Source organism: Streptomyces sp. NPDC091649, assembly GCF_044756785.1.
Classification (GTDB): domain Bacteria; phylum Actinomycetota; class Actinomycetes; order Streptomycetales; family Streptomycetaceae; genus Streptomyces.
Genome location: NZ_JBIVTR010000018.1, coordinates 1 through 56,507 on the forward strand (window position 1 = coordinate 1; position 56,507 = coordinate 56,507).

Sequence of the window (56,507 nt, forward strand, 5' to 3'; positions counted from 1 at the left end):
CCCGGAGAGCCGGACGGCCACTCCTTGGGAGCCACAAATGGCAAGACACCATCAGCCACATCCGGCCCTCCCGGGCCGCCTAACACCTTACGGAGCCACCATGGCATCAGGGCCCCGACCAGGGCAGGCCGCGCCGGACTTCACCCTCCCCGGCGGAGTCCTGTCGGGCGACGACTTCGAGCGCTCCGACTATCCGCTGGCATCCGCCCGCGGCCGGTCCGTGGTGCTGGCGTTCTACCCGGGGGACAACACCAGTGTCTGCACGAAGCAGTTGTGCTCGTACTCCTCGGGCATGGAGGTCTTCGAGGGCCTCGACGCCGACGTCTGGGGAATCAGTCCACAGGGTGTGGACAGTCACGAGTCGTTCGCCCGCGCCTTCGGGCTGCGCATGCCGCTGCTGGCCGACGAGGGGCGGGAGGTCGCCCGGGCGTACGGCATCTCCGCGCCGGGCATCGGCGTGCGGCGGGCCGTCTTCCTCATCGGCCCCGACGGTGTCCTGCGCTGGAGGCACGTGGCACTGCTGGGAGCGACGTACCAGTCGCTCGCCACTCTCACGGACCGCCTGTCCGGCATTAAAGGTACGTAAAGATTGCCGGAAACCGGCAGTGACCGGAGCAGGTGCTGTATGGGACCATCCAGCCAGATCGACGGAAAACGCTCGGGGGAAGTCGACAACAGGGGAGTGATCGCGTGACCATCTTTCTCGGTCTCGGCATTGCGGGAATCGTGCTGCTCGCGCTCTCCCTGGTCTTCGGCGGGGTCCTCGAAGGTCTCTTCGACGGCGTGCTCGACGGGCTCTTCGACGGGCTTCTCTCGCTTCCGGTGATCGCCGGCTTCCTCTCGATGCTCGGCTTCGGCGGAGCGATCACGCTCGGCGCGACGGACGCCGGGACGCCGGCGGCCACCGTCGTCGGGGTCGCCGCCGGCCTCGTGGCGGGCTGGCTCACCTGGAAGTTCAGCAAGGCCCTGATGCGCGACCAGACCCACGCCACACCGCGCGACTCCGACCTGGTCGGCACCTCGGGATCCGTCGTGACGGCCATCCCGGCCGGGGGTTACGGTGAGGTGCTGCTGCGGCTGGGCGGCCAGCCCGTCAAGTACGCGGCCAAGGCGGCCGCGCCCGTGGCGCGCGGGACCGAGATCTGGGTGGAAGAGGCCCTGTCGACCACGTCGGTGACGGTCCGCCCGGTGGAGCGCTGACCACGCGAGCACCGGACTCTTCCCGGGCATCCACGCCCACGCGCCCCTGCTGACCATCCGTCCGTACCCGCCGGCCCGTAACCGACCACTCCCGCACACCCGCTCCCACGCACTCACCGAAACGGTCAACTCCTCAGCACCGCCCCGCTCCACGACAATCTGCCGTCCCCCCACGGGAGGCAGGGGGGACACATCCCATGAGTCCAGTCATCATCGCCGTCGTCGGCATCGTCGTACTCCTCGTTCTTCTCGGCCTCGTCGTCATCACCCGCTACAAGGTGGCCGGGCCCAGCGAGGCGTTCATCATCACCGGCCGCCGCGGCAAGAAGTCGACCGATCCGGTCACCGGGCACATCAGCATCGACAACAGCGGCCAGAAGGTCGTCGTGGGCGGCGGCGTCTTCGTCGTGCCGTTCGTCCAGCAGAAGTTCACCCTGGACCTCTCCAGCCGCCACATCCCGATCGCCGTACGCGGCGCGGTGACGCTGCGCGGCGTCAAGTCGAACCTCGAAGGCGTCGCGATCGTCAAGGTCGGCGGCAGCGAGGACGCCATCCGCGCCGCCGCCCAGCGCTTCCTCCAGCAGCAGGACGGCATCGTCGGCTTCACCCAGGAAGTGCTCTCCGGCGCGCTCCGCGCGATCGTCGGCCGTATGTCGGTCGAGGACATCATCCGGGACCGGGCCGCGTTCGCCGGGCAGGTCGCGGAGGAGGCCGAGGCCAGCCTCTCCGGCCAGGGCCTGATCCTGGACGCCTTCCAGATCCAGGACATCACCACCGAGGGCTCCTACCTGGAGGACCTCGGCCGCCCGGAGGCCGCCCGCGCCAAGCAGGAGGCGGACATCGCCGAGGCCATCGCGAAGCGGGCCTCGGAGCAGGCCCGGCTGAAGGCGGCCGAGGAGATCGCCATCGCCGAGCGGACGTACTACCTGAAGCAGGCCGAGATCAAGGCCGAGACGGAGGCCGCTGCCGCCAAGGCCAACGCCGCCGGACCGCTCGCCGAGGCCGCACGCCAGCAGGAAGTCCTCCAGGAGCAGGAGAAGGTCGCCGAGCGCCAGGCCGCGCTGACCGACCGCGAGCTGGACACGAAGGTCCGTAAGCCCGCCGACGCCGCCCGCTACCAGGCCGAGCAGGAGGCGGAGGCCCGCCGCATCGCCCAGGTCAAGGAGGCCGAGGCCGACGCGGAGCGCTCGCGTCTGACCGGTCAGGGCGAGAAGCTGCACCGTTCGGCCCTGGCCGACGCGGTCCGCATCGAGGGTGAGGCGGACGCCGCGGCGATCGCCGCCAAGGGTTCGGCCGAGGCCGAGGCCATGCAGAAGAAGGCCGACGCCTTCGCGCAGTACGGCGACGCGGCCGTCCTCCAGATGCTGGTCGAGGTCCTCCCGACCGTCGTGGCGAAGGCGTCCGAGCCGCTGAGCGCCATCGACAAGATGACGGTCATCTCCACGGACGGCGCGAGCCAGCTGGCCCGCACGGTCACGGACAACGTCGCGCAGGGCATGGAGCTGCTCAGCTCCACCACCGGCGTGGACCTGCCGGCCCTCCTGGAGAACCTGAAGGGCCGCACGGCCACCGTGCCCGCGCCCGCCGCCACCCCGGACGCTCCGGCGGCGGACTCCTCGACCTCGAAGAACGGCACGATCGAGGTCACGGGCTGACGCACACCGCGCCCGTCCGGGACTCGACCAGTCCCTGTGCCCGTGCCCGGCAGCGACCCGTTCGCCGCCGGGCACGGGCACGTCCGCGTCCGGGGTCCGCTTCCGGCGTCCCACAACGACGGCGGCTTTGCGTACGAGGGCGTTGTCGTCGGGCGCCCGCCGGGGATGACGGGCCGGCCCCTGCCAGTGCCTACTTCGAGATGCCGGCCGTCAGCGCGACGGTCGCGGTCACCACGCTCAGCGCCTGGGCAGGCCGGACCGAGCCGTCCAGAACACGTGCTCGGCACTCAGCCCCACACACTTCACACATCCCGGAAGCCGAAGCCGACAGCAGACGGCCCGGGGCGGGCCGGTCAGTGCGTACGGTGGGCTGGTGCAATTACTCCCGGAGCCCATTCGCCGGTTTGCCGCCTGGTGTGTCGTGATTCTCCTGGCCGCCGGCGTCGGCTACGTCGGCATCCAGATCTTCGTGGCGGTCCGGTCGGCCGTAGTGCCCGTACTGCTTGCCCTGCTCGGCACCGCACTGCTCCTGCCGGTGCACCGGTGGCTGCTGAAAGCGAAGGTGAACCCGTCTCTCGCCGCCGGGCTCACCTGCGCCGTTGTCCTCGCCCTGGTCGGCGGGGCTGTGTATGCCGTCACGGTGGCACTGGTCGACACCTGGGACCAGATCGTCGCGTCGCTGCGCAGAGCGGTGCTGCAGCTGGCCGATCAGTTCGGTGCGTCCGGCACCTCGCTGGCGGATCTGACCGACCAAGCCCTTGACGTGCTGGGCAGGTTCGGAGGGACAGCCGTCTCGACGAGTGTCGTCACCGGAGTGAGCGTCGTCGCCCAGGCCCTCGGTATGGCGGTGCTGGCGCTGCTGCTCGTCTTCTTCTTCCTCCGTGACTCCGACCGGGCGGCCGGGGCTCTGCGCTCGCTCGTGCCGCGCGGTGGCGTGGACATGGTCGAGTCGATGGCGCGGCGGGCCTTCGAGGGCGTTGAGGGCTTCATGCGGGGCACCACCGTGGTGGCGCTCATCGACGCGGTCTTCATCACCGCCGGCCTGCTCATTCTCGGAGTGCCCGGTGCTCTCGGGCTCGGCGCGATCGTCTTCATCGGCGCCTACGTCCCCTACGTCGGGGCGTTCGTCTCCGGTGCCGTGGCGGTGCTGGTCGCGCTCGCCGACCGGGGGTTCCTCATCGCGCTGTGGGTGCTCGGCGTGGTGCTGGTGGTGCAGATGCTCGAGGGAAACGTCTTGCAGCCGATGGTCCAGAGCCGGACCGTGCGGCTGCACCCCGCCCTTGTTCTCGTCGCACTCACCGCGGGGGCGTCCGTGGCCGGGATCCTCGGCGTGCTCCTGGCTGTTCCGGCCACCGCAGCCGCGTTCGGCGTGGCCCACGAGCTGCGTGCCCGCTACCGGGCCCCCGAAGGACCGCCTGCTGATGAATCGGACGCGGATTCCCCGGAACCGGCCTGAAGCCCGGCGGATTCCTGGATTCGTCCCCGGACCGTGCGAGTCACGACGTCGGACGCGCTGCGCTTCCTCCGTCTCGCCGCGAGGACCGGCATCCGAGCGAGCCCTTCGTCACCGCTTGCGGCAGCTCCCTCCTCCCGTCCCGGCGGAGCTACGTGTAACCCGGCCGAAGTCGGACACTCAGAAGGGAGCGCCCGACCGGGCGCAGCAGAACTCTGCGAGACAGACCAGGAGGACCTCATGGGAGCCGACCCCATCCCCGTTCTGACCAAGCTCTCCGACTCGCCTCACGTCATCGCCTCCCCTGCCCAGGACATTCTCGGCAGGAAGGTGACCGACCGGTCCGGCACCGACATGGGCAAGGTCGGTGACCTCGTCATCGACGAGAACGAGCAGAAGGTCCGCTTCCTGATCCTGGAACACGGCGGCTTCCTGGGCATCGGGGAGAAGGAGACCTACATCCCCGTCGACGCGGTGTCAGAGGTGACCGACGACCGTGTGCGCATCGACCGCACAAGGGATGACGTCGCCCACGCGCCCGGCTACGACCCCGAACTGCTGGATCAGAACGAGTACTACGGCAGCCTCTACAACCACTACGGCTACACCCCCTTCTGGGGAGCCGGCTACGTCTACCCGCGCTTTCGTCCCTGAGCCCGGGCCCGGTGCTGTGACCGGGCCGTACGCCCGGTCACAGCACGACGACCCGCACCGAGGACGCGTGCGGCATCAGCTGTCGTGTCCGAGTTGCCATGGTCGCGACCGGATCGTGTGATGGAGACAAGTCCCTATCAGCCCCGAACCCCTGCCGTGCCCGTGCTGTGGGAATCCGGACGAACAGCGGGAGAGAAGATGACCGTGGACGATCAGCGGTTGAGCGGTGCGGTGGTGGTGGGGGTGGTTGACACCGCGGAGCAGAGGCTGGTCGTCCGCCAGGCCGCCGAGGAGGCGGCTCGGCGTGGGGCGGTCCTGCGCATCGTGCACGCGGTCGAGTGGCCCGCGCCCCCGGGATCGGCCGAACCGGCCGGTCGGGACGTGACGACACAGCGGGCGGAACACGTGACCGCCTCGTTCGCCGAGGCGGTGGCCCAACAGTTCCCCCAGCTGGAGGTCGTATCCGACGTGGTGTCCGGGTCACCCGCACGAGCACTTGTCGACCGGTCCTCCGCAGGGGCGTTGATCGTCGTCGGCCACCGGGGCACCGGTGGGTCTCCCCGGCTGCCCCTCGGCTCGGTGAGTCTCCAGGTCGCCACGCACTCGGAGTGCCCCGTTCTCGTGGTCAGACCGGGAGAACGTGAGGAGCCGAGGGAGAACCGAGTGGTGGTGGGCGTCGATGTGGACGACCTCCCGGCCGGTCTGATGGATTTCGCACTGGAGACGGCGGAGGCCCGCAGTGCTGCCCTTGAGGTGGTGTACGTGGCCACGCGTCCCGAGCTCCTCGGTACCGGCCCCACCGGACCCGCGCTCATGGACGATAGGGCGCTTTCCCGCAGAGCGCAGGAGAAGCTGGAGAACATGCTGGCCGCCTACCGGTCCGACCACCCCAACCTGGACCTGCAAGGGCGCGTCAAGCGGCACCAGCCCGCACAAGCACTGGTGGACGCCTCCCGCCGCGCGAGCCTGCTGGTGGTCGGCTCCCATGGCCGTACCGGACTGAAGAGGCTGCTGCTCGGCTCAGTGAGCGGCAAGGTGCTGCACACCGCCCTGTGCCCGGTGGCCGTGGTCCCGACCGCTCATCGAGGCCGTGCGGAAGGCTGAGACGCTGCCGGGCTCCTCTCCCACCCACATGCCCGCGCCCCCGCTCGCCATGCGGGACGGCCGACGAGAACGGACACGCTCAGCCGTGAAGTCGATCAGCGCAACGGCGATCGGCGCTTCATCGTCGAAGGCTCCGCCCACCTGGCCGAACGGAGTGGTGCCGGCGGAGACAGGGGCCGTGACGTGCTCGCGCTGGTCGGCGGGCACGGGCGGCCACCAAGGGTGAGGCGCCTTCAGGTCGCACGATGTGAGGCTGCGTCGTAAGCAGGGACCATGAGCGATGAGACGGCATCCTGGCACCCCGGTGAGATCGTGCCCGCCAGCGGGATCTACCGGTGCGACTGCGGCGGGAAGCATCACTGGAGCACGGATGTGAAGGGGCACCGCTTCCCGCCTCCGCCATCAGGCTGTTCGGGCCGGTCCTGGACGCTGCAGAAGCCGACGCACCCCGAGAACTGTCTCGGCTGATCGCAGACGCGTACCGCTGGGCTCCCGACCGCCGATCCGGCCACCGCCCGGAGGTACCGGCCCGGGTCCGCGCGGGCGAGCGGGCGGACAGTGTTCTGCTGCCGGTCGGCAGTGCCTTCCCTCCCGCGCGAGATCCCTGGCTACCGCACTCCTGCACATGTCTACGCCGGCCTTCCGCACAGCGGTGTCGCGCTGACCCTTTGAGCTCGCCACACAGCCTCGTCCTGGCGTCGATGCACCGTGCGGTGCATGAGAGCCGGTGCCCCGTGGTACGAGGAAGCCGACCACGTCCGCTCCCTCGCTCCCTCGCTCCCTCGCTCCCTCGCTCCCGAAAGGCTGACATGCTCGACTCGCTGACCGACGTGTGGCCTCTGAGTTGGAGCATCGGAGTCTTCGCTCTGGCCACGGTCATGACCGTGGTCTGCAGTGTCCGGCTCGCCGGGCTGGGCGACACCCTCGCCGACCGCACCGGCTGGGGCGAGGCACTGTTCGGCGCGGTGCTGTTCGGCCTGGTGACGTCTCTCTCGGGCATCGTGATGACCGCGGTCAGCGGCGCAGCGGATCAGCCCGACCTCGCGTACAGCAACGCCGTGGGGGGGATCGCGGCGCAGACCCTCGCGCTGGTCGCCGCCGACGCCTTCCTGCGAAGAGTCAACCTCGAACACGCCGCGGCGTCGCTGCCCAACATGCTCTTCGGCTGCCTGCTGATCGGGCTGCTGGGCATCGCCCTGATGGCGACGTTCAGCCCGGCCGTCACCGTCCTGGGCGTGCACCCCGCCTCCCTGGTGATGGTCGCCTTCTACATCGGCGGTCTACAGCTCATCCGCTCCCACGGTGAACCGTTGTGGAGCGCGGTGCCCACCCGGGAGACGGTCCCCGACGTCGCGAGCCAGGACTCCGACGGGCTGGCCGGCCGGTCGACGTCCCGGCTGTGGACCGAGTTCGCGGCGGTAGCAGTCGCCGTCATGCTCGGGGGCTGGGCGGTGGCACGCGCGGCGGAAGGCATGGTGGAGCACACGGGTCTGAGCGCGGGACTCGTGGGAGCAGTGTTCATGGGCCTGGTCAACGCACTCCCCGAAGCGGTCACATCCATCGCCGCCGTACGCCGCGGGGCTGTCACGCTGGCCATCGCGGCCGTCGTCGGCGGGAACTGCCTGGACGCCCTCAACCTCGTCGTCGGCGACATCGCCTACCGCGGCGGCTCCCTGTTCCACGCGGCGCACCAGGACGAACTGTTCCTCACGAGCGGCGCGCTGGTCATGACAGCGGTCCTGCTCGGTGGCCTCCTCGTCCGCCAGAAACGCGGCTGGCTCAAGATCGGCTTCGACGGAATCCTCCTCGTCACCATCTACGCGGCCACCGTCGCCGTACTCGCCTTCTGAGCGTCGAGGCGGGGCTACGGGCCGAAGCGCGGCCATGCCGTCGCCGGGAGGACGCCCTGGTCGTCAACGGCCGCTTGCCGCATGGGCGGCTTGGTGAAACGGCGGCGGAGGTCCCGCGCCCCGGCATCGCCGATCCGAGCGTTCGTACCCTTCAGGCACGGCCGCGTACGACGTCCCCCACGACCTCCACGCCGCCCGGCCCGCCCCGGACCGCACCGGTGCCGCGTACGAGGAGTTCGCCTGTGCTCTGCCGTGATTCGGTGGGCCCTCTGCTCGGCAGGGAGAGGCGCTCCACAGTCCGTGCAGGAGGGTGTTGAGCGCGGCCAGGGCCGGGCAGAAGGGCCGCGTGTCGTCGGCCGGAAGCGCGCCGGCGAGCGCATGGTGGTCTACCGTCGTCGCATTCCCGGAGGAGGGCGGCATCATGGAGGCTCTCGGTCAACCGCAGCCGGTAGTCGCAGGCGCGGGTTTTCTGCCCGTCCCGCCGGCAGCCCGCATGCCCGCGCGCAGCGGCCCGAACGCCACCATGCCTCTCCCGTCCGTTGGCGGGCCCGAGCACGGGCCCCGTACGTCCGGGGCCGTGCGGCCCGCCCCGCCCACAGCGGCCGTACGCCCTGCCCCTTCCGCCGATGAGTGACACGCTCCGTGCCCAGCTGTGGCCCCTGCCGACGCTGGGCGTCGTGCTCGCTGTGGCCGGGGGTGTGGGGCTGCCCCGGCTGGACGCGCGGATCCAGAACGACATCCCGCCGTGGCTGACGGACTACCTGTTCGGTGGCGGCGCGGACGCCGCCCGTACGGTGCTGGAGGCGATCGCCGGCTCCCTGATCAGTGTCACGGCACTGACCTTCTCGCTCACGGTGGTGACGCTGCAACTGGCGAGCAGCCAGTTCTCCCCCCGGCTTCTGCGCACGTTCACCGCGGACCGGTACGTACAGACGACCCTGGCGTTGTTCCTCACGACGTTCACCTACGCCCTGACCGTGCTGCGCACCGTGCGGACCGGCGACGACGGACAGGACATGTTCGTCCCCCAGATGTCGGTCACCGCGGCGTTCCTCCTCACTCTGGCGAGCGTGCTCGGCCTGGTGCTGTTTCTGTCCCACCTGGCACGCGAGATCCGGGTGGAGACGATGATGCACAGCGTCCACGCGGCCGCCGACCGCACCGTCCACCGCCTTCTCCCCGAAGGGGCCCCCGCCGCCGGGCGCCCGGCCGTGCCACCGGCACCGCCTTCCGACGCGCTGCCTCTGCCCGTCCGAAAGCCCGGCTTCCTGACCGCCGTGGACGAGGATGCCCTCCTGGAGGCGGCCGTCGAGGCCGACGCCGTCCTGTTCATCGACCGCCACCCCGGCAGCTCCCTGATCACCGGCACACCCATGGGAGCCGCCTGGCCGCGTGCGGGGGAGCCCTTCTCCCGCGAGACCCGGACAGGTCTGGTCCGCAAAGCCGCGGAGGCGATTTCCACCGGCGCGGAACGCACCGAGGTCCAGGACGTCGCCTTCGGGCTCCGCCAGCTCACCGACATCGCCGCCAAAGCGCTCTCACCCGGGGTCAACGACCCCACCACCGCTGTCCACGCCCTCTCCCATTCCTCCGCCCTGCTGTGCGAGCTGGCCCGCCGCGACCTCGGCCCCCGGGTACTGCACGACGACCGCCACCGGGTGAGGGTCATGCTGCGGCGCCCGGACCTGGCGGACCTCCTCGATCTCGCGGTAGACCAGCCGCTGCGCTACGGCGCCGCCGAGCCCGCGGTTCTGATCCGCATCGCGATGCTCCTGCGCGAACTGGCGTGGAACAGCGCGCCCGACCAGCATCCGCCGATCGTGGCCGCACTCCACCGGCTGCGCTCCACCATCGCCGATCAGGACTTCCACGCCACCGAGCACGCCCGGCTCGACCAACTGGTCCACGAGGCCGAGGAGGCCCTGACAGGACGCTGGACGTACGACCGGACGCACTGACGCACTGACCGCCCGGTCCCGGACCGGACCGACAGCTCCCGGTCCGATCGGGGCGACCGGGCGGTACCCGTGCTTCAGGGATGCCGCCGCCCACGAGGAGAGGCGGAGCGAGAGCCGGTCGGCCTGCCGGCTCGGGACGCCGTGAGCGCGATGGCCAGGGAGACGACCGCGAGGACGACCAGCACGCAGCCCACGGTGATGTCGTTGACGCGTGCGGCGTCGGCCGCGGCGGTGTCGCCGTAACTCACCACGAATGGTGCGACGATCAGCAGCACCCCGCCCGCCAGGACGAGCACATCGCTCACCCGTCCTCGTGGCCGGATCAGCCGGGCCAGGGCAACGCAGAACACGACGATGCCGATGAGGATCTCGACGGTATGGGCGTCGACGGCCGGCTCCGTGAACGGATAGCCGATGATCCACGCTCCGACGAACAGCCAGAGCGAGGCCAGGAGCATGAGGCCACTGATGGGTTCGTTCCGCAGGCCGCGGGCCAGCTTCCTCGGCGGGGGGCCGGCCTCCGGCGGCGGCGAGGACTGTCCACGAGTCATGACGGTCTCCTTTCCGGCCCCGGTACTCGACCGGGGTCGCAGACGTTGCGAGTGCAGTCCCCCCTGCGTGCCCGTGTGACCGGGTTCCACACAGCCCGCCGGCGCGGGGTCACTGACCCTGGATTGCGCTCCCGCTCGCCCGGGGGAAGGCCGACGCCCCGCTGTGCGGAGCCCTCTCCGAGCGGCGGATCACTGACCGGGCGAGGGCGGCGTGAGCCCCGGGGTGTCGGTGGCGTCCTCGTCGACGTAGGTGGGCAGCTGCGCGTGCATCTGGAGCGCCACCTCGCCCGCACGCTCGAAACGCAGGGTCACCCATGCGTAGTCGCCGCCCCGCATCTCCTCCTTCAGCCCCCGCAGCAGCAGGTGCGGCCGGTCCTCCTCCAGCTCGACAAGCTCCTCGGGCGGCACCTCCACCGGACCCCGCTCGGCACCGTCCCCCGTGACGATGTCCACCGACCGGGCGATCGTCGTCCCACCGCCGACCAACCGGTCCGCGGTGGCTCCCTCGTTGTAGAGCCACACGTACAACGGGGCGTCGTCCCCGACCTCCCACGGGCCGTTCGGCGGCTCGGAGATATGGGCGTAACGGATCAGCATGTTCCCGACCCGGGCGTTCGCGCCGGGCGGGTTGTACTCACCTTCGTGGGTACTGCAACCAGCCAGCGTCGTGGCGGCGAGGCAGCAGCTGACCAGAGCGTACGCAGTCCGGCGCAAGGAACGGCCGAGGCGCGGAAAGCTGTTCATCGAGGTCCCATCTTCGTCGTGCCCTGCGGGTTCATCCGCAGGTATGCCCGTGCGCGACCTCATACGTCGGCGGGTTGAGCCGGATGGCGGGCCGAAGCACCACCACGGGTGCGGACGCGAGCGACGGACGGAGAAGCTGATCCACCGCCCGGGCGAGGGGCACTCCACCGGCGCGTGAACCTGACCGAGCACTACGAGGATCCGGCACAGCAGGGACCGGACCGTCGCCACCGGCTCCGCACCGTCTGGGCCCACCTGCTCCCCGGTCGCGAGGGGCCCGGCTCCGTTGCCGGCGGTGAGGCGGTCGGGCCGTCTGCTGGTACGTCGGGTAGGTGAGGTACCCGGCGTCGCCGCCCTGGTAGAAGGTGTTCTCGTCGGCGGGCGCGAGGGGCAGGCCCGAGCGCAGGCGTTCGACCAGGTCGGGGTCGGCGAGGAAACCGCGGCCGAAGGCGACCCCGGCCACGGAGGGGACCGGCGACGCGCCGACAGCCGCCCCCACTCCCCGGCGCGAGCACCGGGAGGCCGGCCGAGAGCCGCTGCCGTCGCGTCGGAGGACGTAACCCGGCGCGCCGCACCGCCGCGTTCGCGGCTGACCGGCCGAGGGACGCCCCGGGCGACCGCCCGCATCGGACCGCCGCCCGCGCGTCCCCGCCCGCGCCTCCCCGGACCGTGACGACGGGCCGGGAGAACCACGGGGGCGCGGGCGCAGGCCCTCTTCACTCCCCCCGGTCGCGCCCCACCGCGTACAGGTGGCTGTCCCGGAACTGCTCCGCTCCCAGCGTCCGGCCCACCATGATGACCGCCGTGCGGATCACCCCGGCGGCCTTCACCTGTTCGGCGATCGAGTCCAGCGGGCCCCGCAGGATGATCTCGTCCGGGCGGGACGCCATCGCCACCACCGCCGCCGGGCAGTCCGCCCCGTAGTGCGGCAGCAGTTCGTCCACCACCCGGTCCACGTAGCGCGCAGCCAGGTGGAGCACGATCAGCGCCCCGCTGCGGCCCAGGGTCGCCAGGTCCTCGCCCTCCGGCATCGCCGTGGCGCGCTGCGCGACGCGGGTCAGGATGACCGTCTGGCCGACCGTCGGGACCGTCAGCTCCCGCTTCAACGCCGCTGCCGCCGCCGCGAACGCGGGGACGCCGGGGACCACTTCGTACGGGACGCCCGCCTCGTCCAGGCGCTTCATCTGCTCGTTCACCGCACTGAAGACCGACGGGTCGCCCGAGTGCAGCCGCGCCACGTCGTGGCCGTCCGCGTGGGCCCGGACCAGCTCGGCGGTGATCTGCTCGATGTCCAGATTCGCCGTGTCGACCAGGCGGGCGTCCTTCGGACACTCGGCCAGCAGCTCGACCGGGACCAGGCTGCCCGCGTACAGGCAGACCGGGCTGGCGGCGAGGAACCGGGCGCCGCGCACCGTGATCAGGTCGGCCGCGCCGGGGCCCGCGCCGATGAAGTACACCGTCATGATCGATCTCCCTTGTACGAACGTGCCCCGGGGTCCGAGGACTTGGTCACCGACCACTGCGTCACGGGCATCGCCTGACGCCAGCCCGTGAACCCGCCGACCGGGACGGCGTGGGCGACCGACAGGCGCACCAGCTCGCCGCCGTGCGCCGTGTACCGCTCGGCCAGCAGCGCCTCCGACTCCAGCGTCACCGTGTTCGCGACCAGCCGTCCCCCCGGGCGCAGCGCCTGCCAGCACGCGTCGAGCAGGCCCGGCGCGGTCAGGCCACCGCCGATGAACACCGCGTCCGGGCCCTCCAGTCCGGCCAGGGACGCGGGAGCCGGGCCGGTCACCACCGTCAGGGCGGGCACCCCCAGGCGTTCCGCGTTGCGGGCGATCCGGCCGGCCCGCACCGGGTCCCGCTCCACACCCACCGCCCGGCAGGACGGGTGCGCCCGCAGCCACTCGATCGCGATCGAGCCCGATCCGCCGCCCACGTCCCACAGCAGTTCTCCGGGCGCGGGGGCCAGAGCCGCGAGCGTGGCGGCCCGGACATGGCGCTTGGTGAGCTGGCCGTCGTGCTCGTACGCCTCGTCCGGCAGACCCGGGACCGTGCCCAGCCGCAGCGCTTCCGACGACGCCCGGCAGTCGACCGCGATGACGTTCAGGCGGTCCCCGGGCGCGTGCGCCCACTGCGACGCGAGGCCCTCGACGAATCCCTCGCTCTCGCTGCCCAGCTGTTCCAGCACCCGCAGCCGGCTGGGGCCGAAGCCGCGGGACGTGAGGAGCGCGGCGACCGTGGCGGGCGTGCTCGCGTCCGCGCTCAGGACCAGCAGCCGGCGGCCCTCGTACAGGGACGCCGCCAGCCGTGCCGCCGGACGGCCCACCAGCGTCACGACCTCCGTGTCCTCCCGCGGCCAGCCGAGGCGCGCGCAGGCGTACGAGACGGACGACGGGTGCGGCAGCACGCGCAGCCGCTCCGGCCCCAGCTCCTCGGCCAGCGCCCGCCCGATTCCGTAGAACATCGGGTCTCCACTGGCCAGCACCGCGATCCGGCGCTCCCGGTGCTCCGCGAGCAGCCGGGGGACGGCCGGCCTCAGCGGGGACGGCCAGCCGACCCGTGCACCGGCGCACTCCGGCGGGAGCAGGTCCAGCTGGCGCGCCCCGCCGATCAGCACCTCCGCCGCGCACAGCGCCTCCCGCGCCGGACCGGACAGGCCGGACCAGCCGTCCGCGCCGATCCCCACGACGGAGACGGCGTGCGGCGGTGAAGCGGGCGGCGGGACGGGTGACACGGTCGGACCTCGTCGTTCGGGAGTTCGGAGCTTCGGGGCTTCGGGAGTTCGGGGCTTCGGGAGTTCAAAGCTTCGGGAGTTCAGGAGAGGCGGGCGCAACGCTGCCGAACTTTACTGAACGCCCGGCCCTGCCCCCTCCGGCGGGTGAGCGCCCCTCCAGCGGGTGAATCCGGAAAGACTTCGCGCGTGGTGTCGAGAACCCCGCACCGGCTCCGACGTCCCCTGTGCAGGAGGAAGAACGAACCACGAGCGAGCGACCAGGAGGCGACGGTCATGAAGTATCTGGTGATGGTCCAGGGCAGCCAGGCGGACTACGACGCGCAGGCCGGCAAGGGGGACGCCGACGGCCCGGCGTGGGACGAGAAGGCCATGCGGGAGATGTTCGCCCACATGGGCAGCATCAACGACGACCTCGCCGAGTCGGGCGAGCTGGTCACCGGCTACGGGCTGCGGGAGCCCGCGTCCGGCCGGGCCGTCAGCCTCGACGCCGAAGGGCGGCCGGTGGTCTCGGACGGGCCCTACAGCGAGACGAAGGAGCTGCTCGCCGGGTTCTGGGTGCTCGACTGCGAGAGCCTGGAGAGGGTGACCGAGATCGCCGAGCGCGTGGCACGCTGTCCGCAGCCCGCCGGGGCGCCCGACTACCCGGTGCTCATCCGGCCCGTCGAGGGCGGGATCGACGACTGACAGGAACCACCCCGAGGACGCGGATGGACGGTACGACCGACGTCGTCATCGAAGACCTGCTGCGCCGCAACGCGCCGCAGGTCCTCGGCGCGCTCGTGCGCCGGTACGGGCACTTCGACCCGGCCGAGGACTCCGTCCAGGAGGCCCTGATCGCGGCCGCCGAGCAGTGGCCGCGGGGCGGCGTCCCCGACAATCCGCGCGGCTGGCTGATCCGGGTCGCCTCCCGCCGCCTCACCGACCGGCTGCGCGGTGACGCGGCCCGGCGCAGGCGGGAGGAGACGGCGGCGGCCCTCACCCCGGCGGACGCGTTCGTCGCGCCGCCGCCCGGGGAGGACCCCTCCGGGCCGGGCCGGGCCCCCTCCGAGGACGACACGCTCACCCTGCTCTTCCTCTGCTGCCATCCCGCGCTCTCCCCCGCCGCCCAGATCGCGCTGACCCTCCGCGCGGTCGGCGGCCTCACCACGGCGGAGATCGCCCGCGCCCATCTGGTGCCGGAGGCGACGATGGCGCAGCGGATCAGCCGGGCCAAGCGGGCGGTGCGCGGCACGCGGTTCCGGCAGCCGGACGCCCAGGACCGCGACCAGCGGCTCGCCGCCGTCCTCCAGGTCCTCTACCTGATCTTCAACGAGGGTTACACCGCCACCGCCGGCCCCGATCTCCACCGCACGGACCTGGCGCGCGAGGCGATCCGGCTGGCCCGCGCCGTCCGGCGGCTGCTGCCCCACGAGGGACGGGTGACCGGTCTGCTGGCGCTGATGGTCCTCACCGAGGCGCGCGCCCCGGCGCGCACCGGGCCGGACGGCGAGCTGATCCCGCTCGACGAACAGGACCGGACGCTCTGGAACCGTACGGCCATCGACGAGGGCACCGCCCTGGCCCGGGAGGCGCTGGCCCAGGGGCCGGCCGGGGACTACCAGCTCCAGGCCGCCGTCGCCGCCCTGCACGACGAGGCGGAGCGCGCCGAGGACACCGACTGGCCGCAGATCCTCGCCCTCTACGACCTCCTCGTGCGGCGCACCCCCGACCCCGCCGCCGCGCTGGGCAGGGCGGTGGCCGTGGCCATGGTGCACGGGCCGCGCGCCGGGCTCGCGGAGGTCGACGCGCTGGAGAGGGCTCCGGAGGGCGCGGCGGCGGGGGCGTCGGAGAGGCGCTACCGGCGCGACGCCGTACGCGCCCATCTCCTGGAGCGGGCGGGGGAGCCGGACGCCGCCCGCACCGCCTACCGGGCAGCCGCCGACGGCACCCTCAGCGAACCCGAGGCCCGCTATCTGCGGATGCGCGCGGACCGGCTGACCCGGTAGAACACGCCGTTTCGGCGGGGCCGTTCACTCCCTGCGGCCGAAGAACTCGATCTCCGCGACCGCCGTACGCCGGTCCTGCCCGGAGCCGTACACCGAGTCGACCGTGAGCCGGGCCCGGACCGTGTCCGAACCCCGCACGTCGAAGGTCTGCTGGCCGGCCTGGTCGCGCAGCCGGATCGTCCGGTCGGTCCTCTCCCCGTCCTTCGACGTCAGCTCCACGGTGAGCCGCGCCGGACGGCCCTGCCGCAGGAACTCGTCCTGGCGCGCCGACGTCCCGGAGAACACCACGATCTTCATCATCCGCACCGGTTGCGCGAAGTCGCACTCCAGGTGCTCGCCGACGCCTTCGCCGGTCTTCTCCGGCGCCCAGTAACGGTTGTTGAACCCGTCGAAGGCCGCCGAGGCCGGATGCCCGCCCGCCTCGCTGGAGCCCCGGCAGGCGGCGGGCGGCACGGACTCCGGGGTCCCGGTCCTCTCCTTGGCGAAGCCGAACAGGCCCGAGAGATGCGGCAGCGCGAACCAGACGCCGACCGCCAGCAGGATCAGCACGATGGGCAGCCCGACCCTCGGCCGCCGCCATCCGCGTGGCGGACGCGCCCCCGCCACGCGCGCCTGCCGGGGGCGGCGGCGCAGGATCCGCCGCCACCACGGCGGCCGGCCCCCGGGGGCCGGCCCGGGGTCCAGGAGCAGGGCGCAGCGGACGCACAGCGTGCGGCCCGGGGCGTTCTCCGTACGGCAGTTGGGGCAGATCACCGGTGCGCCGGCGGGTTCCGGGCGGGGCGGCCGGGCGGCGGGCCTCCGCCCGTCGTCCGGCCACGCGTCGGGGCCGGGAGCCGGGCCGGGCGGACCGTCGCCCGGCCGCCGGGGGGCCGCCGCCTCCGGGGGCGCCGGCGGCCCGGGCGGCGGGGACAGCGGGGCCGTCACGGGCATGGGCGCGGGCGACGCCACGGGAGCGGGCGCGGGCGGTGTCACGAAGGGAGAGACGGGCGGCGTCGCGGAAGCGGAGGCGGCCGGCGTCTGGGGAGTGGAGGCGGGCGGCGCCCCCGTCGCTGGCGGCGGCGTCACGGAAGCGGTCCCGGCGGAAGCGGTCCCGGCGGAAGCGGTCCCGGCGGAAGCGGTCCCGGCGGAAGCGGTCCCGGTGGAAGCGGTCCCGGTGGAAGCGGGAGACGCGGCAGGCGGGTTCGGCGCGGGTGATCCCTCTCCCTCCTCCCACCCCAGGAACGCCTCGCACACCGAGCAGAACTCCCGCCCCGGCGGGTTCCGGTGCCCGCACTCGTCGCAGATCACTGAGCGTCCCCTCCCTCACCGGGCGGCTCCGAGGGCCCCGGTGCGCCCGGCGTCTGTGGTGGCAGCAGCTCCAGGGTGAACCCGACGTGCGCCGGGATCTCCGCGCCGATCAGCTCCTCCAGTCGCACCCGGTCCAGCCCTCGGTGGCCGCCCCCGGCCCCGTCGCCCCCGGCGGCCCGGACCCGGATGGTCACCCAGGGGCGGCCCCGGCCGGGGAGCGGGGTGCCCGGGGCGGTCGACCAGGCCGTGCCGCCACTCTCGGCGATCTCCGGTTCCGTACCGGTCTCCAGCCGGAGCGCCTCCGCCAGGCCGCCCACCGTGCCGCGCCGGGCATGCCGGGTGACCGCACCGCGCACCGCCGCCCGGCGCAGCTCCGGCGGGCTGTCCGCGTGGGCTTCGACCGCCACCCACTGGGCCAGCCAGTCGAGGAAGTCGTCGGGGGCGCTGCGCGGGTCCAGGTGTGCGGGCAGGTTGTCGATGGACAGCAGGACGGGGGCCAGCACGTCGTCGAGCGCGGCCAGGAAACGCTGGAGGAAGTCCTGCTCCAGGTAGACGGCGGGCAGCCGGTCGATCAGGGGGTGCGGGGTGGGCAGCCCGGGAACGCCGTGCCGCGCCCCCGCGCCCGGGCCCCCGCCCGTGGCCGGAACCTCGCCCGCCCCCGTACGCGTACGCATCGGTCAGGCCCCCCTCACCCGGAGCTGGTGCTCGTAACTGAAGACCAGGGCGTGCGGGTCCAGCGGGATCTTCGCGGTGGCGTCGGTGCGCTCGCCGGTGACCGGGTCGGCCCGGTAGAGCCGTACGTCCTCCACCAGGTCGATCCCCGGCACCCGCTGGAGCACCGCGAACGCCTCTCCCGACTGGACGGGCCTGCCGAACGGCCAGCCGTCCCCGGCCGGCCCGCCGGTGAGCGGGTTGAAGTACCCGTACAGCGCCGCCAGCGCGCTCTCCCGGACCCGCTCCGCGACCGCGCCGCGCTCCGCCTGGACCAGGGCGACGACGGTGACGCCCTGGTAGAACGGCGGCTCGACGACCAGCCGGGCCCCGACCGGCCGCCGGGCGTCCAGGTGCCCGGCGATCAGGGCGAGCGTGTTCGCGGGCGGGGTCAGCTCGTCGAACCCGATCCGGCCCTGCTCGTCGCTGCGCCCGGAGGGCACGACGAGCAGCCGCACCCCGTCCGCGTCGGCCGCGCTCTCCTGCGAACCGGCCCGGATGCAGTGGACCCGGGCCGCGTCCGGGGCGATCTCCCGGGCCAGGAGCTCGTAGTCGTGCGGGACCACGGCCCGGTGCAGGGTGCGCAGGGTCATGGGTCCGCGCACCCGGGCGCTGTCGACGCTCTCGCCGTCCACGCCCCCGAGCGCGGGCCGGCGGTTCTCGACCCGGGCGACGTACGGGATGGCGCTGCGCAGGACGCGGAGGGTGGAGCGGGCGACGTTGCCGCGCAGCCCGCCGCCCGTGCGGTAGGAGCGGACCCGGACGGTGGCGCCCTTGACCGGGACGCGGCCGTAGTGGCGTACGGAGCCGTCCCGTTCGCGCACGGCCGGACCGAACTCGACGCGTCCCGCGTTCGGGTCGAGCGTGACGTGCCGGTCCTCGGGCCCGGAGTGCGCGAAGTCGTCGACCCGCGTCCAGCGGGTGATGTCCGAGCCGGCGGCGGCGTCGGGCGCGGCCGGGTCGGTCACCTCGACCACGAACTCCCCCGGCACCACCGGCGGCCGGGCCAGCCGGAACACCTGTCCGGGGACGCCCTCCGCCTGGCCCAGCACCTCGTCGGTGACGGTCTCGGCGTGCTCGGCGGCGACGGTCGCGCCGATGGTGAACGCGGTGATCCCGCGGACGACGGGCGGGGCCATGTACGTCGGCTGCCCCGGCTCCGCCTCGATCAGCCGGCAGCGGAGCCAGCCGCCGGTGCGGCGTACGACGGCCGCCGGGGCATGGGCCCGCGGCAGGTGGAGGATCAGCTCGCCGGACCGGTTGAATCCGCCCGTGTCGTCCTTCTCCACCTCGCAGACCGCCCAGCCCGACCCGTCCCACGCCTCCCACAGGATCGGCGGCCGCCGGGGGTCGACGCCCACCCCGTCCACCGTGCAGTCCAGCCGGAGCGCCAGTACGCCCGCGGGCACGGCGGCCGACAGACCGACGTACAGGCAGTCGCCGGGGGCGGGCGTGGCGCCGAAGACCGGCACGTCCCGGCCGAGCGCCAGCTCCTCGGTCCGGTCGACGGCCTCCCCGGGCGAGGGCCAGGTGGCGAGGTGGGCGAAGGCGCACGGCACGATGGAGAGCGGCTCGGAGGTGGTGAAGACGACCGCCTCCTCGGTCTCCGTGCGGACGGTCGCGATCTCCGTTCCGGCGCGCACCGGCACCGGTTCGGGGCGGGGTGCGGAGAGCCGGAACGTCACCTCGGTGTGGGCGGCGGTCGGCGGGTGGAGCTGCACCCCGATCAGGTCGAGGAAGGTGAGGTAGCTCTTCTCCGGGACCCGGTTCACCCGGTAGACGAGCTGGTCGACCATGGTCGCGAACGCCTCGATCAGGGTCACCCCGGGGTCGGAGACGTTGTGGTCGGTCCACTCCGGGCAGCGCTGCTGCACCAGGCGTTTCGCCTCGTCGACCAGGCCCTGGAAGGTGCGGTCGTCCAGATGCGGGCTGGGCAGGGTCACGCCCTCGCCTCCTCGTCGTTCGGGGCGGACGGGTCCGTACGCCCGCCTCGCGCGTTGCTCGGGCCGGACACGGTCATGCGCCCGCCTCGCGCGTTGCTCGGGCCGGACACGGTCATGCGCCCGCCTCCTGGTCGTCGGCCGGCGCCTCGGCCCCGTCGGCGTGCTGCGGGATCACGTAGAACGGGAAGACGAGGTTGCGGGGGTCGTTCGCGCCGCGCACGGTGTAGCCGATGTCGATGTAGAGGACGCCGTCGTCCGCCGCGTCGAACCGGACGACGACCTCCGTCACCTCGATCCGCGGCTCCCAGCGCTCCAGCGCCAGCCGCACCTCGTACGCGAGCTGCCCGGCGGTCCCCGCGTCCGCCGGGGCGAACACGTAGTCGTTGACCGCGCAGCCGAACTCCGGGCGCATGGGCCGCTCCCCCGGCGAGGTCGCCAGGATCAGCCGGATCGACTCCTCCAGCTCGTGCTCGCCGCGCACCAGCGCGATGGACCCGGTGGCGTCCGTGCGCGGCGGGAACGCCCAGCCCGCGCCGATGAACTGCTGTCCCATGGGCCCGGTTCACCCGCCGATCAGTACGGTCGGGCAGCCGGACACCACCGGCGAGCCGCAGCCCGCCAGGTCCCCGACGCGAGCGGCAGGCTGTCCGCCGATGAACACCGTCGTGCTGCCGGGCGGCGCGAGGACGGTCGGCGGATGGGCGGCGGGCGAGGCGCACTGGTGGGCGGTCCCGACGGTGGCGGCGGGCTTCCCGCCGATGAGCACGGACAGGACTCCGGGCGGCCCGACCGTGCCCGGGTGGCCCGTGGGGTCGCCCACCCGGGCGGCGGGGGCTGCTGGGGACATGCCGGTCTCCTCTCGTCGCCATCACGTTGACGTCGTGTCAGTTGAGCTTGACCATGGGGGCGTTGACGGTCACCGAGCCGCCGCTCCGGACCTCCGTGCGGCGACTGCCGTCGACCGTGACCTCACCGCCCCGCACCTCCACCGCACCTTGGGCGGCGATGCCGATCTTCCCGGTGCCGCCGTCCACGGACACCCCGCCGCGCGCCGACAACGTGACGCTCTCACCGGCCAGTTCGAGGGGGCCCCGCCCCGCGTCCAGGGCGACGCCGTCGGCCGCCCGGATGGAGACCCGCTCCTTGGCCTCGATCGTCACGCTGCCGTCGCTGCCGATGACGATGGCGGTGCCCCTGCGGTCGAGGTCGATCGTGAGCTTGCCGTCACCGGTGCGGAGCCGGACGCCCTGCGGGCCGTTCGCGGCGTCCAGCAGCTCCAGCCGGTTTCCGCTCTTCGACGCGAAGGCGCGGCGGTTCACCGCTCCGGTGGTGGGGTCGACGAGCGCCTCCCCGCCGTCTCCCGCGCCTCCCGGCGCGCCGGCGGCACCGGCGGAGCCCGGAGCGCCGGGCACACCGGTTACTGGGGCACCGGCAGCTCCGGGAGCCCCGGAGGGCCCGGCGGAAGCGCCCCCGCCCCCCGGCCTGTCCTGCCCGTTGTACAGACCCGCCAGGACGTACGGCCGGTCCAGGTGCCCGTGCTCGAAGCCGACCAGCACCTCGTCGCCCACCTCCGGGATGAACGCCTCACCGCCCCCCGTGCCGCCCGACTGCGCCGTGCGCGCCCAGTCGCTCGCGTACTCGTCGGACAGCCAGGGGAAGCGCACCTTGACCCGCCCCGACCCCTCCGGGTCCTGGGTGTCCGTCACCGTCCCGCTGACCAGCCCCGCGCACCGCGAACCGCCGCCCGGCGATCCGCCCGTCAGCCCGTAGAGCGACCGCTCCTGCTGCCCCGACACGGTGATCCAGGTCTCGTAACCGCGTACGGCGTCGAAGACGTGGCGCGAGGTCGTCACCGTGTACCGGCCCTCGAAGGGCGCGCCCACCGCGTTCAGCGCCACCGCACTGCCCGCCCGCACCTCCGGATTCCCCCGGATCACCGCCTCCAGCTCCGCGAACGACCCGGCGATCCGCTCCGCCAGCGCCTTCGCCGCCTGGTCGACCTGGGCCTGCGCCCCGTACGCCGCGTCGGTCACCACGAACCGGGCCTCTCCGAACGGGGCCGACACCTCCGCCGCCGTCACCCCCAGCTCCAGCGTCGGGGAGGCGCCCGCCGGGGCCCGGCCCACCAGCGGCTGCTTCGCCCCGACGTCCCAGCCGCGCACCTCCACCTCGGAGACCTGCTCGGCGGCCGACACCCCGGCCCGGCAGCGCAGCAGGTTGCTGCCCAGCTCCAGGACGAGCGGGTCGCGTTCGGCGCGCGCCGAGGAGTCGGGTGCGCCGCCCGCCTCCGCCGGCTTCGTGATGTGCAGCTGCCCGTCCCGTACGTACGCCTGCGCGCCCGCCTCCTCCGCGAGGCCGCGCACGAACTCCCAGTCGGTGATGTTGGGCTGGGCGATGTGCTCCAGCACCGGGCCGGCGATGTCGACCGGGCCCGGTTTCAGTCCCGCGCGCTGGGCGACCTGGCCGCAGACGTCGGCGAGGGTCATGTTCTGGTAGCTGGCCACCCGCCGCCCCCGGAACAGCCGGTGCGACTCGTCGAGCCCCCGGACGACGGTGAACGTGCCGGACTCGTCCAGCTCCACCTCCAGTGCGGTGACAACCCCCTCCAGCAACGGTTTCGGGGCCGCGCCGCCGCCCGCGCGGGCCAGCAGCCGGGCCTCGGTGCCGATCTTCAGCCCGGCCTGCTCCAGCAGCACCCGGTCGGGGTCCCGGAACCGCAGCAGGAACAGGTCGGGGAGCGTACGGCTGTCGTCGACATAGCCCTCGACCAGCGTGTTCACGAACTTCGCGGGCAGCGGCGCACCGCCGAACTCCACCGTCAACGCCGTGGAAACCCCCTGCTGCGCCATCAGCCCCGCCCCCGGCCGGCGTCCTGGACCCCGGCGTCCCGGCCCCGGGCCGCCGCACCCCTGCCCTGGTCCCTGAGCCGGGCCAGCTCGTCCAGGGCGGGCAGCAGGAGCTGGGTGCCCGGCGCGAGGCGCATCGGGTCGTCGATCCCGTTCGCCTCGGCGATCACCCGCCAGGCCCCCGGGTCGCCGTACTCCCGGTGGGCCAGCGAGGGCAGCGAGTCGCCCGAGCCGACGCGGTGGACGCGCCGGGCGGCCAGCGCGCCCGAGGTCGGGTTCTGGCCCGGCGTCTCCCCGCTGATCTCCTCCATCGTGACCTGGCAGACCGCCCGGATCGGCACGCCGGAGGTCGTGAACAGCGTGTATTTCGCGGCGACTTGGCTGACGTACCCGGGAAAGCCGGTCAGCCCGCCCCAGTGGAAGACGACCCACGGCGGGGACGACCGCTGCTGTTGCCGGGTCTCGTCCGTCGGCACGCAGCACGCGAAGAGCTGCTCCACCGAGGTGACGACCCGGGTGTCCTGGGTGTCACTGGCGTCGAAGAACATCTCCACGGTCAGCTTGCTGGGCCCCGAGCCCTGGTACTCCGGCGGCCCCGAACTCTTCGCCCCCTTCGCCGGACTCCGCTTCCAGGACGCCGCCTTGGTCAGGCTCAGCTCCTTGGGGTTGAACTGGAAGTCGATCCGCCCGCACGGCCCGCCCGGCGTCAGCCCGCCCCCGGTCGGCGGGGTCCGCAGCTCCAGGTAGGCGTGCTCCAGCTTGGGCCGCGCCGAACCGCCCTTCGCCGCCGAGGCCGCCCCCGACGTACCGGCCGCGCTGAACGCGATGGGACCCGCACCGCTCATCGCCCTCAGCCCTCCATCACATAGCCGTGGTGGGCGATCTCGATGGTCTCCATCGCGACCTTCGGCGACTCGGGCGTGAACCTCGGCCCGGTCCAGCGCACCGGCACCACCTCCAGCAGTCCCCACTGGGCGACCTTCTGGCCGTCCCCCGTACGCGCCTCGATATGGGCGGTCTTCCGGCTGAAGCCGGTGGTCATCGTGGCGAACCAGCGCGCGACCTTCTCCGTCTCCCGGGTGAGCGGCCGGGACAGCTTCACGTTGGAGTACTTCAGCCGGGTCGGCAGCTGCCACAGATGCCCGTTGTTGCCGCCCTCCTCGCGTGTTTCGAGGACCACCTCACAGCCGAGGCCCTCGCACGTGTTGAACGACCCGAGTTCGATGTCGTCGATCGTCACGACGAAGCAGACGCTGACGGCGGGGTCGCTGTCCTGGGCGGTGGCCATGACACGTACCTCTCAGTTGGGTCGGTGGAGCGGTCAGGCGGTCGTCTCGTCAGTCGGCGGGTGGCGGTCAGGCGGTCACGTCGGTCCACGGGTGGCGGTCAGGCGGGCGGTCGCGTCGGTCAGGGGGGCCACCGTTCTGGCGGCCGTGGGTCAGTGGCGGGTGTTGATGAGATGACCGGCGCGTTCGCGTTCCAGCCGGAGATCGTTCTTCAGGAGCCGGCTCAACGGGGCGTACAGGGCCCGGACCAGCTCGTCCGTGACGCCGGGGGACCGCGTGCCGTCGTTCGGGGCAGCCCCGGCATCTCCCGTCCCGGTTACGGAGCCGGCCTCGGCCTCCACGCCGTCCTCCGGTTCCGCCACGGGATCGGGGTCGGGCGGCGGCGGCTCCTCCACCGGCTCGGAGACCTCGGCGTCCCGCTGGACGACCGGCCGCGACGTCCCGGACGCCGGGGCGCCCCGGAAGACGACACTGCCGTCGGCCATCCGCTGCGCCACCCCGGCCGCCACCGCCACGGCACCGGCCGAGGGCAGACCACGCGCAGGTCCGGAGCCCGGCGCCGGCAGCGAAGGGGCCGCCGAGGCCGGCGCCGGAGGCCCGCCGGCCGACTGCCGCTGGAGGGGCGCGGAATGCGCGGAGGGCGCACCGGCGGGGGCGGTCGACGGGGACGCGGGCCCCACGGCGACACCGGGACCGGCCGTCGGCCCCCGGTCGGCCGTCCCGGTCCACCGGACCGGTACGCCCTCGGGGGCGTGGTGCGGCGCGTCCCCCGCGGCAGGCTGGGGGCGCGGCTCGACGGCACGCTGTACGTCGACGTTCCGAGGGATCAGGGGCCGATCGCCCAGGAGGGGCGCGAGGGGCCCGCTGCCGGCCGGGGCAGACGGGTCGGCGAGCGGGAGGGGGCCGGCCGACCGCTGGACGGAACCACGGGCGTCAGCGGTATCACCGACACCGCTGGCGCCACCGGCGCCAGCCGCATGGCCCGCTCCGCCCCCAGCGCCCACGGCAGCGGGCGCGTCGTCGGCTGCCGGGCCGTCGGGACGGCTCGGGAACACCTCCCCCACCAGCGGATCGTCACCGAGCAAGGGAGCGGTGGGCCGGTCCGCTTCCCCCGGCCCCAGGACATCCGAAGGGCCGGACGCCACCGGATCAGCAGGTGGCACCCGGCTCTCGTGGGCATCGGAGGCGGAGGCGGCCCGACGCTGAGCGGTCGGCGGCAGCCCGGGCAGGGGCGCCCCGAGCCCGGCCGCCCGCCGGGGCCGCTCGTCCGCCGGAGGCGTGGCAGCCCGCTGGACGCCCAAGCCGGAGCCCGGGGCGGACGACGGGTCCGGAGAGGAGGACGGGGCGGGCGGCGGGTCCGGAGAGGAGCCCGGGGCGGACGGCGGGTCCGGAGAGGAGGACGGGGCGGGCGGCGAGTCCGGAACAGCGGGCTCCGCCACGACGGGCCGCTCCCCCACCAGCCGCCGTACGGGCAGCCCCTCCCCGCCCCCGGGGCCGCTCTCCGGCCCGGCGGCGGACGTCATGGCCGGGCCCTCACCCCCGTACAGACGCTGTACGGGCACGGATACGGGCGCGGACACCAGCCCCGGCGAAGCCGGCCCGCGCACGGGTACGGCCCCGGGCCCGTCCACCCGGCCGAAGCGGGTGACCGGCCCCAGCTGCGGCATGTCCACGGACCGCTGAGCCGAGACCGGCGACTGCGCCGGAGACGGGGCGGATTCCGCGACACCGACCCCGCGCACGAGTCCGGCAGGAGCCTCAGGACTCACCAGATGCCCCAGCGGGGTCCCGAGCACGGTGTCCCTGCGGGTCGTGAGGGAAGCCTCGAACTCCCCCGGCCCCGCTGTCAGCCGCTGCCCGGAGACGACCCGCTGGAGCGGCTCCAGCCGGTTCACGTCGACCCGGTCGCCACGGTCGGCCACGGGCGCGGGGGCGGGCGCGTCGCCGGAGCGGGCGGCACCGCCGCGGCCGCCCCGCAGCCAGGACATCAACCCCATGAGCTCCTCGTCCTCCCGTGCACGGTGTGTCCCGCCCGGCCGTCGGCTAGTGCCCGTTGAGGCGGGCGGCCTGAGCGACGAACTTCAGACGTTCCGGATGTTCCAGGTCCAGCAGGTCGTCCAGCGGCCAGTGGAAGTGGTAGGCGAGGTACGCGACCTCCTCGTAGAGCAGGTCGGCCGCGTACGTCACGATTCCCCCAGGCGGCCACCGGCGAGATTCACCGCGAACTCCTCGTCGCAGGAAGGGCAGGTGACGGCGGCGCGGGTGTGGCCCTCGGCGTTGATCCGGCGGTAGAAGTCCTGGAGGAAGGCCAGATCGGAGGCGAACAGGTCCTCGATGACGCCGGGGTGGATGTCCTCGACGGTGCCGATGCGCGTCACGACCCGGGAGATGAGGACCACCGACAGATAGGCCGAGTTCTCCCGCACCCGGTCGTCCCGCAGGGGGACCAGTTCGTCGCGTGCGGTGGCGAGGCGCATCACGCCGGTGCGGTGGACCGCGCCCGACTCGTCGACGTAACCGCGGGGCAGCTCGAACCCGAACTCCGTCCGCAGCGGCTCCTGTCGCTGCGCGGAGCCGCCCCTGCCGCCGCCCGCGACCTGCTCCGCGCTCTGGAACTGGACCGAGCGGCGCATCAGTCGAGTTCCATGCTCTCGTAGGTGATCGCCAGTTTCTCGGTCAGCACCGAGGTGTCGCCGGCCTTGAGGGTGCCGATCTCCAGGGATTTCGGCCAGGCGTTGATGAGCTTGTACCGCTTGATCGGCAGGCCCTCGTAGTCGTAGACGATGACGGCGCCGTTGCGCCGGGCGTTCGTCATGCGGCCGAACCGCGAGTCCTTGATCCACCGCTCGAAGCTGTTGTCCTCCGTGAGCCCGCGCGTCACGGTGACCTCACCGGCCTTGGGGCGGCCGGGCAGCTTCTTGATGGCGTACTTGCCGTCGGCGGTGTTCTGCTTCAGCTCGATGACGTCCTGTTCCATCTTCAGACCGCTGACCTCGGTGATCTGCTTGATGATGACGCTGTCGAATTCGAGGCCGAAGGAATGCCCGACGGAACTGTCGAGATCGGGAAGTGGCACAGCAAACTCCTTACGCCGGGCTCGGGAACGGGCTGTCAGCGGTCGACGCGGGCACGGTGGGCGCTCATTCGTCGACACCGCCGCTGCCGCCGGTCAGCTGCGAGAGCCGGAACACCACGAACTCGGCCGGCTTGACGGGTGCGACCCCGATCTCGCAGATGACCTGGCCCGCGTCGATGCTCTCCGGCGGGTTCGTCTCGCGGTCGCACTTCACGTAGAACGCCTCCTCGGGGGTCAGCCCGAACAGCGACCCCTTGCGCCACTCGTTGACCAGGAACGCCGAGACGGTGCGCCGGACCCGGGCCCACAGGGCGTCGTCGTTCGGTTCGAAGACGACCCACTGCGTACCGGCGAGGATCGACTCCTCCAGGTAGTTGAAGAGTCGCCGGACGTTCAGATACCGCCAGGCCGGGTCGGACGCGAGGGTCCGTGCGCCCCATACCCGGATGCCCCGCCCCGGGAAGGCGCGGATGCAGTTCAGCCCGATGGGGTTGAGGAGGTCGTGCTCGCCCTTGGTGAGCTGCGTCGCCGGCGCGACGGCTCCACGGACGACCTCGTTCGCCGGGGCCTTGTGCACCCCGCGCGTGTCGTCGCTGCGCGCCCAGATCCCGGCGATGTGCCCGCTGGGCGGTACGAGGGCGGCGCGCCCGGACGCCGGGTCCGCGACGCTGATCCAGGGGTAGTAGAGCGTGGCGTACTTGGAGTCGAAGTTGGCCTGCCCCGTACGCCAGCCGCGCATCTGCTGCGGGGTGAGGCCGGGCGGCGGATCGAGGATCGCGACACGGTCCCCCATCAGCTCGCAGTGGGTGATCAGCCCCTGCTGGACCGCGAGCACCGACTCCAGGTCCAGCAGGCCGCGTTCGTACGCGCTCATCAGGTCGGGCACGGCGATCATGGTGACCTCGTCGACCGCTTCGAGGCCGCCGAGACCCGTACGGCGGTCGGCGTCCCCGACGTACACCTCGGGGGCCAGCGCACCGGAGCCGCCGGCGGCGGGGGCGGCCGGGGCGAGGGTCACCGTCTGCGGCGCGGGCGGGGCGGGGGCGGCACCGCGCCCCGACTCCCGTACCTCGATCAGCTCGGACTTCGCGTTGACGCGGGTCGCGACGTTGTCCTTGCTGCGCTTGGTGGTGACGGAGGGGTACGTCTCCACGACCTGTCCGTCGCGCTTCACCAGGAACCGGAAGACGTCGGCGGGCGGATCGTCGCCCTCCACCGGCGCGACCTCCACACTGATCTCGCCGCTCACCCCCGGCCGGGGGCGCACGGCGTAGGGCCCGACCCGGGCCTCGGCGCCGACGGGCAGCTCCCCGGCCTCGCCGTTGGCGTCCTCTCCCCGCTCGCCGTCCTCCGCGTCCGCCGTGCCGTCCGCGACCCGCACGATGTAGCAGACACCGCCGCCGTTGGAGAAGAAGCCGTAGACGGCGGACGCGAGGTAGGCGCCGTCGACGAAGTCGCCGAACGCGGCGACGAACTGGCTCCAGTTCGTGATCAGCGTCGGCTCGTCGAAGGGGCCCTTCTGGGCGAAGCCGACGAAGGCGGCGACCGAGGTGCCCACCCCTTCGATCGGCCGGGATCCGGACTCGACCTCTTCGACGTAGACGCCGGGGGACAGGTACGACGGCATAAGGGCCTCTCCTCGACACACTCCTGAACACACTGCTCGACCGGGTGACGCGGGCCATTCTCGCCACCGCGGCGATCACCGGGAACGGACGGTCGGCCGCCCTGCCGCGCATCGAGGGCTGCCCGATGAGGCAACCCGACCGCGCCTCCGGTGTCGCCCCGCCCTGCCCCGTACGAGGGACCGCCCGCGCTCCGTACGCCCCCGGGGCCGCCCGGCACAGTGGCAGCCACCACACGCATGCACCACACCCGGGCGGCCCCTGGCCGGCGGGAGCGGGAGGGGCGGGGAGGGCGGATGAGGGCGGTTCCGGAGAAGCCTTCCGTCACGCCGGCCCGTCATGACGCGGTACGCGCGCCCGCCCTCGACACCGTGCAGGCCCCGGTCCTGGACACCGGTCACGCCGCGGACCACGGCACGGCACGCGCTCCGACCCACGGCACGGCACACGCTCCGGACCACGACTCCTCCGCGGTCGCCCCGGACCACGACGTCTCCGCGGTCGCTCCGGACCTCCGGATCTCCCGCTCGGCAGCACCGCGAACGGAGCGGGCGACCACCGCCCCGCCCCCCGACCGCCGCTCCATCCAGCGGTTGCAGCGCATGGCCGGGAACGGGGCGGTGTCCCGGCTGGTCGCCCAGCGGTACACCGCCCCGGTGAAGCCGTCCCCCGGGCAGTCGCCGCGCTTCCGCAGCGTGAAGGCCGACGTGGCGGCGAAGAAGACCCGGCTCGCCGCGCACGCCCCGGCGGCGAGTGAGTCGAAGGCGTCGCAGGACGCGGCGGTGGCGCCCCCGGACGACAAGGAGGCACAGGGCAAGGCGGCGAACGCCGAGAAGATGAACGCGGCGAAGCCCGGGGAGTTCGACAAGAAGGCGTTCATCGACGCGGTGAACCAGGCGATCGACGCCCAGGCGCCCAAGAACCTCGACGAGGCGGACAAGTTCGCCGAGTCCGGCAAGGCGGAGCAGGTCAAGGCGGAGGTCGACGGGAAGGTCGGCGACGGCAAGGAAGCCTCGGCCGAGGACATCGACACGGCCACGAAGGCCCCGCCCGACACCTCCGCCGCCAAGGACAAGAAGGTCACCCCGCTCACCCCGGACCAGGCCCCGGGCAACCCGGGCGCGCCGTCCGCCACGGACGCGGTCCCCGAGAAGCAGCCCGCGGCCGTCACGGACTTCTCCGAGGGGCCGGCGCAGAACGACAAGGCGATGGCGGACGCCGACGTCACCGAGGAGCAACTGGCCAAGGGCAACGAGCCGGAGTTCACGGAGGCGCTGTCGGCGAAGAAGACCTCCGAGGCCGACGCGGCGAAGGCCCCGGCGAAAGGGAAGACGGCGGAGAACCAGGAGCTTTCCACCGCCAAGGAGAACGCGGCGGCCTCCGGAGCCCAGGCGATGGCGGGACTCACGGCGACCCGGGCCACCGCCGGGAAACAGGTGGACGGCGGCAAGAACGACACGAAGTCGAAGGACGAGAAGAAGCGCGCCGAGGTCACGGCGAAGCTGCAAAAGGTCTACGACGGCACGAAGAAGGACGTCGAGGACACCCTGTCCGGCCTGGACAAGAAGGTCGACACCGCGTTCACGTCGGGTGAGAAGGCGGCCAGGGACGCGTTCACGGCCGACCACAAGAGCCGGATGAAGAAGTACAAGGACAAGCGGTACTCGGGGCTCAGAGGAAAGGGCCGCTGGATCAAGGACAAGTTCGCCGGCCTGCCGAAGGAGGCGAACGACCTCTATCAGGAGTCCCGCAAGCTCTACGTCTCCCGGATGCAGGCGGTCGTCTCCTCGGTGGCCGACATCATCGGCGCCGAGCTGGGCAAGGCCAAGGCCCGAATCGCGAAGGGCCGCGCGGAATTGAAGGCGGCGGTCGACAGACTCCCCGCCGACCTGAAGCAGTTCGGCGAGGAGGCGGCGAAGGACTTCGCGGGCAAGTTCGACGACCTGGAAGCCACAGTCGACGAGAAGTCGGAACAACTGGTCCAGGACCTGGCCCAGAAGTACACGGCCGCCCTGAACAAGATCGACGAGGAGATCAAGAAGCTCCAGGAGGCCAACAAGGGCCTGATCGACAAAGCGAAGGACGCCATCGTCGGCGCCATCAAGACGATCAACGAGCTGAAGAACCTGCTCCTCGGCATCCTCGCCAAGGCCGCCTCCGCGATCATGAAGATCATCAAGGACCCGATCGGCTTCCTGGGCAACCTGGTACGAGCGGTCGGCGCGGGCCTGAACCTGTTCATCACGAACATCGCCGACCACCTGAAGACCGGCGTCGTCTCCTGGCTGCTCGGTACGGCGGTGAAGGCCGGCCTGGACCTCCCGGCCAGGTTCGACCTCAAGGGAATCATCCAGCTCATCGGCTCGATGCTGGGCCTGACCTGGGACAACATCCGCACCCGCATCACCCGCAAGGGCGTCCCCGATGAGGCGATGTCGGCGGTGGAGACCTCGGTCCCGGTGGCGAAGAACCTCGCCGCCGAGGGCCCCGCCGGCGCGGTCAAGGAGATCCAGGCGGAAGCGGGCGACCTCAAGGCCACCATCCTCGGCAAGCTGACGACCTACCTGGTCCCCACGGTCCTCATCGCGGGCATCACCTGGATCATCTCCCTGCTCAACCCCGCCTCCGCGTTCGTCCGCGCGGTCAAGGGAATCATCGACATCGTCACGTTCATCGTGACCCAGGGCGCCCAGATCGCGGACTTCGTCAACGCGGTCCTGGACGCGGTCATCGCCATCGCCAACGGCGGCCAGGCCGGCGTCCCCAAGCTCATCGAAGCCGCCCTCGCCACGAGCGTCCCCCTCCTGATCGGGTTCCTCGCCGCCCTGCTGGGCATCGGCGGCCTGGCCAACAAGGTCAAGTCGGTCTTCCAGTCGGTGTCACGACCGGTCACCCGAGCGATCGACAAGATCGTCGCCTTCATCGCGAAGAAGGGCAGGGCGCTGTGGGCGAAGCGCAAGGGTAAGTCCGATCCGAAGAACAGGAAGGGGAAAGACACCGAAAAGAGTCAGGACGTCAAGCGCAAGGCCCACGAGATGCTATCCGCACCCACGGCCGAACCGTTGAAGGACAAGGAGTCGTTGAACGGCATCATTGCCGATGTCCTCGGTAGTTTACGCCCCCAGGGATTGAAAGAACTGTACGCCAGACCGCACAAGAACAACCGATACGAGATAGTTGCGGTGGCAAGCCCTGGAAGCGTGGTCGGCGTGGCCGCCCTGAATACGGCAGAAAAGAAGGATGTCATTCGCGCGGCAATGAACTCGGCAGGGACAATCGAATTCCTGAAGAAGATGGCCGACAATAAATCCGTCTCTGTCGAGGTGGACGGCACAAAATATACCGTCGATATGGCCTTCTTTGAGGGGGCTTGGTCGGACAAGGAGGTGCAGCGCGCAGTCAGCAATAAATTCCGTCGAGCCGTTGACGGGAATCATGAATGGCTCCCCTCCAAGCACATCCTGGCCGTCACCAAGCGAGCCAGGGACTATACCGACGGCGCCAAGTGGATCGATGTTCAGCACAAGCTGAGGAGCGAAACCCAACGTCTCGTCTTCTTCCCCTCGAAGTCTGCGCGAGAGACAAAGGAGAACGGAAGCAAGTACAGCGTCCCCCAAGGGCATGTCGGCGCCGTGTATTTCACCGGAGTTATTGGTGCACGGACTTACACGAACGGGCCGATGGTTCAACACGGGGGCTCGAACGGAAAATTTCACAGGGAGCTCAACTCTGCCTTCACGAGCAGCGGATCGGTAAACGACGCCGTGCAGGGCCTGCGGAGCGTAATGACAGATTGGATATGGGATGGAAACTCCCCCTTCCCGCATCCGATCCATCCCTCGTCTGTGGACAAAGACAATGAGGCCGTGACATCCATTGGGCAACAGGCTCACCACATTGAAGTGGTGAAAAATTTCGACGAATGGGACAAGTGAGAGGCGAGGTGTTCAATGGTGCAGCACACACGTGGTGGCGCCAGTGCGGCAGCATCCTGGGTGTGGAATGCCGATCTGTCTCAGGATCACAAGCGGAACTACTCTAGGTTCATCGAACGGTTCCCCTTGTCCACCTTCACCAGAGATACCGAAGATTCCCTGGACGCCACCGAGTCCAACGACGGTGTGGCGCTGCCACCGCATCTCCGGCGACTCCGGTCTGCGCTCGCTTTCGTTCACCCTCCACTACTGGTGCAGTTCGACTCCTACGACTACAACATCGAAATGTCCGAAGTGGAAGTAGAAATCTGGTACGCCCTTGGTCTCGGCCAAGCCGGCGACGAAACACGGGCAGCCTTCCTGGAACATGCGCATGGATACGTAGTGGGGGGGTGGCACGGATCGGACGACTCCTACCTGATGGTCGACATCCGGAACATGGACGACGAACGCATCTTCGAATGCGGAGGAGACGACCTGGCGTATGCCGTGGAAGATGGCTCTCCCGTGAAGAAAATCGTCAAACCGGCCTTCGCCTCCTACTCAAGCATGCTTTCCCATATCGTGGCGATGAGGACGTGGCAGGGGGAGATCACTCGGGCTCGCTGAACCCGACGGCCAGATGGCCGCCCAGGACCATAATCACGAGGTCACGGAACTCGGTGAAGCGTCCCCCGCACCATCGCCGGGTACGCCGCCGTCACCGCGATCGAGCGGATGTTGCCGCCCTGTCGTCGCGGATACCCCGGTCGCCCCAAGGGGCCATGATCATGTCCGCGCAGCGCGCGAGGGTACGAGGCCGCGATGAGCGAAGGCCAGGCTCACGTGCCGGAAGGCGCGTACCCCTCTCTCTACTACAAGAGATATTAGAATGGGTCCATGAGCGACGACGTGACCTACAGAGCCGGCGAAGGTCCCACCGCCAACGTCTCCGTCAGCCTGCACGCCGGCAACATCGCCGCCGTCCGCGCGCGCGTCGGGAAGCGCGGGTTCTCCGCCTACGTGGACGCCGCCGTGCAGCGCCAGATCGAGCGTGACAACCTCGCGGAGTTGACCGCCGCCCACGAGGCGGAGCACGGTGACTTCAGTCAGGCGGAGATCGACGCCGCCCGTGCCCTGCTGCGCGGAGACGCCGAGGGCGGCGTGGGGAGCGCGGCTTGATGAACCGGCCGGGCACCCTCGTCCTGGACAGTGAAGGGCTGTCGAAGGTGGTCGCCGACGACCGCCGCGTCATGGCCCTGGTGCGCGGGGCCGAACAGGAGGACATGCGGGTCGTGACCAGCATCCTCACCCTCATCGAGGCACACCATGCGCGGGTGAACTCAGCCCGCTTCAACTGGTCGGTCTCCCGGCTGCACGTGGAGCCGGTCACCGAGGAGATCGGGCGGACGGCGATGGCGCTGCTCGTCGACGCGGGTCTGCACGGGCACAAGTACGCCATCGACTCCGTGGTCGCCGCCACCGCGCTACACGCTCCGAAGCCGGCCGTGATCCTGACATCCGATCCCGAGGACCTGACCAAGCTCTGCGGCAACCGCGTGCGGATCGTCAAGGTCTGAACCCCGCTCGCGGCCGCGCCCGCTGACTGGTTCCCGCCTCTCAGGTCACCAGCCCCAGATAGGGCCCGAACTCCGAAGCCAGCGTCAGCCGCCCCAGCTTCTGGTACTCCCGTTGGATCGCGTGGATCACCGTCTCCATCGTCACCGCCCCTCCCGCATCCGCCGCCAGGTACGCCGCCGTCACCGCGATCGAGCGGATGTTGCCGCCCGCCAGCTCGAAGTTCTCGGCGCAGAAGGGCAGGTCCAGGTCCGTTCCCCGGGGGAGCGTCGGGCCCAGGCAGCGGTCCCAGAGGAGCAGGCGTTGTTCGGGGTCCGGGACCGGGAAGTCGATGACCAGGTCCAGGCGGCGGGTGAAGGCGTCGTCCAGGTTGGCGCGCAGGTTGGTGGCGAGGATGGCCAGGCCGTCGAAGGACTCCATGCGTTGCAGGAGGTAGGCGCTCTCCACGTTGGCGTAGCGGTCGTGCGCGTCCTTCACGTCGGAGCGTTTGCCGAAGATCGCGTCCGCCTCGTCGAAGAGGAGCACGCCGTTCACGCCCGCCGCCTCCGTGAAGATCCGTTCCAGGTTCTTCTCCGTCTCGCCCACGTACTTGTCGATCACCGTCGCCAGGTCGACCGTGTACAGGTCCAGCCCCAGGTCGGCTGCGATCACCTCCGCCGACATCGTCTTGCCCGTACCGGAGTCGCCCGCGAACAGCGCCGAGACTCCCCGGCCCCTGCCCCCGCCCGGCCTCATCCCCCACTCCCCCAGCACCCGGTCACGGTGCCGGGCGCGGGCCGTGAGTTCGCGGAGCTGGGTGTGGGTGTCGGGCGGGAGGACCAGGTCGCCCCAGGTCACCGTGGGTTCGATGCGGCGGGCCAGGCGATCCAGGCCCGCCGCGTTCTGGGCGCGGGCTCCTCGCCGTACGTGGTCCGCAGTCAGCTCGCCGCCCGCCAGACGGGCCGCCTGCGCGGCGGAGCGGGCGGCTCCGGTGATCTGTTCCGGGGTGAGGAGGAAGGGGGCCAGCAGCTGGTCCGGGGCGATGGCGGCCGGGAGCGGCGCGTCCTCCCGGAGCCGGTACGCGTCCCGCCACAGCGCACCCCTCGCCGACGGCTCCACCCGGGGCGCGTGCAGCAGCAGGGGCGGGGCGACCGACCAGGACGCGTCCCAGGGGGCCCGGCCCACCAGGACCGTCGGGACCGGGGTGGCCGTGAGGAGCCGGAGCAGCCCCGGGCGCTCCCGGGACACCGCGTCCAGCGGCGCGCAGACCAGGCCCGCCCCGGTCAGGCGCGCCTCCCGGACCAGGGCGCGTACCGCCTCGGCGGGGGACGGGTCCTCCGCCAGCCGGGCAAGGTCCAGGCCCAGGACCTCCCGGCCCGCCCGCGTCAGCGCCGACGCGGCCAGCGCCGTGCCCGCGCCGCCCTGGTCCTCGCTCAGGTAGGCCAGCGCGGCACCGTCGGCGAGGACTCCGGCGAGCGGGGCCGGGTCGCCCACTCCAGGCACGGCCTGCCACGGGGCCAGCAGGTCCGCCAGCCGCGGGTCCGGGGAGTCGTCGCCCAGCAGGTGCGCGGCCACCCGGTCCGGCACACGCAGCGCACGGCTCAGGAATGGGCGGTTCAGGTCTTCCGCCAGGAGCAGTCCGCCGGCCCGGAGCGGCGCCCCCGCGGCCAGCCGGGCACGGGCCGCGGGGTCGGAGAGGGCCACGCCGCACAGGCCCAGGGCCAGCCCGATGGACGGGCGGCGACGGGAGACGTCGTCGTTCAGGTAGCCGTAGAAAGCCTCGAAGCGGTCGTCCAGATCCGGTACGAGCGCGATGAGCAGGATCTCCGTGTCGAGCGCGGTGAGGCCGAACTCCCGGGCGAGGCTGGCCAGTCGGGATTCCGCCGCCTCCTCGTCCGGGGGTCCGTCGAGCGCGCCCGGGGCCGGGGGGCCCTCCCGTGCGGGAAACCCCCTCGCCGCCTCCTCGTCCAGCAGCCGCGCGATGGTCTCGTCCGTCAGATACAGCCCCCGGAAGTCGTCGTCGGGGTCCGGATCGGCGCTCCGCCGCAGCTCCACCGCGTGCCGGATGCGCCGTTCCACGGCCGCCGCCCGGGCGAGCAGATGGCGGAGGTCCGGGCCGACGGCGTCCCGCGCCGTCATACGTCCCCGCCCTCGGGCGGCATGCCTCGCCGCTCCGTGATCCGTAGGGACACCGCACGCACCCGTTCACGGCCCGGGGCCCGGGCCGGCTCCCGGGCCGGCCGCCCAGGGTGCGACCCGTACACCGGCAGACCCGGCCTGCCCGGCTGCGCCTCCGTCGCGCCCTCTCTTCCGCCCGCGTCCTCCCCGGGCGCCGGTACGTCGCCGAACTGCGCCCGCAGCCCCTCGTCACCCACCGGCGGGCCGGCCTCGTAGACCGGCGAGGCCGTCACCGGAACACTGATCACCAGGTCCAGCGAGGGCTTCAGCTCGCCCCCGAGCGCGCTCCACACATCGGCGAACGACCGGTCCTCCGGCGGCGGCAGCGCGATCGACATCGGTACGGCGGCCCCGACCTCGGCCAGCGAGCCCGCCAGCCGCTCCGGCGGCAGCGCCTCGTACCGCAGCAGGCAGGCCAGCAGCGAGGAGAGCAGGCGGTGTTCGTCCTCCGGACGCTTCGTCCACGCCGTGATCAGGTACGACAGCTTGAAGAAGCGCGGCGGGCGGCGCCGCGCGACGATCGCCCCGCGCTCGTCGTACTCGTTGTGCAGGCCGCGCTCCCGACGCCGCATGTCCTCGCGGATGTCGTAGAGGTAGAGATTGACCATCGGGGCGTTGACCTTGGCCGCCCATTCCCGGGTCGGGGCGTCGAAGACCACCGCGATCTGGCGGCCCTCCAGCACCTCGGCCCGGATCAGGGCCCGCAGGACGTCGTCCACCTCGTGGATCATCCGATGACCGCCTTCGACGCGCGGGGGACACTCATGACCGCACAGCCGGCCGCACTCATGACCGGCCCGCGAAGTCCGGGGGCTGGAGGTTGTGCTGGACGACCAGGACCGGTTCGCGGAGGCGGGGGAGGTCCCGGGCCTCCGCCCGCAGGAGGCGCGGGCCCAGCGTGTCCTTGCGCAGGACCAGAACCTGCACCTCGAAGGTGCCGTCGCGCCCGACGCGTACGCCCGACCGGTCGGCGGTGATGCCGATGTTCCACGTGAAACGTACGGTCTCGCCCGGCGGATAGTCCTTGCCCCGCGCCAGCACCGGCTGCCCCGGTTTCACGACCTGCGGAGTGACCGTCAGCGACGGCTTCAGGACCCTCAGCCGGTCCGTGTCCCGGTTGTTCGCGGCGCGCCGGTCGGGCAGCGTGCCGCGCACAGTGGCCCGCACGTCACCGGTGACCGCCGCCCGGTAGATCGCCCTCTGCGTCACCTCGACCCGGCCCCCGGCGGGGACCGTGCAGGGCCGCGCCGCCGTGCACCTGCTCAGGGCCGGGAGGCTCCGGTCCTTCGCCTCCTTCGTCCCCGGCCACGAGGTCCCGATGACCACGCCGGTCGCCGTGTCCGGCCCCGCGTTGGTGATCGTGAACCGGGCGGCGGCGGGCCGGCCCACGTACGTACGGTCCGGGCTGACATCGGCCCGTACGGCAAGGTCCGAGACCGGAGGCGGAGGCGGGGGCGGCGGAGCGGGCGGGTCCGGCGGGACGACGGGTTCCAGGACCTCGAACCGGGCCGTGTCCGCCCCCGTGTTGCCCGCCGAGTCCGTGGCGGAACAGGTGACCGTCGTCGTTCCGACCGGGAAGAGCGATCCGGACGGCGGGGTACAGGTCACCGGCAGCGCCCCGTCCTGCGGGTCGGTCGCCGTGGCCGTGTAGTCGATGGATACGCCGTCGTCGTCCCGAGCCCTGGCCGTACGGTCGTCCACGGTGACGACCGGGGCGTCGACGTCGTTCACGGCGATGCTGATCCGCTGCTGGAAGTCCGGATCGGGCACCGCGGCCGGTCCGACCGTGTCCGTCCCCGGGACCTGGGTACCGAGCAGGAACTGCACGGTGCAGGTCAGCGTCGCGCCCTGCGGAGCGTCCTCCGACACATCGACGGTCTCCGCGAAGTGCGCGGTCCCGCCGCTGGTCAGCTGCCGGGTGGGCGGATCGAGGGCGACGGTCAGATGCGGGTCGCAGGCGTCGAGGCGGTAGCCGACAGAGGTGGGGAGGTTGTCGAAGCCGTCGACGATCGCCTCGGCGACCCGGTCCCCGTCGATGCCTTCGAGCAGCCGGCCGCCGGTGGCCTCGATGATGCGGGTGGCCTGGCCCGGCGTGGTGGGCGGGTCCTCGACGTAGTCCGGGTTTCCGGCGTCGCCGTTGCCGTTGAGGCCGTCGCCGATCGTGCTCTCGACATCGACGCCGATCACCCGGACGCCCTTGTCCTGGAGCGCGAAGATCGTGTCGTCGATGGTGTGGCCGTTGCTGGGCGAGTGGCTGGAGGCGTCACTCACCAGCACGACGACCGGGCTCGCGCCGTCGCGGAACACCGTCGTGCCGCCCGCCCCGTCGGCGATCTGCCACAGCCCGTTGATCCAGTCCTCCGAAGGGCCCCGGCTGTCACCACCGAGGTCTGTCCTGAGGAGGTCGACGCCGTCCTGCACCTTCTCCAAGTCGTCCGTCAGCGCCGTCAGTACGGCGAATCCCGCGTCGACGTCGCCCTCCTGATCACCGAACGTGGCGACCGCGAACCGCGAATCCGGCTGCTCCGCGAGGATCTTGTCGGTGATGTCGGGCAGGTTCTCCCGGACGCTGTCGATCGGGTCGGCCATGCTCGCCGTCCCGTCCACCAGCAGCACCACATCCGGCCGGGGCGGGATCGCCGGGGTCCGCACCTGCTTGTCCACCCCTGTCGAACCGCCCGGATCGAGTGCCTCCTCCAGCGTCGCCGGGGTGACCCACGGCTCCGGCGGGGCGGGCACGGCGGACGCCACGCCGCTCGCCCCCGAGGCGGGGACCAGGCCGGCGGCCAGCAGCAGGACGAGTCCGGCCACTCGCCTTCGCGGTCCCGTCCCTGGCTGAAACCAGCGCACAGCGTTCCCCTCCCCGCGTCCGGCCCGCCCGGTACTCGGGGACCACCGTCCCGCGCCGGCCGTCTCGGTGCAGAGAGAGGCGAGCCACTTCCGCGGGAAGACCGGACTGCCCGATGGTGCAGCGGCGGTGTGCGGGAACCGGGGTGCAGCGGCGGTGTGCGGGGACCGGAGTGCAGCGGCGGTGTGCGGGGACCGGAGTGCAGCGGCGGTGTGCGGGGACCGGCCGTCAGATCAGGCCCTGGCGCATCGCGTAGGCCACCGCGTGGGAACGGTTGCGCAGTTGCAGCCGGGTCATCACCGAGTGCAGCACGTTCTTGATGGTGCGCTCGGAGTACGCCAGTTTCGTCGCGATGTCCGCGGTGTCGTACCCCTCGGCGACCAGGCGCAGCACGTCCACCTCCCGTGCGGCCAGCCCGGTGAAGTGCAGGCCGCGCGGGCCCAGCACCTGTCCCTGGAGCCTGCCGACCTCTTCGAGGAGGCGTCCGAGCAGGTCGGAGGGGAGGTGGCCCTCGCCGCGCGCCACCGTGCCGATGACCTGCACCAGGTGCTCCGGGGTCGACTCGGCCCGCCGGACGACCCCCGCGACCCCGCACTCCGCGGCGCTCACCAGCTTCTGTTCGTCGATGTCCGTGGTCACCAGCACCGTGCGGCAGGTGCTGGTGCGCTGGATGTTGCGCAGGACGCGCAGGACTTCGTCGTCCACCGCGTCCACCACCATGACCACGACCTGGGGCACCGGCTGGCCGTCGCCCCGCTCGATGACACTGACCTCGGGCCGGGCCCGTAACTGACTGGCCACTCCGGCTTGGGAAATCGGGTCCTGCGCGCGTAAAACGACAGTGATGCGCTCCATGCGAATGCTCCCCCTGGGCACCAGCCGGAAGCGTCACACAGCAGGCACAAGCTCCACAGCTGTATTCGTCCGCCTCATCCGTTGTGAGGCGGTCTGAGGATTCCCGTTCTTACCTTGGAGGAAACGGAAAGGTTACTCCGGGCATCACATCTGCCCGAAAGTGTTCCTCCGTGACCGGTGCCCGCCCTCCAGCCCGGTTCTACGGTCCGCCGTATGAGTCTTACCGCAAGCCTCGACGCGTCGTCCGTCACCGTCGTACCGGGCGAGGAGACGACCCTTTCCCTGCAGATTCTCAACTCCGGCCGGACCGTCGAGGAATACCACTTCGAGGTGGTCGGCGCATGCGCCGCCTATTCCGCGGTGGAACCCGCCGTCCTCTCCCTGTATCCGGGCGATTCCGGGTCCGTCTCCCTGGTCATGCGCCCGCCGCGCGACGCGACGGTCCCCGCGGGCGAGACGACGTTCGGGGTGCGGGTGATGCCGACCGGCGAGCGGGGCGACACCGTGGTGCCCGAGGGCCGGGTGACCGTCCTGCCGTTCACCGAGACGACCGCCGAGCTGGTCCCGCGCAGCTCGTACGGCTCGCGGAGCGGGCGGCACCAGTTCGCCGTCGACAACCGGGGCAACACCCCGGTGACCGTACGGCTCGGAGCCCAGCCCGGTACGGAGCAGGCGCGGGTGGTCTTCGCCGCCTCCGAGCTCCGGATCGAGCCGGGACACGCGGAGTTCGCGAAGCTGCGGGTCCGCCCGGCGAAGCGGATGTGGCGCGGTACGCCGGTGACGCACGCCTTCCAGGTGTTCGCCGCCCCGCAGCCGCCCGAGGGCGAGGAACCACCGCCCCCTGTGCTGGTGGACGGTTCCTACCAGCAGGAGCCGATCCTGCCGCGCTGGCTGCCCCGGGCCCTGCTCACCGCCGCTCTGCTGGTCCTCGTCATGGCCGGCCTCTGGTACGCGCTGCTGCGCCCGGCGGTGAAGTCCGCGGCCCGGGAGGCGGTCACCCCCGAGGCGGTGCGGTCGGCCGCGGCGGCCGACCGGAGCGAGGCCCCCGACGAGGGCGGGCCGGACGGTACGGGCTCCGGGGGTGGGGCCGCCGCCGGAGCGGGCACGGGCGGCGGTTCGGCCGGCCCCACGCCGTCACCGGGATCTTCGGCCCCGGGCGCCGACGGCGGCGACACGGCGGCGGGCGCCCCGGCCAGCGCGCAGGTCCGGGTGCGGGACGCGGTGGGCGGCGGCCCGAACACCGGGACGGCTCTGGAGGTACCGGCGGGCCACACCTTCCAGCTCACCGACATCGTGGTGCAGAACCCGCAGGGCGACGCGGGCACGGTCATCGTCACGGCCGGCGAGGACACCCGGGTCCTCAGTCTCGGGCTGGAGAACTTCCGCGACTCCGACTACCACTTCGTGACGCCGATCCAGGTGCCCGCGGGCGGCAAGGTCACGATGACGATCGACTGCCGGCGGATCGGCAAGCCGGTGGGCGCCCCGGCCCCCTCGCGGTGCTCGTCCTCGATGTTCCTGGGCGGAACGATGCGCCCGGACACGGCAGGCTGACGCACGCACGCACGCACCCCGACCCGGCCACGCACACGCCCGTGCCCACGCCCCTGCGCCTGCCCCTGCCCGCGAAGGGGCCCACATCCGCAGGCCCGGCCACCACCGCGGGCCCGGCCACGCCCACGGACTGGCCCGCCGGCCCGGCCCACACGCGCAGGCCCGCAGGCCCGCCGTCGCGCCGGGGCGGCGGTGCGGCGGTGCGCCGGGGAGGTGGGGCGGCGGTGCGCCGGGCCGGTGGGGCGGCGGTGCGCCGGGCCGGCCGATGTGTGCTCGTCAGGCCGGCGGATTCTCCTCCTCTTCCTCCCCTGCCTTCTTCTCCGCCGCACGCTGCACGAACGACCCCTGCACGTCGGCGGGTTGCTCGTCCTCGTCCTCGGTTGCCGCCCGCTGCACGGCAGATGCCGCAGCCGGGGCGGGGGTGGACACGGGTGAGGCAGGGGCCGTCTCCGGCGCGGGACCCGACAGCACCCGGTCCGCGTTCGCCACGGCTTCCTGCTCGAACCGGTCCGAAGGGTCACTGACCCGGATACCGCCCGGGGCCTCGGTGCCCTCCACCGGGCCGTTGCGCTGCTGGATCACATGGGTCAGCTCATGGGCCAGGGTGGTGCGGCCCTGTGGCGATCCGGGGTCGTAGGCGTCGCGCTGGAACACCACGTTGTTGCCCACGGTGTACGCGTGCGCGCCGACGCCCTTCGCGGACTCGTGCGCGGCGGAGTCGTGGTGGACGCGCACGTCGGAGAAGTCCGCGCCCATCCGGCTCTCCATGTCCGTACGCGTGTCGGTGTCGAGAGGGGAACCGCCGGAGGAGACCACGTCGTGCACCGGCGACCGCTGCTCCTCGGCCTGTCCGGCCTGTCCGGCCTGCTCGGTCCGCTCAGCCTGCCCGGCCTCTTCGCTCTCTTCGGCCTGTACGGCGGTGGCCTGCGCGGCCCCGGCGCGGGCCCGCTGGACCATCGCGCCGAGCGCACCGTTGCCGGCCGTCCGCTGGAGCAGCCCCATCCCGGCCGCCCCGACCACGTCGGCCCGGCCGGCGGCGGCTGCCCGGAAGACGTGGTGGTCCTGCTCCCCGGATGCCTCCGCGGCGCTTTGGCGGCGCTGTTCATCGCGCTCGTGGGCCGGCTCCCGCGCGCCGTGTCCATGGTGCTCCTGGTGTTCCTGCTCGATGTCGTGCGCGTCCATGCTCATCTCCCCTGACCGCACCGTCCTCGGCATTCCACGATTACGGCGCGGCCCCGGGACGGTCCAGCCCGCGCCCCGGCCCGGCCGGGGCATCCGGGTCTGCCTCATCGGGCAGGCCGGCGGCACGGACGGACCCGCGCACCACAACCCTCCCCCCGCACCGATCCTCGCGCGCCCCCTCGCACCTCCCCCGCCTGCACCTCCCCCGCCCCCCTCGCCCCCCTCTCCCCTCCTCTTCTCCCTTACTCCCTTCGGCCGACAGAGACGAGGCCATCGGCGCAGTCCCGGTCGCCGTCACACGCCGTGCTCGCGATGATCGGCAGCATGACCACCAGCGACAGCGGCAAGGACATCACTCTGCGGATCGCCCAGAATCCGGAGGCCGACGAGCTCCTCGGCCGCAGTCCGCTGGCCGCCCTGGTCGGCATGCTGCTGGATCAACAGGTGCCCATGGAGTGGGCGTTCACTGGCCCGTACACCCTCGCGCGACGGATGGGGTCCGACGACCTGGACGCGGGACGGATCGCCGCCTACGACCCGGACGCCTTCACCGAGCTGTTCACCGCCAAACCGGCCCTTCACCGCTACCCCGGCTCCATGGCCCGGCGGGTGCAGCAGTTGTGCCAGTTCCTGGTGGAGGAGTACGACGGCGACGCGAGCGCCGTGTGGCGGGACGCCGCGACCGGCGACGAGCTGCTGGCACGGCTCAACGCGCTGCCCGGCTTCGGCGTCCAGAAGGCCCGGATCTTCCTGGCGCTGCTCGGCAAGCAGCTGGGCGTACGGCCGACGCGGTGGCGGGAGGCGGCGGGCCCGTACGGAGAGGCCGGATCGCGCCGGTCGGTCGCCGACATCACCGGCCCGAAGACCCTCGTCGAGGTGCGCGCGTACAAGCAGGAGGCCAAGGCGACGGCGAAGGCGGCCAAAGCGGCGAAGAAGCCCGGGGCATCGCCCGAGAGCCCGGGCACGTCGTCGACCAGGGGCCGCAGGGCCTCCGAGAAGCAGCCGGGCACCTCTCCGAAGCAGCCCGGCGGCGTTTCGTAGACGTCTGACGCCACGCCTGAGAAGTGACGTGTGCATGCACCGAATCAGGCCGACGCCACCCATCCACCGATAAGAACCGGCCACATAGGTTCACAGGCGTCACCCCACTCGCTAGCTTTCGCAGCACGTTCGTTCAGCCGTTCAGATACTGAGCCGCTCAGAGCACCAGCCGTTCAGACCGGAAGGACTCCTGTGCACGCAACACGTCGCAGAGCCATGGCTGTCGTGGCCGCCACCGCCCTGGCCACGCCGCTCCTCCTGGCCGCGTCCCCGCACCCCGGACGCCCCGCGCCGCACGACCCCGGGAAGGAAGCAGCCAAGCTGTCGAGGGAGCTGGTGAGGAACGCGTCGGCACGCGACGCCCACCGTCACCTCCAGCGGTTCCAGGCGATAGCCGACTCCACCGACGGCCACCGTGCCGCCGGATCGCTGGGGCACGACGCCTCGGCGGCGTACGTCTACCGCCAGCTCCAGCGGGCCGGGTACAAGGTCTCGTACGAGAGCTTCCGCTTCACCTACACGGAGACGCTGGCCGAAAAGCTGTCCGTGGTGACGCCGGGGCCTCGCGACGTCACGATCAAGGCCATGACCTACACGCCGTCGACCGAGGTGGGCGGCCTGACGGCGGCACTCGTCGCGATACCCGTCGACGGGACGACGGGCTGCGAGGCGTCGGACTACGCCTCTACGGACGTCGCCGGCAAGATCGCCCTGATCCGGCGCGGCGGTTGCTCCTTCGCCGAGAAGCAGGCGGCCGCCGCCGACGCGGACGCGGCCGGAGCTGTCATCTACAACAACGTCGAGGGCGTCCTGTCCGGCACGCTCGGTGAGGTTTCCGCCGGCCGGATCCCGACCGGTGGCCTGACCCAGGAGGAGGGCGAGAAGCTCGTCGCCGACCTGGCGGACGGCGAGGTGACGGTCTCCTTCGAGATCCGCGAGTTCCAGGAGGACCGCCCCACCCGCAACGTCATCGCCGAGACTCCCGGCGGCGACGCGGCGCGGACGGTGATGCTGGGCGCCCACCTCGACTCGGTGACCGAAGGCCCCGGCATCAACGACAACGGCTCCGGATCCGCCGGCCTGCTCGACGTCGCCCTGAAACTCGCGAAGTCGAAGAGCGATCCCGCCAACAAGGTGCGTTTCGCCTGGTGGTCGGCAGAGGAGAACGGCCTGATCGGCTCGGAGAAGTACGTCGCGGCGCTCTCCGAGAAGCAGCGCGAGCAGATCGCCCTCTATCTGAACTTCGACATGATCGCCTCTCCGAACGGTGTCCAGTTCGTCTTCGACGGCGACAACTCCGATGACGTCGGCGAGGGACCGGGCCCGGAGGGCTCGGCCCAACTGGAACGCGACATCAACGAGTTCCTCGACGGCAAGGGCAAGCCGCACGAGGGCACGGACTTCACCGGGCGCTCGGACTACGGGCCGTTCATCGACGCCGGCATCCCGTCCGGCGGGACGGACACCGGGGCGGAGGGCATCAAGACGGCAGCCCAGGCCGAGGTGTTCGGCGGCGAGGCGGGGATCGCGTACGACCCCTGCTACCACGCGGCCTGCGACGATCTGGACAACATCGACATGGGCCACTTCGACACCAACATCGACGTGATCGCCAACGCCGTCGGGACGTACGCCCATGACCTGCGCTCCCTGACTCGCCCGGTCGCCCCCGAGACCGGTACGGGCACCGGGACACCCGGCAGCGGGGGCGGCCTGCGCGAGGGCCACGGCAGGGTCGCGGAGTGACGGCTGCTCGTAACGGCTGCTCCCGGAGCCCGTAAGCGACGAACCGCGAGCGCGTGAACCGTGAGCACGTGCCGTAGGAACACGTGCGGCACGAACACGTGCGGCACGAACACGTGCAGCGCGAGCACGAGCAGTGAGAGCACGAGCAGTGAGAGCACGAGCAGTGAGAGCACGAGCAGTGAGAGTGGGCCCGGTACGAATTCCGTACCGGGCCCGCTCTCGCCTCCCCCACCCTCGCTTCACATCCGTCCGCCCCCGCGCCCGCGCCCGCCCCCTCCCTGCCCCCCGCCCGGGCCTTCGCCCGTGGTGGCGTGCCTCCTGGTCCTGGTGGCCGCTGCCCCGGTATCCCGCCCTATTCGGCGCTATGCGGCCTTTCCGCCCGCCCGGTGGTGAGCTTCCTGGCTGCGCCCGGCGGCCCTTGCCCGGTAGGCTTTCCGTGTGATCTTCAAGCGCATCGGAAATGGGAAGCCATACCCCGACCACGGCCGGGAAAGCACCCGCCAGTGGGCGGACGTCGCGCCGCGTCCGGTTCGCCTGGACCAGCTCGTCACCACCAAGGGCCAGCTCGACCTGGAGACCCTCCTCGCCGAGGACTCCACGTTCTACGGCGATCTGTTCGCGCACGTCGTGAAGTGGCAGGGCGACCTCTACCTGGAGGACGGGCTGCACCGGGCGGTCCGGGCCGCGCTCCAGCAGCGCCAGGTGCTGCACGCCCGCGTACTCGACCTGGGCTGACACCAGCGGGGCGTCCGCACCGGCGCCCGGGTCCCGGACCTGGGCCGACGTCGCCCCGGCCACGGTCGCGCCGGGCCGTGACACCCCGCACACCGCAGCGGGGATCCCCGTCTCACCGGGACCCTGAAATCGGGCCTTTCGGGTGTTTTCATGCTCATCCGGGTGCCATGCGTTGATCATTTTGTACGCACCATCACCGGGTCGCACTACGCTGCCTCCATGAGCATGCTCACTCCCCCCGGCATGGGCGGAAAGTACCGCATCACGGGCGACGCCTATCCCCGCCTGCGCCGACCCCGGCACCGCCGCAGGCTGTTCCTCGCGGGCACCGGAGCCCTCGTCGCCCTCGGCCTGGCCGGCTGGGGCACCCTGCAGCTCATCGACGTGTTCACCGGCGGCGACAAGAGCGCCAGCGCGGCCGACCACAAGCGGGACTGCCCCACCCCGAAGCCATCGGCGGCGCCCTCGGCCAAGGGGCTGCCGAAACCGGCCGCCATCAAGGTCAACGTCTACAACGCGACGACGCGCAGCGGCCTGGCCAAGTCCGCCGCCGAGGAGCTCAAGAAGCGCGGTTTCACGATCGGCGAGGTGGGCAACGCCTCGAAGGAGTACGACAAGAAGGTGCCGGCCGCGGCCGTGCTGCTCGGCGCGCCGACCGCGATGAACAGCAGCTTCACGGTGCTCGGGACCCAGCTGGCCGGCACGGTGCAGAAGACCGACACCCGGAAGACCGGCGAGGTCGACCTGATCCTCGGGGCCAAGTTCAAGGCGTTCAACACCCCACAGGAAGCCACCGCGGCGATGGCGGCCCTGACGAAGCCGGCCCCGGCCCCGGCCCCGTCCTCCTGCTGACCCCAGGACACACGAAGCGCCCCGCACCGGCACCGTACGAGACCGTACGGCGCCGGTGCGGGGCGCGACATCGTGGAAACGCCCTGCCCGGACCTATCCGGCGGTGCCGTACATCCGGTCGCCCGCGTCCCCGAGGCCCGGCACGATGTAGCCGTGCTCGTTGAGCCGCTCGTCTACGGAGGCGGTGACGACGGTGACCGGGGTCCCGGCCAGTTCGCGCTCCATCACCTCGACGCCCTCGGGCGCCGCGAGGAGGACGACGGCGGTGACATCGTCGGCGCCGCGCTTGATCAGCTCGCGGATCGCCGCGACGAGCGTGCCGCCGGTGGCCAGCATCGGGTCCAGGACATAGACCTGGCGGCCGGAGAGGTCCTCGGGCATCCGGGTCGCGTACGTCTCCGCCTGGAGCGTCTCCTCGTTGCGGATCATGCCGAGGAAGCCCACTTCGGCGGTCGGCAGCAACCGCACCATGCCGTCCAGCATGCCCAGACCGGCCCGCAGGATCGGGACGACCAGAGGCCGCGGGTGCGAGAGCTTCACCCCGGTCGTGGGCGTCACCGGGGTGTCGATGTCGACCTGCTCGGTGCGCACATCCCTGGTGGCCTCATAGGCGAGGAGAGTGACCAGCTCGTCGGCGAGACGCCGGAAGGTCGGGGAGTCGGTGCGCTTGTCGCGCAGCGTGGTGAGTTTGTGCGCCACCAGGGGGTGGTCGACGACGTGGATCCGCATGCGTCAACAGTAACCGCGCCGCCGCCCGGCATTCTGCGCTGGCATCAACCACCTGTTCGGGGGGAAGGTGGGGGCATACGAACCCAGCACTGGGGTGGTGTGTCGATGCCTGACGGGGAACTGCGACGGAACCCGGCCTCCCGAGGGCCGCGCGACGAGCGCGGCCCTCGGGACGAGCGCCAAACCTGGGGCGAGCGCGGCACTCGGAGCGCCCGGGACGGACTCGACGCCGGGGACGGACGCCGCCCGCGGGACGGACGTGGGTCCGGAGGCCGACGCGGACTGCGGGACGGACTCGACGCGCGGAACGAAGGCGACGCCCGGGACCGACTAGATACCCGGGACGGACTCGACGCCCGGAACGAAGGCGACGCCCGGGACCGACTAGATACCCGGGACGGACTCGACGCCCGGAACGAAGGCGACGCCCGGGACCGAATCGGCGTCCGGGAGGGACCCGGCGCGCCGGACGCTGCGGGCGACGACGAGGACGCGCAGGAGAGTGACGCGGCCCGCCGCCGCCGACGCGTCCAGTTCCTCCGCGAGCTCCACGAGGCCAAGCAGCTGCGGGACCGGGTCCAGCCGCGCCGGGCTCGTGCGGCCCGTATGCGCCAACAGATGCGGATGCGCACGTTCCGCTGGTGAATTCCGCGCGTACCACCGGCGCACTCCCCCCGCCGATCGGCTCGTCAGGGAGACGGCCGACCAGGCACTCCTGGAACTGATGGCCGACGCAACGTCCGAAGAGGTCTCGCACAGCGCTTGTTTCTGCCACGATGCCGATTGGGCGGGGCTCAGGACGGACGGATCACCGTTCGCCCTCCCGTCGGACCGATTCACCTATGACCAGTGGGAGAGTCACGGTGTACTTCGCCGCACTGCTCGCGCGCACCGAAGACGGGTGGGAAGCGAGCGATACAGAGCTCGACGATGTGGAGACCCTGTCCGATCTGACGGACCTGGCCCGGGATGCCTCGGTGGACGAGGACACGGTTCTGGTCTACATCGAGCAGGAGGACGCCTGGTTCGGCGTCGTCCGCGTGGACGGTGAGGAGGACCCCCGGATCTACGTCTCGGACGCGTCCGCCGCCGCCCGTTCCTCGTACGGGGAAATCCTGCTCACCGACGAAATGCTCGGACGCGAACCAGGGGCCGAGGACGAGATCGCCGCCCTGGAGGAGCTCGTCGACCTCGACGGCACCGAGGACGGCGAACCGGGACGGCCCGCACCCGCGGCCGTCGACCCGGACGACGACGGACCCGACCCGGACGCCGTGCCGGCGGGGCCGATCGGTGAGCTCGGGGTCCTGGCCGACCTCGGGATGTCCGAGAAGGAGCTGCTCACCCTGCAGACCGACGCACTCGCAGAGATCGCCGAGGCCGTGGGAGCGACGGAGGTCCTGGAGTCGGTCCGCTAGCCGGGCCCGGCTCCGCGACCGCACCCCGCGGGGCTGACCGCCCACCGGTACCACCTCTCGCCCACCGGCCCCGGGCGCTCGCGCCCCTGCCCCGCCCCCGTACGCCCACCGTCCCACCACCGGTCCCGTCCGTTAGGGTCCGCGGGGTGACCGCACGACCGCCGATCCCCTCACCCGAGCCCGTTCCGGGTCCCGTACGCGCACCCGAGCCCGACCCCGTACGCGACCCCTGGCAGGTACCGATGCGCCGCGCCCTCGCCGAGGCCGCGCAGGCGGCGTCGGCCGGCGATGTGCCGGTCGGCGCCGTCGTCCTCGGCCCCGACGGCGCCGAACTGGCCGCGGCCCACAACGAGCGCGAGGCCACCGGCGACCCGACCGCGCACGCCGAGGTCCTGGCCCTGCGCCGGGCGGCCCGGGCCCACGGCGAGTGGCGCCTGACCGGCTGCACGCTGGTGGTCACGCTGGAGCCCTGCACGATGTGCGCGGGCGCCCTCGTCCAGTCCCGGGTGGACCGGGTCGTCTACGGGGCCCGTGACGAGAAGGCCGGCGCGGCCGGCTCCCTCTGGGACGTCGTCCGCGACCGCCGCCTCAACCACCGCCCGGAGGTGATCGGCGGTGTCCTGGAGGACGAGTGCGCCGAACAGCTGACGGCGTTCTTCCGGCCGCTCTGACCCCGTACGGCCCCGCTGCCGGGAACCGATTTCTTTCAGCGCCCCGGGATGGTCTAAGCTCTCTCTCGGTAGCGTGTCCGAGCGGCCGAAGGAGCTCGCCTCGAAAGCGAGTGTGGCGTAACCCGTCACCGTGGGTTCAAATCCCACCGCTACCGCCACCAACGCCCCTCTGAGCTGCGAACACCAGCCCAGGGGGGCGTTCGCGCACCGCCAGGTGCCACAGTGGCCATACCTTGACCGGCGTACCTCCTCCCCGCTTGAGCGGGGGTGCCCCCTAGGGCGAGCAAGGCCCAAAGCAGAGTGCAATTGGTTCCCCGCGCACGCGGGGCTGGCCTTCTTCGATCCCATCCACACCCATTGATGCTCCCTTAGAAGAACTAGGGAGAGCAGGTTCCTATGCAGACTGTTCTCGCATGCTTCGATGTCTCGACACGAAGTAGAGAGTCCATAGATCACTAGAAATTTCACCATCAGGGTGAATAATCCGGAGTGGGTCACGGCGTGAAGCCTTCGGCCCTCATCTCGCTTCGCCCACATGACTCCGGGACACAAGGCAGGTCAGGGTCGACCCGGTCCACAGCGTTTATCTCGCCAAGGAGTTCGAATGGCAGACTTTGAAACCGGCGATCAACCAGGCTCCGACCACCCCCGGCTTCCTTCGATCGCTCTGATCACCCTGCTGGCCGGCCCGGCCACTCTCACACGCCATCCGGAATATGCGTTCGTGATCATCGTCGTCATCCTGGTCACCTTGGGGTGGCAAGGTCGCCATGCACTGCCCTAGGAATGCGACAAAGGCGCGAACGTCTCTGGCGCACCAGTTCGCCCCTTGCTGATTGCGCAGCTTGGGTACGTATCCGAGCACTAGCCTCGATCTTGCGTGACGGTCCACCGACGGAGTCGGTGGACCGTTTTCGTGTGGTCAGTCGCATCCCCTTCGGCCAGCCGTCCATGACATCGCCGGTGAGTTCGGCGGCCCGCCCCTCGTCCCCGATCTCGCCGCACCCGACCAGAACTCCCGGGCGAGCGGCGCCACGACGAGCCCACCGGGACGGACCTGCCGGAGCAGCGCGTACGGGACGTACCGCAACGCGCACGTCGCGATCAGCCGCTCCACCGACCCCAGGCCGGGCCACGGCTGTTCACCGTCCCCGACCCGCAGACGCGGCCGATACCCGGCCTGCGCCAGGGCCTCGGCGGCCTGCCGCGCCACCACCGGGTCCAGCTCGACGCTGTCGACCAGGTCGTCGCCGAGCCGCTCGCAGAGCAACGCGGCGACGTACCCGGTCCCGGTGCCGATCTCCAGTACCCGCTGACCGTCCTGGACGTCGAGCAGTGTGAGCATCCGGGCGACCATGGAGGGCATCGAGTTCGACGACGTCGCGACACCGGGCCCGCCCACCGCTCCGTCGTCGAGCTGCGTGACGACCGGCTCGTCGCTGTTCACCAACGCCGACCACGCCTCCGTCCCCACCACCGGCTCACACCGGTCGGGCAACTGCCGCCACACATCCGCCGGGACGAACCTGCTGCGGGGCACCGCCTCGAACACCTGCCGCCACCGGGCGTCGAGCAGCCCTCGATCGGCCAGCTCCCGCACCAGAGCCGGATAGGTGGGCGCCGGGGGTGCGGCGCTCACGGCTGCGGGACGTACTGGGGGCGGCTGCCGTCCGGAGACGGCTTCGGCTCCGACGGCGGCGTCCACGGCTTGTCCGACGGAGGCCCGCCGTGCTTGCCGCCGCCGGCCTGTACGGGGGTGGTGGTCATCGTGCATCTCCTCTGGCGGGTGGAACGGTTCGATCGGCGGGGCGGCGGTGCAGCCGGTAGATCCCGTACGGCGGGAAGAGATCGACCCGGCGCGGACGGCCGCTCTCGGCACACGCCCGGCAGAGAAGGTCCCGGCCGCCCTCGGCGTGCCGTACGGCGGTGACCGGTGTGCGCCAACACGCTTCACACGTGCGGACATCCGCTGCTGAGGGGTTGATGCTCATCCGGCTTCCCGAAGGGCGGTGGCCGACGCGTGACACGGGCAGACACAGTCCGGACGTCGGCAGAGGGCGTGCACGCCGGCCAGGTCCGTCACCAACGCACTGCGGCAGACAACGCCGTACGGGCCGTCCGACCCCGCCGACAACCCGTCCAGGCCAGCGCCCGCCCCCTCGGTCGCATCGGCGGCGGTGATCGGGTCACCACGCCGGAGCAGCGTCACCTCATGCTCCGGACAGTAGGCACCCGACTCGTCCTCGACCGGAAAGTCATGCACGTCACCCTCCGCGAAGCACCTCATCCGCGCGCCTCCCGCCAGGCACGGCCCAAACGCACAGCCGTCGAACAGGGCACTCCGGCGCGGCAGGCCGGGCAGCGCTGGGTGTGCCCGAGCCACTCCAAGTACACGGCTTCTTCCCGGGCTGCCGTCTTCACGAGGCGCCCCCAATGCAGAGGGGGCACTGGCAGGCGGGGAACTCGTGCGAATACTCCGGTTCTTCCAGCGGGGTCACCTCGGATTCCGGTCGGAGCACCTGCGCATGGCCCTGATGGTCCACCTCGTACACCTTGATCGTCATCGTCACGACAAACGCCTTACACTACCCTCGGTTGCCGGGTCGTCACTGTGACTACGACGGTAGGGAGCAGAGGCCGCCGCTTGAACTGACTGCGGGTACGGGTGCCGACCGAAGGCCGGCGGGCAAAAGGGATGCCATGGACAGCGGATCGCGCACCACCCTGACCAGCGGTCGGGGAACGCCACAGAGGAGCCGAGGCGGCACGGTGTCCGGGTACGTGTTCCGCCTGATCCGCGAACAGCTGGACCATACCCAGGAGGCGCTCGCAGAGCAGTTGCGGGTTTCACCCGACACCCTCGCAGGCTGGGAATCGGGGCGTCGCCCCTTGACCGCTGTGCCGGTCGGGCAGATGCTCGTACACCGCCATCAGCTCCTACGCCTGGGCAGTGCGCCTGCCCTGCTTCTGGCTCTGGACCGGGCCACGGAGGCCGACGTGCTGCTGGCAGCCACTCTCAACGAGGGCGTAGCCGCCGAGGACAGCCCGATCGGCGCCTGGGTTATGCGGCGCGAGCTGGTCGAGTTGCTGTCCTGGCCGCTCAATGGCGTGGCCCCGACACCGTTGCGAGACCTGCCCGACCCTCCGCGACCGCGCAGGGGGCCTGCACCGCGAGGGCCGGAGCTTCCCGCCGCCGACCGCAGGCGCTTCTTTTCCCGCATGCGCCAGGCCGCAGAGCAGGCGCGAGGCAAGGACCGTTTCCTACTGCGCCGTCAGGCCCTCTACCTGGCGGGGTACGACGACGCGTCCGACACGTCCGATTGGCTGGCCCAGCAGCAACGGACCGAGCGCCCGGACGGTTGGCTGGCAGGCTGGCTCAACGCTCGTTCGATCGCAGCCGTCGCCGCCAGGCAGGGTGACCGGGACCGGATGGGGCACTTCATCAATGTGACGCTCGCCGAGGACGACGCAGGTGAGGCAGCGAACCTCAATTACTGGGCGTACTGGGTCGGTGAGACAGCACACATCCAGCTCTCCGACGATTTCATCGCCACCACGGGCCCGGGCCCGTGGCCCGGCGACAAGCTCATGCGGCATCTGGTGCGTGGCCTGACCCCGGACCATGGCTTCTTCGACCTGAACGTTCACACCCTGTGGGCCCTGATCGCCACACGCCCGAACCTGCTGCGGTCCAGAACCGTGATCGGCAACGAACTACGCGCATCCCTACTCGTGCTGTTGGATAGTCGGGAGCTGTCGGCACGCTCACGCCGGGAGCTGGAGGGCATCCGGTACGCAATCCGCCTCGCCGAGGCGTGAGAGGAGAGGGTCTTGGCTGACGACCTGTCCGCGGTGGGCCGCTTCCTGTACGAGGCGGGCACGCTCAAGCAGACGCGGCGCACCGGGTGGTGGATGGCCGGGGTCCGCGACCCCGAGAGCGTTGCCGAGCACTCGTGGCGTACGGCGTTGATCGCCACGATCATCGCGAAGCTGGAGGGCGCGGATCCCGCCCGGGCCGCCTACCTCGCCGTCTGGCACGACACCCAGGAAACCCGGACCGGGGACGTGAACCACCTCGGGAAGAAGTACGCGCCCGCCGGCGACCCGCAGGACGTCACCGCCGACCAGACAGCGGGCATGCCCGAAGTGCTCGCCTCGGCAGTCCGCGAGCTCGTCGCGGAATACGAGGCCAAGGAGTCACCTGAGGCGGTCTGCGCCCGGGACGCGGACAAACTGGAGTGCATGCTCCAGGGCATCGAGTACAAGGCCCAGGGCTACGAGAACGCCCAGCGCTGGATCGACAACAGCCGAGCCCGCCTCGTCACCGATACCGCCAACCGCCTGGCCGACGAGCTTCTGGCGCAAGGAAGCCTCGACTGGTTGCGCACGGCTCTGGGCGAGGGCAAGAAGTAGCCCAGGCTGTGACTCCACTCCCGGAACTCGGGTTCCGAGCCTCGGGCTTCGGGACGGTCGGGTCACTCTTCCGGGGGTACGTGAGCGAGGCTCCGGCCCGAAGCTCGGGTGCCGGGACTCGGGCCTCGGGATGCGGGACCCGGGGTACGAGCGCCTTCTTCAACCGGTAGGTAGAAGAGGGGGTTCGGGAAAACCTCCCCCACCTCCCACCCTCGTCACGGCCAGCAAGTATGACTAATCGTGACAGCTTGCGGCACAGCGTCACGACTGCTTACGGTGCCAGAACCGAACGACCCCGACGCGGTGTCGCAAGCACCAGGCCGGGGTCTCACCGCAAGATCGCACCCTTTAGAAAGACGATCCCGTGGCTACCCAGCACCCTAGCTCCGCCCCGCCCGCCCCCGCACGCTCCGCCCCGTACCCGATGGCCAAGCCCGGCTACGGCAAACGCACCGCACCGGACCAACATCCGCGCGCACCGCACGACTTCGCGCTCCTCCCGACGCGCGAGCGGTATGTCGCCGGGTTCGTCGACCACCTCCCCGAGGGTGCGGCGATGAGCGTGAAGCAGCTCGCCAAGCAGCTCCCGCTCTACGGGCAACAGGCCGTCTCCACGGCCCTGACAGCCCTGTCCGTCGCCGGGCACCTGCGACGCGTACGGTGCTCCGTCGACGCGGGCGACGAGACCCGCTGGGTCTTCCGCACCTTCTGGTCCCGCACCGCCCGCGACAACGAGTGGTGGAACACCTACCTCGCCACCGAGAAGGCCACCCAGACCGTCAGCTCCACCCCGGACACCCCGGCCCCCACCACGGCGTCTCCGCCACCCTGGGCCTCGGCCGAGAAAGCACCGCCGCCCGCCCCGGAGGCCCCCGCTACGGAACAGGCCCCCGAGCCCCCCGCCATACCGCACCAACGCATCCCGGCCCGGGCACCGGACGCCCAGCCCGCGCCGCCCGCCCCGAACACGGCCCCCGCGACGCCCCGCACCTCCGAAGCCGGCCCTTCCCCCGCCTACCTCGCCCTGGCCCGCCTCGGCCGCGACGACCACCGCCTCACCCTCTCCGCCGCCGACTGCACCGCCCTCGAACCGCAGGCGGCCCAATGGCTCGCCCGGGGCGTCACCATCGACTACCTGACCAGCGCCCTCACCGCAGGACTCCCCGCCCAGGTGGATTCCCCCGTCGGCCTCCTCCGCCGCCGCCTCACCGACAAGATGCCACCCCGGTTGCCCACCGGGAGCCCCTCTCCCGGCTCCCCAGCTTCCGCCCACCGCATCCTCGTGGAGTGCACGGACTGCGGCCGCCCGGGCCCCCCGGAGGCTCTACCGGATGGCCTCTGCCGCCCTTGCCGCACGGCCCGCTCCGGGGCCGCCGAGAACCCGCCCAGCCCAGCCGAGATCGCCGACGTCAAGGCGCACATGACCAACCTCCGCGGCCTTCTCAAGTCCGTCTGAGACCGACACATGCGGCTCAGCTCGCGGCGCTCGGCCGACAGCAGTTGCCGACAGAGCACATTGAGCGGGAGCAGAGCGCCCGCATAGGATCAATTCACTTCCGAACCGCCCCGGACACGGCGATGACCGCTCGTCCCTTTCGGAGAAGATCGCCCCCTTGCGGCCGACGAAGGGCAGGTTTCCTTCTGACGTACACAGCTTCAACCAGGCCCATTTGCGCCACAGGGGAGATATGTCCGCTTCTCAAGAAGTAGGTAAAAACAGCCCCACCGCCACGTAAACCCGCAGGTCACGAACTGTGGTCCCCGCGCGTGCGGGGTTGGTCCTCGTACTCCGCGTCGGCGCGCTGGTCCGGCTTGTGGTCCCCGCGCGTGCGGGGTTGGTCCCATCCCTGCCACCACCATGCCGAACGCGCCGATGTGGTCCCCGCGCGTGCGGGGTTGGTCCCGTTCCAGGATCCTGGAAGGCTGTTCCGGAATCGTGGTCCCCGCGCGTGCGGGGTTGGTCCCCGCAACAGCACCAACAAGCGGGTCCTGGCCACGTGGTCCCCGCGCGTGCGGGGTTGGTCCCCACGGTGGCGAGTGCGGCGGTTCCATCAACGGGTGGTCCCCGCGCGTGCGGGGTTGGTCCCTGGAGGCCGAAGAGCGCCAGTCCTACGACCGGGTGGTCCCCGCGCGTGCGGGGTTGGTCCCA

Annotated in this window: 52 protein-coding genes, 1 tRNA gene, 2 pseudogenes and 1 CRISPR repeat array (1 of these 56 running past the window's edge); of the genes and pseudogenes, 28 read left to right on the plus strand and 27 right to left on the minus strand. The window is 71.8% G+C overall.

The features are described from left to right. The first annotated feature begins 100 nt into the window (after positions 1-100). From ACIQMU_RS25525 to ACIQMU_RS25565, 9 genes are all read left to right on the plus strand, one after another. Entirely contained in the window at positions 101-586 is a 486-nt protein-coding gene (locus ACIQMU_RS25525; protein WP_352243770.1) for a peroxiredoxin, read from the plus strand. 104 nt (positions 587-690) lie between these two features. Next, positions 691-1,200, plus strand: a complete 510-nt coding sequence (locus ACIQMU_RS25530; protein WP_402689766.1) for a hypothetical protein — start codon at positions 691-693, stop codon at positions 1,198-1,200. Positions 1,201-1,397: 197 nt separating this feature from the next. Further along, positions 1,398-2,855, plus strand: coding sequence for a flotillin family protein (locus tag ACIQMU_RS25535; RefSeq protein WP_402689767.1), 1,458 nt, complete (start codon positions 1,398-1,400; stop codon positions 2,853-2,855). A gap of 373 nt (positions 2,856-3,228) precedes the next feature. Then, entirely contained in the window at positions 3,229-4,311 is a 1,083-nt protein-coding gene (locus ACIQMU_RS25540; protein WP_352243773.1) for an AI-2E family transporter, read from the plus strand. A 237-nt stretch (positions 4,312-4,548) separates the two neighbouring features. Beyond that, entirely contained in the window at positions 4,549-4,962 is a 414-nt protein-coding gene (locus ACIQMU_RS25545) for a PRC-barrel domain-containing protein (protein WP_352243774.1), read from the plus strand. Positions 4,963-5,160: 198 nt separating this feature from the next. Beyond that, positions 5,161-6,066: a universal stress protein gene (locus ACIQMU_RS25550; RefSeq protein WP_352243775.1), complete on the plus strand. Its 906-nt coding sequence runs from the start codon at positions 5,161-5,163 to the stop codon at positions 6,064-6,066. Positions 6,067-6,339: 273 nt separating this feature from the next. Beyond that, entirely contained in the window at positions 6,340-6,534 is a 195-nt protein-coding gene (locus ACIQMU_RS25555) for a hypothetical protein (RefSeq protein ID WP_402689768.1), read from the plus strand. Between the two features lie 341 nt (positions 6,535-6,875). Further along, entirely contained in the window at positions 6,876-7,916 is a 1,041-nt protein-coding gene (locus tag ACIQMU_RS25560; RefSeq protein WP_402689769.1) for a sodium:calcium antiporter, read from the plus strand. 626 nt (positions 7,917-8,542) lie between these two features. Continuing rightward, positions 8,543-9,874 carry a DUF2254 domain-containing protein gene (locus ACIQMU_RS25565; protein ID WP_402689770.1) on the plus strand — a complete coding sequence of 444 codons (1,332 nt, stop codon included), beginning with the start codon at positions 8,543-8,545 and terminating at the stop codon, positions 9,872-9,874. Between the two features lie 74 nt (positions 9,875-9,948). Here the strand turns inward: ACIQMU_RS25565 and ACIQMU_RS25570 are convergent, their stop codons facing one another. From ACIQMU_RS25570 to cbiE, 5 genes and pseudogenes are all read right to left on the minus strand, one after another. Further along, on the minus strand, positions 9,949-10,425 hold the full coding sequence (locus ACIQMU_RS25570) for an SPW repeat protein (protein WP_402689771.1): 477 nt from the start codon (positions 10,423-10,425) through the stop codon (positions 9,949-9,951). A gap of 189 nt (positions 10,426-10,614) precedes the next feature. Further along, positions 10,615-11,169: a copper chaperone PCu(A)C gene (locus ACIQMU_RS25575; protein ID WP_352243779.1), complete on the minus strand. Its 555-nt coding sequence runs from the start codon at positions 11,167-11,169 to the stop codon at positions 10,615-10,617. 307 nt (positions 11,170-11,476) lie between these two features. Beyond that, positions 11,477-11,623 (minus strand): annotated as a pseudogene (locus tag ACIQMU_RS25580) (alkene reductase); the annotation flags it as partial. Between the two features lie 262 nt (positions 11,624-11,885). Beyond that, positions 11,886-12,632, minus strand: coding sequence for a precorrin-4 C(11)-methyltransferase (cobM, locus tag ACIQMU_RS25585; RefSeq protein WP_352243780.1), 747 nt, complete (start codon positions 12,630-12,632; stop codon positions 11,886-11,888). Further along, on the minus strand, positions 12,629-13,906 hold the full coding sequence (gene cbiE / locus ACIQMU_RS25590) for a precorrin-6y C5,15-methyltransferase (decarboxylating) subunit CbiE (protein WP_352243781.1): 1,278 nt from the start codon (positions 13,904-13,906) through the stop codon (positions 12,629-12,631). Before cbiE ends, cobM begins: the two co-directional genes overlap by 4 nt. Before the next feature lie 273 nt (positions 13,907-14,179). Between cbiE and ACIQMU_RS25595 the strand changes: the two genes are divergently transcribed. Beyond that, complete coding sequence (locus ACIQMU_RS25595) at positions 14,180-14,590, plus strand: YciI family protein (RefSeq protein WP_352243782.1); 411 nt, start codon at positions 14,180-14,182, stop codon at positions 14,588-14,590. A gap of 23 nt (positions 14,591-14,613) precedes the next feature. Further along, a complete protein-coding gene (locus ACIQMU_RS25600) occupies positions 14,614-15,891 on the plus strand; it encodes a DUF6596 domain-containing protein (RefSeq protein WP_352243783.1) in 1,278 nt (425 codons plus the stop codon). A 24-nt stretch (positions 15,892-15,915) separates the two neighbouring features. On the opposite strand, the gene ACIQMU_RS25605 is transcribed toward ACIQMU_RS25600, so the two are convergent. The 13 genes from ACIQMU_RS25605 to ACIQMU_RS25665 form a co-directional block, all read right to left on the minus strand. Continuing rightward, positions 15,916-16,821, minus strand: a complete 906-nt coding sequence (locus ACIQMU_RS25605) for a discoidin domain-containing protein (RefSeq protein WP_402689772.1) — start codon at positions 16,819-16,821, stop codon at positions 15,916-15,918. A 353-nt stretch (positions 16,822-17,174) separates the two neighbouring features. Continuing rightward, on the minus strand, positions 17,175-17,852 hold the full coding sequence (locus ACIQMU_RS25610) for a phage tail protein (protein ID WP_402689773.1): 678 nt from the start codon (positions 17,850-17,852) through the stop codon (positions 17,175-17,177). 3 nt (positions 17,853-17,855) lie between these two features. Further along, positions 17,856-19,832: a putative baseplate assembly protein gene (locus tag ACIQMU_RS25615; RefSeq protein WP_352243785.1), complete on the minus strand. Its 1,977-nt coding sequence runs from the start codon at positions 19,830-19,832 to the stop codon at positions 17,856-17,858. Positions 19,833-19,944: 112 nt separating this feature from the next. Beyond that, the gene (locus ACIQMU_RS25620; RefSeq protein WP_352243786.1) at positions 19,945-20,385 is read right to left on the minus strand and encodes a GPW/gp25 family protein; all 441 of its coding nucleotides are present in this window, start codon (positions 20,383-20,385) and stop codon (positions 19,945-19,947) included. A 9-nt stretch (positions 20,386-20,394) separates the two neighbouring features. After that, complete coding sequence (locus ACIQMU_RS25625) at positions 20,395-20,679, minus strand: PAAR domain-containing protein (RefSeq protein ID WP_352243788.1); 285 nt, start codon at positions 20,677-20,679, stop codon at positions 20,395-20,397. Positions 20,680-20,716: 37 nt separating this feature from the next. After that, positions 20,717-22,681 (minus strand): VgrG-related protein, encoded by a 1,965-nt coding sequence (locus ACIQMU_RS25630; RefSeq protein WP_402689774.1) that lies wholly within the window; start codon positions 22,679-22,681, stop codon positions 20,717-20,719. Continuing rightward, the gene (locus ACIQMU_RS25635; protein ID WP_352243790.1) at positions 22,681-23,523 is read right to left on the minus strand and encodes a LysM peptidoglycan-binding domain-containing protein; all 843 of its coding nucleotides are present in this window, start codon (positions 23,521-23,523) and stop codon (positions 22,681-22,683) included. Before ACIQMU_RS25635 ends, ACIQMU_RS25630 begins: the two co-directional genes overlap by 1 nt. 5 nt (positions 23,524-23,528) lie before the next feature. Continuing rightward, positions 23,529-23,966 (minus strand): phage tail protein, encoded by a 438-nt coding sequence (locus tag ACIQMU_RS25640; RefSeq protein WP_097868117.1) that lies wholly within the window; start codon positions 23,964-23,966, stop codon positions 23,529-23,531. A 150-nt stretch (positions 23,967-24,116) separates the two neighbouring features. After that, the gene (locus ACIQMU_RS25645) at positions 24,117-25,961 is read right to left on the minus strand and encodes a hypothetical protein (protein WP_402689775.1); all 1,845 of its coding nucleotides are present in this window, start codon (positions 25,959-25,961) and stop codon (positions 24,117-24,119) included. Between the two features lie 46 nt (positions 25,962-26,007). Further along, positions 26,008-26,151 (minus strand): DUF6760 family protein, encoded by a 144-nt coding sequence (locus ACIQMU_RS25650; protein ID WP_352243792.1) that lies wholly within the window; start codon positions 26,149-26,151, stop codon positions 26,008-26,010. Continuing rightward, positions 26,148-26,597 carry a hypothetical protein gene (locus ACIQMU_RS25655; protein ID WP_402689776.1) on the minus strand — a complete coding sequence of 150 codons (450 nt, stop codon included), beginning with the start codon at positions 26,595-26,597 and terminating at the stop codon, positions 26,148-26,150. The genes ACIQMU_RS25650 and ACIQMU_RS25655 overlap by 4 nt, the downstream gene beginning before the upstream one ends. Next, positions 26,597-27,040 (minus strand): phage tail protein, encoded by a 444-nt coding sequence (locus ACIQMU_RS25660; protein ID WP_018488498.1) that lies wholly within the window; start codon positions 27,038-27,040, stop codon positions 26,597-26,599. The genes ACIQMU_RS25655 and ACIQMU_RS25660 overlap by 1 nt, the downstream gene beginning before the upstream one ends. Before the next feature lie 64 nt (positions 27,041-27,104). Next, complete coding sequence (locus tag ACIQMU_RS25665; protein WP_352243794.1) at positions 27,105-28,667, minus strand: phage tail sheath subtilisin-like domain-containing protein; 1,563 nt, start codon at positions 28,665-28,667, stop codon at positions 27,105-27,107. 294 nt (positions 28,668-28,961) lie between these two features. On the opposite strand from ACIQMU_RS25665, the gene ACIQMU_RS25670 reads away from it, so the two are divergent. The 4 genes from ACIQMU_RS25670 to ACIQMU_RS25685 all read left to right on the plus strand — a co-directional run bounded on the left by ACIQMU_RS25670 (position 28,962) and on the right by ACIQMU_RS25685 (position 34,159). Continuing rightward, positions 28,962-32,600: a hypothetical protein gene (locus ACIQMU_RS25670; protein ID WP_402689777.1), complete on the plus strand. Its 3,639-nt coding sequence runs from the start codon at positions 28,962-28,964 to the stop codon at positions 32,598-32,600. Positions 32,601-32,615: 15 nt separating this feature from the next. Next, positions 32,616-33,209 carry a hypothetical protein gene (locus ACIQMU_RS25675; RefSeq protein ID WP_352243796.1) on the plus strand — a complete coding sequence of 198 codons (594 nt, stop codon included), beginning with the start codon at positions 32,616-32,618 and terminating at the stop codon, positions 33,207-33,209. A gap of 270 nt (positions 33,210-33,479) precedes the next feature. Beyond that, complete coding sequence (locus tag ACIQMU_RS25680; RefSeq protein ID WP_352243797.1) at positions 33,480-33,761, plus strand: hypothetical protein; 282 nt, start codon at positions 33,480-33,482, stop codon at positions 33,759-33,761. After that, positions 33,761-34,159, plus strand: a complete 399-nt coding sequence (locus ACIQMU_RS25685; protein WP_352243798.1) for a DNA-binding protein — start codon at positions 33,761-33,763, stop codon at positions 34,157-34,159. Before ACIQMU_RS25680 ends, ACIQMU_RS25685 begins: the two co-directional genes overlap by 1 nt. A 40-nt stretch (positions 34,160-34,199) precedes the next feature. Here the strand turns inward: ACIQMU_RS25685 and ACIQMU_RS25690 are convergent, their stop codons facing one another. The 4 genes from ACIQMU_RS25690 to ACIQMU_RS25705 all read right to left on the minus strand — a co-directional run bounded on the left by ACIQMU_RS25690 (position 34,200) and on the right by ACIQMU_RS25705 (position 40,017). Next, complete coding sequence (locus tag ACIQMU_RS25690) at positions 34,200-36,275, minus strand: AAA family ATPase (RefSeq protein WP_402689778.1); 2,076 nt, start codon at positions 36,273-36,275, stop codon at positions 34,200-34,202. Next, on the minus strand, positions 36,272-37,045 hold the full coding sequence (locus ACIQMU_RS25695) for a DUF4255 domain-containing protein (protein WP_402689779.1): 774 nt from the start codon (positions 37,043-37,045) through the stop codon (positions 36,272-36,274). The genes ACIQMU_RS25690 and ACIQMU_RS25695 overlap by 4 nt, the downstream gene beginning before the upstream one ends. 55 nt (positions 37,046-37,100) lie before the next feature. After that, complete coding sequence (locus tag ACIQMU_RS25700) at positions 37,101-39,125, minus strand: VWA domain-containing protein (RefSeq protein WP_402689780.1); 2,025 nt, start codon at positions 39,123-39,125, stop codon at positions 37,101-37,103. 265 nt (positions 39,126-39,390) lie between these two features. Then, the gene (locus ACIQMU_RS25705; protein WP_352243803.1) at positions 39,391-40,017 is read right to left on the minus strand and encodes a response regulator transcription factor; all 627 of its coding nucleotides are present in this window, start codon (positions 40,015-40,017) and stop codon (positions 39,391-39,393) included. Between the two features lie 213 nt (positions 40,018-40,230). Between ACIQMU_RS25705 and ACIQMU_RS25710 the strand changes: the two genes are divergently transcribed. Further along, positions 40,231-41,571, plus strand: a complete 1,341-nt coding sequence (locus tag ACIQMU_RS25710; RefSeq protein WP_402689781.1) for a hypothetical protein — start codon at positions 40,231-40,233, stop codon at positions 41,569-41,571. A 276-nt stretch (positions 41,572-41,847) separates the two neighbouring features. Here the strand turns inward: ACIQMU_RS25710 and ACIQMU_RS25715 are convergent, their stop codons facing one another. Beyond that, the gene (locus ACIQMU_RS25715) at positions 41,848-42,759 is read right to left on the minus strand and encodes a DUF4157 domain-containing protein (RefSeq protein WP_402689782.1); all 912 of its coding nucleotides are present in this window, start codon (positions 42,757-42,759) and stop codon (positions 41,848-41,850) included. Positions 42,760-43,077: 318 nt separating this feature from the next. Here ACIQMU_RS25715 and ACIQMU_RS25720 point away from each other — a divergent pair, with 318 nt between their 5' ends. From ACIQMU_RS25720 to ACIQMU_RS25735, 4 genes are all read left to right on the plus strand, one after another. Then, complete coding sequence (locus ACIQMU_RS25720) at positions 43,078-43,794, plus strand: HhH-GPD-type base excision DNA repair protein (RefSeq protein ID WP_402689783.1); 717 nt, start codon at positions 43,078-43,080, stop codon at positions 43,792-43,794. Positions 43,795-44,010: 216 nt separating this feature from the next. After that, a complete protein-coding gene (locus tag ACIQMU_RS25725; protein ID WP_402689784.1) occupies positions 44,011-45,540 on the plus strand; it encodes a M28 family metallopeptidase in 1,530 nt (509 codons plus the stop codon). Positions 45,541-45,978: 438 nt separating this feature from the next. Next, complete coding sequence (locus tag ACIQMU_RS25730) at positions 45,979-46,275, plus strand: type II toxin-antitoxin system VapB family antitoxin (protein ID WP_003967677.1); 297 nt, start codon at positions 45,979-45,981, stop codon at positions 46,273-46,275. Between the two features lie 243 nt (positions 46,276-46,518). Beyond that, positions 46,519-47,127, plus strand: coding sequence for a LytR C-terminal domain-containing protein (locus ACIQMU_RS25735; protein WP_402689832.1), 609 nt, complete (start codon positions 46,519-46,521; stop codon positions 47,125-47,127). A 93-nt stretch (positions 47,128-47,220) separates the two neighbouring features. On the opposite strand, the gene upp is transcribed toward ACIQMU_RS25735, so the two are convergent. Further along, on the minus strand, positions 47,221-47,856 hold the full coding sequence (gene upp / locus ACIQMU_RS25740) for a uracil phosphoribosyltransferase (RefSeq protein WP_352243808.1): 636 nt from the start codon (positions 47,854-47,856) through the stop codon (positions 47,221-47,223). Between the two features lie 438 nt (positions 47,857-48,294). Here upp and ACIQMU_RS25745 point away from each other — a divergent pair, with 438 nt between their 5' ends. The 5 genes from ACIQMU_RS25745 (at position 48,295) to ACIQMU_RS25765 (ending at position 50,729) form a co-directional block, all read left to right on the plus strand. Then, on the plus strand, positions 48,295-48,501 hold the full coding sequence (locus tag ACIQMU_RS25745) for a hypothetical protein (protein ID WP_352243812.1): 207 nt from the start codon (positions 48,295-48,297) through the stop codon (positions 48,499-48,501). A gap of 218 nt (positions 48,502-48,719) precedes the next feature. Beyond that, complete coding sequence (locus ACIQMU_RS25750) at positions 48,720-49,274, plus strand: hypothetical protein (protein ID WP_352243813.1); 555 nt, start codon at positions 48,720-48,722, stop codon at positions 49,272-49,274. Between the two features lie 242 nt (positions 49,275-49,516). Then, entirely contained in the window at positions 49,517-49,945 is a 429-nt protein-coding gene (tadA, locus tag ACIQMU_RS25755; RefSeq protein ID WP_356733954.1) for a tRNA adenosine(34) deaminase TadA, read from the plus strand. Between the two features lie 67 nt (positions 49,946-50,012). Further along, a tRNA-Ser gene (locus ACIQMU_RS25760) sits at positions 50,013-50,103 on the plus strand. Between the two features lie 446 nt (positions 50,104-50,549). Beyond that, on the plus strand, positions 50,550-50,729 hold the full coding sequence (locus ACIQMU_RS25765; RefSeq protein WP_352243809.1) for a hypothetical protein: 180 nt from the start codon (positions 50,550-50,552) through the stop codon (positions 50,727-50,729). A gap of 189 nt (positions 50,730-50,918) precedes the next feature. On the opposite strand, the pseudogene ACIQMU_RS25770 reads toward ACIQMU_RS25765, so the two are convergent. The 3 genes and pseudogenes from ACIQMU_RS25770 to ACIQMU_RS25780 all read right to left on the minus strand — a co-directional run. Next, positions 50,919-51,584 (minus strand): annotated as a pseudogene (locus ACIQMU_RS25770) (methyltransferase domain-containing protein); the annotation flags it as partial. After that, positions 51,581-51,712: a hypothetical protein gene (locus tag ACIQMU_RS25775; protein WP_402689785.1), complete on the minus strand. Its 132-nt coding sequence runs from the start codon at positions 51,710-51,712 to the stop codon at positions 51,581-51,583. The gene ACIQMU_RS25775 and the pseudogene ACIQMU_RS25770, both read right to left, overlap by 4 nt. A 650-nt stretch (positions 51,713-52,362) precedes the next feature. Beyond that, complete coding sequence (locus tag ACIQMU_RS25780; protein ID WP_352239434.1) at positions 52,363-52,515, minus strand: hypothetical protein; 153 nt, start codon at positions 52,513-52,515, stop codon at positions 52,363-52,365. A 130-nt stretch (positions 52,516-52,645) separates the two neighbouring features. On the opposite strand from ACIQMU_RS25780, the gene ACIQMU_RS25785 reads away from it, so the two are divergent. From ACIQMU_RS25785 to ACIQMU_RS25795, 3 genes are all read left to right on the plus strand, one after another. Then, positions 52,646-53,764: a helix-turn-helix domain-containing protein gene (locus ACIQMU_RS25785; protein WP_402689786.1), complete on the plus strand. Its 1,119-nt coding sequence runs from the start codon at positions 52,646-52,648 to the stop codon at positions 53,762-53,764. A 12-nt stretch (positions 53,765-53,776) separates the two neighbouring features. Beyond that, complete coding sequence (locus ACIQMU_RS25790; RefSeq protein ID WP_352239026.1) at positions 53,777-54,358, plus strand: HD domain-containing protein; 582 nt, start codon at positions 53,777-53,779, stop codon at positions 54,356-54,358. A 364-nt stretch (positions 54,359-54,722) separates the two neighbouring features. Next, positions 54,723-55,814 (plus strand): MarR family transcriptional regulator, encoded by a 1,092-nt coding sequence (locus tag ACIQMU_RS25795; RefSeq protein WP_402689787.1) that lies wholly within the window; start codon positions 54,723-54,725, stop codon positions 55,812-55,814. 298 nt (positions 55,815-56,112) lie between these two features. Further along, positions 56,113-56,507: a CRISPR direct-repeat array (repeat unit 28 nt; unit sequence GTGGTCCCCGCGCGTGCGGGGTTGGTCC) (it continues 426 nt past the right edge of the window).

Bases quoted from the DNA above. Each gene is read 5' to 3' on its own strand.
- ACIQMU_RS25665 (WP_352243794.1), bottom strand. From the start codon at position 28,667: ATGCCGTCGTACCTGTCCCCCGGCGTCTACGTCGAAGAGGTCGAGTCC.
- ACIQMU_RS25550 (WP_352243775.1), top strand. From the start codon at position 5,161: ATGACCGTGGACGATCAGCGGTTGAGCGGTGCGGTGGTGGTGGGGGTG.
- ACIQMU_RS25625 (WP_352243788.1), bottom strand. From the start codon at position 20,679: ATGTCCCCAGCAGCCCCCGCCGCCCGGGTGGGCGACCCCACGGGCCAC.
- ACIQMU_RS25595 (WP_352243782.1), top strand. From the start codon at position 14,180: ATGAAGTATCTGGTGATGGTCCAGGGCAGCCAGGCGGACTACGACGCG.
- ACIQMU_RS25705 (WP_352243803.1), bottom strand. From the start codon at position 40,017: ATGGAGCGCATCACTGTCGTTTTACGCGCGCAGGACCCGATTTCCCAA.
- ACIQMU_RS25695 (WP_402689779.1), bottom strand. From the start codon at position 37,045: ATGATCCACGAGGTGGACGACGTCCTGCGGGCCCTGATCCGGGCCGAG.
- ACIQMU_RS25620 (WP_352243786.1), bottom strand. From the start codon at position 20,385: ATGGGACAGCAGTTCATCGGCGCGGGCTGGGCGTTCCCGCCGCGCACG.
- ACIQMU_RS25610 (WP_402689773.1), bottom strand. From the start codon at position 17,852: ATGCGTACGCGTACGGGGGCGGGCGAGGTTCCGGCCACGGGCGGGGGC.
- ACIQMU_RS25525 (WP_352243770.1), top strand. From the start codon at position 101: ATGGCATCAGGGCCCCGACCAGGGCAGGCCGCGCCGGACTTCACCCTC.
- ACIQMU_RS25640 (WP_097868117.1), bottom strand. From the start codon at position 23,966: ATGGCCACCGCCCAGGACAGCGACCCCGCCGTCAGCGTCTGCTTCGTC.
- ACIQMU_RS25575 (WP_352243779.1), bottom strand. From the start codon at position 11,169: ATGAACAGCTTTCCGCGCCTCGGCCGTTCCTTGCGCCGGACTGCGTAC.
- ACIQMU_RS25555 (WP_402689768.1), top strand. From the start codon at position 6,340: ATGAGCGATGAGACGGCATCCTGGCACCCCGGTGAGATCGTGCCCGCC.
- ACIQMU_RS25765 (WP_352243809.1), top strand. From the start codon at position 50,550: ATGGCAGACTTTGAAACCGGCGATCAACCAGGCTCCGACCACCCCCGG.
- ACIQMU_RS25605 (WP_402689772.1), bottom strand. From the start codon at position 16,821: ATGCCCGTGACGGCCCCGCTGTCCCCGCCGCCCGGGCCGCCGGCGCCC.
- ACIQMU_RS25635 (WP_352243790.1), bottom strand. From the start codon at position 23,523: ATGAGCGGTGCGGGTCCCATCGCGTTCAGCGCGGCCGGTACGTCGGGG.
- ACIQMU_RS25685 (WP_352243798.1), top strand. From the start codon at position 33,761: ATGAACCGGCCGGGCACCCTCGTCCTGGACAGTGAAGGGCTGTCGAAG.
- ACIQMU_RS25565 (WP_402689770.1), top strand. From the start codon at position 8,543: ATGAGTGACACGCTCCGTGCCCAGCTGTGGCCCCTGCCGACGCTGGGC.
- upp (WP_352243808.1), bottom strand. From the start codon at position 47,856: ATGCGGATCCACGTCGTCGACCACCCCCTGGTGGCGCACAAACTCACC.
- ACIQMU_RS25560 (WP_402689769.1), top strand. From the start codon at position 6,876: ATGCTCGACTCGCTGACCGACGTGTGGCCTCTGAGTTGGAGCATCGGA.
- ACIQMU_RS25600 (WP_352243783.1), top strand. From the start codon at position 14,614: ATGGACGGTACGACCGACGTCGTCATCGAAGACCTGCTGCGCCGCAAC.
- ACIQMU_RS25715 (WP_402689782.1), bottom strand. From the start codon at position 42,759: ATGAGCATGGACGCGCACGACATCGAGCAGGAACACCAGGAGCACCAT.
- ACIQMU_RS25675 (WP_352243796.1), top strand. From the start codon at position 32,616: ATGGTGCAGCACACACGTGGTGGCGCCAGTGCGGCAGCATCCTGGGTG.
- ACIQMU_RS25545 (WP_352243774.1), top strand. From the start codon at position 4,549: ATGGGAGCCGACCCCATCCCCGTTCTGACCAAGCTCTCCGACTCGCCT.
- ACIQMU_RS25735 (WP_402689832.1), top strand. From the start codon at position 46,519: ATGGGCGGAAAGTACCGCATCACGGGCGACGCCTATCCCCGCCTGCGC.
- tadA (WP_356733954.1), top strand. From the start codon at position 49,517: ATGCGCCGCGCCCTCGCCGAGGCCGCGCAGGCGGCGTCGGCCGGCGAT.
- cobM (WP_352243780.1), bottom strand. From the start codon at position 12,632: ATGACGGTGTACTTCATCGGCGCGGGCCCCGGCGCGGCCGACCTGATC.
- ACIQMU_RS25690 (WP_402689778.1), bottom strand. From the start codon at position 36,275: ATGACGGCGCGGGACGCCGTCGGCCCGGACCTCCGCCATCTGCTCGCC.
- ACIQMU_RS25710 (WP_402689781.1), top strand. From the start codon at position 40,231: ATGAGTCTTACCGCAAGCCTCGACGCGTCGTCCGTCACCGTCGTACCG.
- ACIQMU_RS25785 (WP_402689786.1), top strand. From the start codon at position 52,646: ATGGACAGCGGATCGCGCACCACCCTGACCAGCGGTCGGGGAACGCCA.
- ACIQMU_RS25645 (WP_402689775.1), bottom strand. From the start codon at position 25,961: ATGGGGTTGATGTCCTGGCTGCGGGGCGGCCGCGGCGGTGCCGCCCGC.
- ACIQMU_RS25535 (WP_402689767.1), top strand. From the start codon at position 1,398: ATGAGTCCAGTCATCATCGCCGTCGTCGGCATCGTCGTACTCCTCGTT.
- ACIQMU_RS25630 (WP_402689774.1), bottom strand. From the start codon at position 22,681: ATGGCGCAGCAGGGGGTTTCCACGGCGTTGACGGTGGAGTTCGGCGGT.
- ACIQMU_RS25720 (WP_402689783.1), top strand. From the start codon at position 43,078: ATGACCACCAGCGACAGCGGCAAGGACATCACTCTGCGGATCGCCCAG.
- ACIQMU_RS25725 (WP_402689784.1), top strand. From the start codon at position 44,011: ATGGCTGTCGTGGCCGCCACCGCCCTGGCCACGCCGCTCCTCCTGGCC.
- ACIQMU_RS25670 (WP_402689777.1), top strand. From the start codon at position 28,962: ATGAGGGCGGTTCCGGAGAAGCCTTCCGTCACGCCGGCCCGTCATGAC.
- ACIQMU_RS25680 (WP_352243797.1), top strand. From the start codon at position 33,480: ATGAGCGACGACGTGACCTACAGAGCCGGCGAAGGTCCCACCGCCAAC.
- ACIQMU_RS25655 (WP_402689776.1), bottom strand. From the start codon at position 26,597: ATGCGCCGCTCGGTCCAGTTCCAGAGCGCGGAGCAGGTCGCGGGCGGC.
- ACIQMU_RS25775 (WP_402689785.1), bottom strand. From the start codon at position 51,712: ATGACCACCACCCCCGTACAGGCCGGCGGCGGCAAGCACGGCGGGCCT.
- ACIQMU_RS25570 (WP_402689771.1), bottom strand. From the start codon at position 10,425: ATGACTCGTGGACAGTCCTCGCCGCCGCCGGAGGCCGGCCCCCCGCCG.